Raw genomic sequence first — 48,949 nt, 5'->3', positions numbered from 1 at the left:
ATTAGATTGATTGAATTGTTTGCAAAACAATGCAACAACCACATTTTCGTTTGCTTGTTGTTGACAAATTGTAACTGTTTATATCTCATTTTTTGATGATAAATCACGCACATGTTACATCTCGCGCGACATGGCTGTTTAGCGAAAGGGATCACAAGCACAGTGCAGAAACACATTTATCCTAAGCATGATTCAACGGATATTTACCTCAACGGGATAGGTTGTTTATGAATGAACCCATTATTATTGACTGTGATCCGGGACATGACGATGCCATTGCACTGGTAATGGCTTGTGCATTACCGCAACTCGATATCAAAGCCGTGACGACCAGTGCGGGCAACCAAACCCCTGATAAAACGCTTTACAACGCACGGCGCATTCTCACCTTACTGCAACAATCACATATTCCCATTGCGGGTGGGGCACATAAACCGCTCACCCGTGATTTGATTATTGCCGATAATGTTCACGGCGAGTCGGGCTTGGATGGTCCTGAGCTGCCAGAGCCTATGATGGATCCTGATCCTAATAATGCTGTTAATCTGATGGCCAGTGTCTTAAAAAAAAGCGATCAGCCGGTCACCTTGGTTGCAACAGGTCCATTGACGAATGTGGCGTTACTTATCACTGCCTACCCTGATCTGACCAACCGAATTAAGCGGATTGTATTGATGGGGGGAGGCGTGACTTTTGGCAATTGGACACCCGCCGCTGAATTTAATATTTATGTTGACCCTGAGGCGGCAGACTGTGTTTTCCGTGCAGGGATCCCCATAACCATGTTTGGGTTAGATGTGACCCATCAAGCCCTAGTCAAAGATGAAGACGTGGCGTCTATCCGAGCCATTAATAATCCTGTCGCGCAAACTGTCGCGGGGTGGCTTGATTTCTTTATGCGCTACCATCGCGATCCTAAATGGCGACTTGATGGCTCACCGTTACATGATCCATGCACGATTGCGTGGTTAGTCAAGCCTGAGCTTTTTGACTGTGAATCCGTTTGGGTGGGTATAGAAACTCAGGGAGCACTGACAACAGGTATGACAGTGGTCGATCGTTATCAAGTTACAGGTAATCCAGCCAATGCCGAGGTTGCAATGGCAATCAACCGAGAAGGATTTATCGATTTACTGTGTAAGTGTATACGCCACTACAATTGACTGCTCTCCTACCTAAACGAAGAGGTTTTCGGCAAGTCTGATAAATAACGCGCGGATCATATCCGCGCGTTTAACTCGGTATCTTACCATTCATCACTTGTCGTGCGGCGAATGCTATTTATTGCCAACAAACGCCTAGTAACGGGCGGTCACGCTGACACCACTAAATGCTGCGTAGCCGTTTAACATCACATGATAGCGACCTTTCAGGGTGTTCTGCACGGTACACACTTCGCTATTACCGTAATTGTACGGTCGACAATCCCAGTTATTAAGGGTTGGCTTTGAGCCATAGCGCAGGTACAAATCAGCATCGCCTGAGCCGCCGCTAATATTCACCGTGAGGCGTTGCCCAGCGTCTACATCAACATAGAAGAAGCGCTGGGCGCCTTGCCCACCCGAAATATCTGTTAGCGCCTGACCATTTTTAAGCTCACCCTTAGGATCAGGCTCTGTACCGCAATTTGGCTCACAACTACTATCGGCTTGACTATACAACAGTTTGTTGACGGAGCCACGAGGGTCGTTAATTTTATCGACACTCGCGCGGTTGCTAATTAAATTCGCTAATTGTACAGGCGAAAGGCTGCTGTTTTCTTGTAGGTACAAGGCAGCAACCCCAGCAACATGAGGGGTCGCCATCGAGGTGCCGCTGATGGTGCGATAACTCCCATCATACCAAGCGGACTTTATGTCCGATCCTGGGGCGAACACATCCAAGCAGCTTCCCCAGTTTGAGAAGCTAGAGCGGGTATCGCGAATCGTGCTAGATCCTACAGTGACACCGCTTGGCTCTCGTGCAGGCGAACTATTACAGGCATCAGCATTGGAGTTACCCGCTGCTAGCATAAAACTCACGCCAGATTGTACCGCACTGGCAACGGCACGATCGAGCGCTGTTGATACGCCTCCACCTAGGCTCATGTTTGCCACTGACGGGCCATTCGCATTGGCTGCTACCCAATCGACACCACCAATCACACCGGACGTCGACCCCGAACCGCTACAGCTGAGCACCCTCACCCCGACAATATCGACATTTTTAGCGACTCCGTATTGACTACCGCCAATGGTGCCAGCCACATGCGTACCGTGGCCGTTACAGTCAGTCGCATCTTGATCGTTATCAACAAAGTCATATCCGGAGCGTGCACGACCACCAAACTCAACATGTGACGTTGTCACACCAGTATCAATAACATAAGCAGTGACACCTGTGCCATCAAAGTTAGTGCTGTAGTTGTTGTCTAGAGGAAGATTGCGCTGATCAATACGATCTAACCCCCAAACAGGGTTATTTTGGTTCGCGTCAGGGGTAATCACCGGGTCCAATGAAATGGTCTTATCTTGTTCAATAAAATCAACTTGCGAATCCATGCGTAATGCACGTAATTGTGCCGGTGTGAGCTTAGCTACAAACCCACTTAACGAGCGATCAAACACTTTTTCTACCTTAACCGCATGTTGGTTAACCATGCTAGACACGGCTTGTTGAGTAAAGGTTTTCAACGCTTGCGGATCATCACTCAGAGTCATTGGCTGCTTGAGTACCACGATGTACTGATCCTCAATCCCCCGGTTTTCCGCCGCAACCATCAATGGCGCTAGCGTTTGCTGCTGAGAGACGCCTTGTTTACCTTCATGTTGTTCAGATAGTGCTGTGGGTGATGCCGCCATCAGCGCCGACGCGACGCAACAGCTAAGAGCATGCTTTAACATATTGTATTCCTTACAATGGTTAAATGTATTAGCAATTATTGCCTACAAAAATCAACAATAACGCTTTAAAGCTATACAACTAAGGCTGTTTTTTCCGTAGTGAAAATCACTTTATTAAGGAGATTCATTAGTATTATTGACCTTTTTGTCAGCCAAACATTTTTTAACCAATYGTTTACAATGCGTTAATTGACTCAGCTCACTCACATCTAACACTTTTTAACTAGGCATTGTTAGTCCTTTATTTTAGACACCCACCACACTCTATATGAAAACTAAATTGGGACTCACAGCCTATTAGTGATCTCTGTGAACAGAAAAAAGCCAGCGGTTTCGCTGGCTCATTACATATTTCTTAATGCTTTTTTGTTAGGCAGATTCTTCGTGAATCAACACGCCGCCATCAAGCGCGCCCACTAACACATTAGGTACTTCAGTATCTGAAGACGTGACAGCGATACGCGTACCCGGCCCAATGGCAGAGATAGGCGCTGCAATCATTAAAGGGCCAAGTTCTCCTTGATAAGCGAGCTTCCATGAGGGCGCAGCCGCAGCGTGATCGTTGGCATAAAGTCGACACTTGTTTCTGTCCGGCTCAATTAAACAATCAAGGCCATATTCAATATCGTCATAAAAAAACGACCACTGATAATAGCCCGCATTAACGCTGCATGGGGTTTTGATAAAACTCAACGCCTCTGCGTTATCTTGGGTTAAGGTAATAAAGCGCTGCGCATCGGGCACCATCGCCAAATACCCCAGTGATTTGCCATTAGCATCGGTGACGGCGAGCTTTACCTCTTGCTCGACCATTGCTCGTTCATGATTGCTAATATCTGGCAGCATAGAATCGGGTTGTATTGAAAAAGCCATTGGGTTGCTCCCTTGGTTGCCCGCATCGATTTTAACACTTATGTAACAACCAAAGGTATAGATCAATTCCCCTAAAAAATTTAGTGATGTGATCGAATACTGTGTTGATGAATCGTCCTATGTGATCATAAAGCCCGGTTATTAAGCACAGATGAAGATATCGGCTGCAAAACTATTGCGGCCACTAACAAGCAGTACAGTGTCGCACCTATCGCCACCATCATCAGCATAACCCAATCGGCTGCACCATTGAGCATCGCAAGAGACGAACCAGTGAGGGTTGGCGTTAAGAGTGCACAGACAATCCCTACTACGATACTGAACACAATAGCGCGCTTGGCACTGCGTAAAGAGAAGCGACGCAAAATAGTTAACGACACGACAGGCACACATACTAAAAACAATAACCAACCCCAATAGGGAGCGGCTGAATACAGTAACACGGTAAAAATCGCGTCAATGGTCATATCTGCCTCCGTTAAATTTTTCCATCCAGCATCGCTTGATAGGCTGGTAGCAACATTTGCTCTTTCATGACCCAAGCCATCCAAGTTTCTTCTGTTGGACTAATAAAGGGAAAAGAAGGTAGCAATTTACCGCCGTAACCAAACTCAACCAACATGGCTTTACCGAACCCAGTAATCAATGGGCAAGACGTATAGCCATTAAAATTGGCTTCTAGAGGTTTATCATTAAGAAAGCTCAAAATATTGGCTTCGATGACTGGCACTTGCTTTTTCACGCTCGCAGCCGTTTTCGATAGCGGAATACCTGTTACATCACCGATACCAAATACATTAGGGAATTTTGGATGCTGTAGTGTATATTGATCCGCCGCCATCCATTCATCCTTATGAGGACCTTGTCCCCAAACAAGATCACTCCTTTTAACTACATCAGGCGCACTCATAGGCGGCACGACATGAATATAGTCATACTCTTCTTCAATGGTTGTCTCTTTTGCTCCTATTGCAAAGCGTGCTTTTTTACTGGCCACATCAATACCGATCAATGTTTTCTCATCACTGATGTCAACCCCTTGTTCACCAAAGCGTTTCATCACAAAATCGTTATAGACAGGGATTGAAAACAATCGATCTTTAAACGGCGTGGTAAAGTTCACATCAAATGCCTGCCGGCGCCCAGTTTGCTCAAGACGTGCGAGAGAAGTAAAGGTCATTTTAAGTGGCGCGCCTGCGCACTTGATTGGTGTGTTAGAAAGGGTAAATATCGCTTTACCCTCACCTTTATTCATAAAGTGTTTAAACGCCGTATCCGTTGCTAGTGCGCCCTCTGGCCCTGGATAAACGCTACCGATACCATGCTGACCAATCAGACGTTCATCCATTCCCTCAATGAGGGTGTAATTAAGTTGGGCGCCCATGGCAACGACCAATACGTCATAGCTGAGCTTAGTGCCATCCTCGAGTACAACTTGTTGTTGTTCAGGTAAAAACGCATTGGCATTTTGTTGGTGCCATTTTATCCCAGCAGGTAACCATTGTTCTGTTGTTGATAGGACTTGGGATGCTTTCCATAATCCAGATGCAACCAAAGTTTGTCCAGGTTGATATAGATGGCGCTGCCGTGCGCCCACTAACGATATTTGATCAGCCGAAAGGTGTTGAATAAGGCGATTCGCCAACGATATACCAGCAGCACCATTACCGACAATAACGACTTTGGCACGAGTCTGGGCGCGTGAAGGTAAGCTTGTCGGCATCAAGCTTATCGCTCCCGCTCCTGCTAGGAGTTTTAAAAACCGACGTCGCTCTTGATTCGAATTTTGATATCGCATAATCAACACCAACAATACTTAAGATAATACTTAATTAGTAGTATCGAATCAAAAAACACGCAATGTTATTGGACAGCTTTTGTGGTTTTATTCACAAATAAATCACGAGTAACTATCGCATCAACCACCAGCGCATTAAGCGTTTATACCAGCGGTTGTATGGCGGTTTAACTAAAAAGCTGGTGTCCCATCTATCACGGGTGAGCACGGTTTTACTGTGACTAAAGGTATAAAAGCCTTCAATGCCGTGGTAATGCCCCATGCCGGAATCACCAATGCCCCCAAAAGGCGCATCTTCTGCCGCGACATGAAACAAGGTTTCATTAATCCCCATGCCGCCGGCGTGAAGCTGTGTGGTGACCTGCGAGCGTTTCTCCGCATCATTACTCATCAAATACAAAGCGAGCGGTCGTGGACGTGCCTGAATATAATGCAGTGCCTCGGCAAAATCTTGATAAGTGACAATGGGCAAAAGCGGACCAAAAACCTCTTCTTGCATCACCCGCATGTCGTCAGTGACATGGGTCAGTAACTGAGTTGGCCAGCATCGTTTTTCTGCGGTCGGTATGGTTTTTTGATCGAGCGCACACCAGCGCCTCGCACCTTTATCTAACGCATCTTGCAGTGTTTCTTCTAGCCGCGTTACTTGAGTTTGGTTAACGATCTGGCTGTAGTCTTGGTTGGCCTCAAAATCAGGATACATGGCACGAAACGCTTGTTGGTAGGCGTGGATAAACGCTTCTTGCCGATGTTCAGGGCAAAGCACATAGTCGGGGGCAACACATATCTGCCCAGCGTTTAAGCACTTTCCGTAAATAAGCCGCGAGACGGCGACATCCATATCAATCTTATCATCAATGATCACAGGAGATTTTCCCCCCAACTCAAGGGTCACCGGCGTCAAATTATCAGCCGCAGCCAGCATGACCTGCCGTCCAACTTGGGTCGAACCGGTAAAAAATAGATGATCGAACTCTAATTCAGTAAAGCGACGCGACACTTCCACTTCCCCTTCAATCACGGCCACTTCCTTAGGGCTAAACACATCCGCGATGAGCTCGCGTAATACCCGATTGGTGTTCGGCGTGAACTCCGAAAGCTTGAGCATTACCCGATTGCCGGCCGCTAACGCGCAAATCAATGGACTGACTGCCAGCATGATTGGAAAATTCCACGGCACGACAATCCCAACTACCCCTTTTGGCTGTTGGTGTACCGCCAATTTGGTTCCGAGTAAGGTAATCCCAGGACGCCGTTTTTGCGGCTTCATCCATCGTTTTAATCGGCGACGGGTATAATCAATTTGGTGTATCAGTGGCAAAATATCAGCGATTTCGGTATCACCAAAAGCGCGGTGGCCGTAATCGTCGCTAAGGGCTTGTTGTAATACGTTATGGTGACCTTTTATTGCTCGACGAAGCCGCTTAAGGCTTTCAATACGTTGCGTATAGTCAGGAAACGCGTCTTGGTTGGCTATTGCTTTCTGTCTTTCAAACACAGAGCGCATATCGCGCACTCTTTCTAACCATTGATAACTGGACTCAGACATCCCTGCCTCCTATTTCCTCATGACGACTTCATTGATGACACAGGAACCAAAACAACGCAACTCGATACAGACACAACAATGAGTGGTACTTTCAGTGCTAATGTTAAAAGCCTGTGATTGGATGACGTATTTGATACATCAATTAGCGCGATAGGCCACAGATCATCGTTTGATTGATGCGCAAATATTGTCGCTTTAACGATCTCGGGCTTATACTGACCAAACGTAAGCTCACATCAGCGTTGCTCGCTGTTATCGAAAGGAAATGTGGTAGGCATGAATCACGAGCCATCAAAGAACGAAATACTAACGGAAAGTGGGACGAATGAGCTCGAAATCATTGAGTTCCACTTGATAAAACAACTTCCTGACGGTAGCACCAAAACTTGCTACTACGGTATCAATGTGGCCAAGGTTCGTGAAGTCATTCAAGTCCCTGAAACAACGGATTATCCCAATGCACAATCACACATGATTGGTGTGTTCTCATCGCGCGACAAGCTAACCCCATTGATTGATCTCGCTGGCTGGTTGGGGGTGCCTACACGACCAGAAAAAGATAACAAATTTGTCATCGTTACCGATTTCAACAATATGACCAATGGCTTTTTGATCGATAGTATCAGCCGCATTCATCGGATTTCATGGGAAGCCGTTGAGTCTCCTAGCCAGTTTTTAGAAGCTGGCGAGCAAGATTGTGTGGTTGCTGTGGTACGTAAAGACAAAAATCTGATCATGATCTTAGACTTCGAAAAAATCATCGCTGACATCAATCCTGAATTGAGCATGGAAAAATACGATGTCACTCAGGATAGAAGCGTCAATATATCCGAGTCTAGCGCTAAAAAACGCGAAGCTAAAACCGCGTTGGTCGTCGATGATTCCGCCTTTATTCGTAGTTTGATCGAAAACACCCTCCGCTCAGCCGGCTTTAATATTATTTCCGCCAAAGACGGTGGTGAAGCGTTCGAAAAACTGATCGAGTTTGAGCGTATATCAAAAGAAGAAGGCGTCGCCATCACTGAATTTGTCGATGCCATTGTCTCAGATGTTGAAATGCCCCGGATGGACGGTATGCACTTGGTCAAGCGCCTACGTGAAACAGACGCCTACAAAACCATGCCAATTATTATGTTCTCATCCATTATGAGTGAAGATAACCGCGCGAAAGCCTTGCAGCTCGGTGCAAACGACACCATTACAAAACCTGAGATTGGGCGTATGGTTAGCTTGGTTGACAAGTATGTGTTTGGTGCGCCGCTGGATGACTAACACATATACGCACGAAAGCATTGCCTTCTTCGATAGAAAACAGTCTACTTTGATAAAAAAGGCTGCCGAACATAGGCAGCCTTTTGATTTTGCTCTTTCGGCTATAACAAAAACAGCGGTTTAATGATGAGGCGCGCGAGACTGAACCTGGGCTGCCCCTTTATATGCCTGACTTGAAAAATAGGCTTTCGCCGCCTGATTGACTTTTGGTGCCAATAACAGCCCAGAGACCATCGTAGGAACCGCCATCAGGCCATAAGCGCCGATCAAGAATAAGAAGACGACATCCAATGATACAACCGCCCCTAACACCACCAATGAGAGATATAAGTACTTGTAGTACTGTCCTGCCGTTTCGCCAAACAGATAAACAAAACACTTATACCCGTAATACCAGAACGTAAATACAGTGGTAAAAGACAGCACCAAAACTTGTGCGGCTAATAGCCATGCACCAGGCGCACCAAATGCGGCTTTAAAAGCAGCCATCGTCAAACTGACACCTTGCATGCCGTCAGCCTGGTCCAATACCCCCGTAACTAAGATAACTAAAGCGGTACAACTGCATACAATTAACGTATCGATAATTGGCCCGAGACTTGCGACTAAGCCTTCGCGCACCGGTTCATTGGTTTTCGCCGCGCTATGAGCCATCACTTCAGTGCCAATCCCTGCTTCATTCGAGAAAGCGCCTCGACTGACACCAACAATAATCACACTGATCAAGCCACCAAACATAGCATCAGGCGAAAAGGCGCTAGCAAAAATGGATTGAAAAACCGCCGGCACACGCTCTGCGTTGAGCAGCAAAGCTACAATCGCCATCACCATATAACTTCCAGCCATCAGGGGAACCAGTGCGCCAGCAACGTCCGCAACCCGCTTCAAGCCGCCCCAAATCACCAACCCGACAAAAATAGCCAAGACAATACCCAGCCCCCACGAAAAGGCCGTACTTTCTAGCCACTCAATCCCTGGAAACAGTTGTGTTTGGACTACCGCGCCGAGCTGATTAATCTGAAAAGAGGGAACAAAGCCCATTAATCCCGCGATAGCAAATAACACCGCGAGCCATTTAAACTTGTTACCCAAGCCATTACGCACCGTGTACATGGGTCCGCCATGTACACGACCTTCGCTGTCTTTGTGGCGATACATCACGCCAAGTGTGCAGGTATAGAATTTCGTCGACACACCCAGTAATGCAGTTAACCACATCCAAAATACCGCGCCAGGACCACCCGCACTGAGCGCCAAAGCGACGCCAGCAATGTTGCCCAGCCCAAGCGTCCCCGACAAGGCAGCTGCCAAGGCCTTTCGATGCGATAAGTCACCATGCCCCGAGCCATCATCAACCTGCCCTGTAAGGAGTTTTAAACTGTGCCCCATATAGCGAAATGGCGTAAACTTGCCGTATAGGGTAAAAAAGATCCCTCCCCCGACAAGTAAGATGAGCATGGGCTTTCCCCAAATAAAGCCGACGAAGGCATTAATCCATTCTTCAAGCATCTGCGAATTCCTTCCTTTGATTGTGCAGCCATCGCTCAGCGCCTACCACAAGCCAGCGAGTCACGCCCAGCTACAAATAGTTAGAGTACAAAATAAAAACAAACATGGCGTGACTAAAAACGCATTCAAATTACGACTATAATCTTACATGAGCGATATCTTTGCCGCGAATTCATGATTTTTATCACATAAATATTGGCTTTGATGTCGCCGTTACAGGCTTTATTTGATTTGAGAGCGAAACAGTTGGAGCGCACCAAGCCGTGCATGGTACGTTTTTTTGCTCAGTAACCATACTTTCTGTCGGTGTTTAGAGGGTTGTCATTTCGATATACTCCGCGCCCTGCTTTATTCCCCTAATAACCCATGCACTGGATTTACGCTCCAGCCAGCAAGAGGAAAAAACATGTCTACTTATGTCATTTGTGCTTTGTACAAATTTGTCACCCTTGAAGACTATCAGTCTTTGCAAGCGCCATTGCTTGAGGTAATGGAAGCCAATCAGATAGGCGGTACACTCCTTCTCGCTCACGAGGGCATCAATGGTACAGTCGCTGCGACACGAGAAAATATGGATGCGCTATTTGCGTGGTTTAAAAACGACCCACGCCTGGCCGATATTGACTATAAAGAATCGTTTGAAGACAGCCAGCCGTTTAGTCGTACCAAGGTAAAACTGAAAAAAGAAATCGTCACCATGGGCGTGGAAGGCATTGACCCACGCCAAAGTGTCGGCACCTATGTCAAACCGACCGAATGGAACGCATTAATCAGCGATCCGGATGTGTTGGTGATTGATACGCGCAACGATTACGAAATTGAGATCGGTACCTTTGAACGCGCCGTTAACCCGCATACGGATAGCTTTCGCGAATTCCCGGACTATGTCGAGCAGCAACTTGACCCCAGTACCCACAAAAAGGTGGCGATGTTCTGTACTGGCGGGATCCGCTGTGAAAAGTCGACGGCATTTTTGAAAGAAAAAGGCTTCGATGAGGTATATCACCTCGAGGGCGGGATCCTAAAGTATCTTGAAGAGGTGCCTGAAAGTGAGAGCTTATGGAACGGTGAATGTTATGTTTTTGATAGCAGAGTTGCCGTTAATCATGAATTAGAAAAAGGCTCTTACGCAATGTGTAACGCTTGTCGTCTGCCAATAACCCAAGCAGACATGGAAAGCGAGCACTATGAACAAGGCGTCTCCTGTCCAAAATGTATCGATAAACACACCGACGCGCAAAAAGCTGCGTTTCGTGAACGAGAATATCAAGTTCGCCTCGCACGTGAACGGGGTGAACAACACGTCGGCGGTGAAGCGAGAAAAGTCATTGAGCAACGTCGCGAATTAAAGAAACAGCGCCAACGGCAACAAAGTAAAAAAAATAAAGCTTAATCAGACTAGAACACGCCCAAACTGCTTCTGCGAAACGGTGCGCGATCCCTTGCGCACCGTTACTTGTCTACTGTATGCGCGATATCACCCGCTTTATTTCACTCGATATCGATTCAATGCTGTAATTTGTTGTAAAGTGTTTTCGGGCTTATCCCCAATGCAGCCGCTGTGCGTTGACGATTACCATTGTACCGAGCCAAAGATTGTTTGATTGCCATCTGCTCTAGTTCTGAGAGTGTCATTCCTTCAGGGATAAAGCAGGAAGCGGTCATTTTATCATCCTTGCGAACAACCGTTTTAGGTAAGTCCGACACCTCAATGTGTCCATTACTTAATAGAAAACCATGCTCAACTGCATGTTTCAGCTCTCGCACATTACCCGGCCAACGATGCTGAGTCAGTACGCTTAAAGCTTCTGCACTTAGGCTAGTTTGCGCGTTATAGTGATGATTAAGTTCAGCGAGAAAATGCGTGATAAGTGCATGAATATCATCACCTCGTTCGCATAAAGGCGGGACGGTGACAATAAATTGCGCAAGGCGATAATAGATATCTTCACGAAGTTTTTCCTGAATGATTGCCTGATCTGTATCTCGGTTCGTTGCCGCTACTAAACGCACATTGGCCGTTTGATTCTTTGTCGCACCAACAGGGCGATATTCACCAGATTCCAGCACCCTCAGCAACTTTACCTGAAGTGTTTGAGGCATCTCGGTTATTTCATCAAGGAATACTGTTCCCCCCTCGGCTTGATAAAAAATACCTTGGTGATCTTGATGCGCCCCAGTAAACGCCCCTTTTACATGACCAAACAATTCACTCTCTATCAATTCCGGGCTCAGCGCACCGCAATTGATGGCCATAAAAGGGGCGGCAGCTTGTTGACTCAAACTATGCAGTGTTTTCGCAACATGCTCTTTCCCCACGCCGCTCGCACCAACAATCAATACATTTGCATCCGTTGGTCCAAGCCGTTGAAGTTGGTGATATAGCGATCGCATTGGCTCAGACGAGCCCAACAGATAACCATATTGATTTGCTTGGCTTTTGAGCACTGGGATTGCGGTCTGATGTGAAACAAAGCGCGTGTCTAAGCGATCAATAAGCAACGTCTGAACCGATTTACCATCTAGCGGTCGCCGAAAAACAGTTGCCGCACAGTCCTGTACTCGCGCATTCCAAGCGGGATTTGGTGCACCATTGCTTATTAACGCCCAATGGGTATGTCGATATTCTCCCATCACACGAATAATCGTTTCGGTACACATAGTGTCTAAATCAATATCAAGCACTACCCAGTCCGGCGGCTGTAATTCAACAGCGCGAAGAAGATCCGTAGGCGTATCAAATGTAGAAAGATCAACATGCTCTAGCCTTTGTACGGGTTGAAGCAGCTCAATATCCGAGGTTTGGTTGACACAGGCAAACAGGCGAGATTTACACATTACTCTTCCTTTCATATTGCGAATGTACGCATGACCTTGCCACATCGCTTACAACTAATTAAGTAATAATTACACCCACACAAGTAATTATTACTTAATTAATGGTTAAACAAGCAAAAGAAAAATCATAACTAACTGATTATTAATTAAATTTAAAACTGGCACAGTATTCGCAGGCTTCAAGGTAGCAACGCCACCATGTTGCTCACATTCATAGGAAAAAGGAGGAGTTAATGAAGACGACTCATCAAGGTCGATTTCATCCTTTGTTCGTATCATTGGGGTTAGCACTAACACTGGGTGCTTCGTCGGCATATGCAGACAGCAGCAAAAACCAGTGGCAAGACCAAGCTAAAGATGCGTGGATTGATGGCAAAGCCGAATCCATGCTGATGGTTAATACTGACCTAAACAACTTTGATATCAACACAGATGTAGAGCAAGGTGTGGTTATCTTAACGGGAAACGTAGACACTGAGTTGGATAAGAGCTTAGCTGGCGGTCTTGTGCGCCAAATCGACGGGGTCAGTCAGGTGGAAAATGATCTCACCGTTTCTCAACCCGCCAGCAAAGCCGCAGACTTAGGGCAAGCCGTTGTCGACACAAAAGTAAGTGCGGCATTAAAAACGAGCTTGCTACTTAATCCAGATATTAGCGGAACCAATATTAATGTCTCCGTTGAAGACGGCGTGGCAACCTTATCCGGAAAAGTCAAAAGTGATGGCGTTCGTGATCTAGCCGTCTTAATGGCGGAAAACGCCCAAGATGTCGAGCGTGTCATTGATGAACTTAAAGTAGAAGAAAATGCCTAAGGGTAATGACAAACCCCTAATAAGGAGATGCTATGCAACGCCAAGAAATGATTGAAAAATTACACGGCCGCTTACATGACTGGAATCAAGAAATTGATAAGCTTGAAGCCAAAGCGAACGTCGCATCAGCAAATGCAAAAGCCGAATACCGTGAGTCGATCGAGCACTTAAGAGCGCGAAAAGAACAAGCAAAAACGCGCATTGATGAGCTTCAAAATGCCAGTGACGAGGCGTGGGATGATATTAAACAAGGCGCCGAACAAGCATTAACATCACTTAAAGAAGCTTATGACTCGGCCAAACAGAAATTCTAGCTAACACACTAGGATTGAGACAATTCGCTCCAAAATCTTTGCCGCTCTCATCGGAGCGGCTTTTTTTTTTCTTTATGTTAAGGTAAGACTTTAATATCACCAAGGAGAGGAAACATGCAGGCTCGCGCGCTTTTTATCGCTATATTGAGTGTTTTTGGCGCCATGTGCGCGATTCAATTCGGTGCCTCGTTTGCCAAGCAGCTGTTTCCTCTGGTGGGGCCTGTCGGGACAAGTGCTCTGCGAGTCGGGTTTTCCGCCCTGATACTATGGCTGGTTTTTCGGCCTTGGCGCCAATGGCCTCGTGGACGTCACTGGCGCGCTATTAGCGTTTATGGCAGTTGCCTGGGTGGCATGATGCTGCTGCTTTATTTAGCGATTGAAACCATTCCTCTCGGGATTGCCGTTGCACTCGAATTTACGGGTCCTCTTCTGGTTGCATTGCTTTCAATACGGCGCGCGCGGGACAGCCTTTGGATTGTGCTCGCCGTCGGCGGTGTGATCACATTGCTCCCGGATCTATCAGGCGTAAATGCCCTCGACCCACGAGGGGTTGCATACGCCCTAGCCGCCGGGGGCTGCTGGGCTGGCTATATTTTATTTGGTCAAAAAGCGGGTAATCTAGCGCCAGGCGGCGGCACTGTTGCACTGGGGATGACGGTTGCTGCGCTCTATCTTGTACCCGCGGGCTACGTTGCCACCGATGGCGCTCTGCTCCAGTGGCAACTGCTGCCATTGGGCATTGCGGTGGCACTCATTTCTAGCGCTATTCCCTACTCGTTAGAGATGATCGCGCTGCGAAATATGCCTAAGCAAACCTTCAGTGTGATGATGAGTTTAGAGCCCGCCGTTGCCGCAATGGCAGGGCTATTGGTTCTCGACGAGCAACTTGCACTGCGCCAATGGCTCGCCATCGGTATGGTAATCACTGCCTCGTTAGGCAGTACGTTATCGGCTAAAAGGCATTAACGAAAAGGCACTAACACCAACCAATAGAAAAGAGCGCCGATGGTCGGCGCTCTTTTTAGTCATCGAATCTTGTTCTCTGAACGACTCACTTTACCGAGTGTTAGCTCGCTTCACTCAATGGCAGTGCATGCACCTTGACGCGCTGTTGCTCGATGTACTGGCTAATCGCATCAGCCTGCTCTTCAGTCAAATAGAGACCAAGCTTCGTACGGCGCCATAGCGCGTCTTCAACATGCTGCACAAACTCGTGTTGAATGAGATAATTTAGCTCAGCTTGATAAACACCATCTGCAAACTGACGTCCCATATCTGCCTCGCTGGTGCAGCCTTTCATCAACTGATGGGTGCAAGTACCGTATGTGTCCACAAATCGCTGCGCCGTCTCGTGACTTAACCACGGGTAACGTTGCTTGATTGACATGGCCAGATCATCGCGACCACAGCTGAAGTCACCACCAGGTAACGTTCCGTTTGCGGTCCAAGGCTGACCCATTTTGTCAAAGAATGGCTCGAGTTTACGCATCGCGGACTCCGCCAGCTTACGATAAGTGGTGAGCTTACCGCCGAAGATGGATACGAGCGGCGCTTGACTGCCCTGCTGCTCTAACTCAATGGTATAGTCACGTGTCATTGCCTGCGGTGAATCCGATTCGTCATCACATAGAGGACGCACACCACTGTAGGTCCAAATAACATCCTCGCGTTTGATTTGGTGCGTAAAGTGCTGATTGACCACATCAACCAGATAATCAACTTCAGCATCATCAATTTTAGCTTCACGCGGATCCGCTTTGTGTTCAACATCCGTGGTACCAATCAGTGAAAACTTATCCAGATAAGGGATCACAAATACAATACGACCATCATTATTTTGCAGAATATAGGCTTGTGGATCTTGATGGATACGTGGTACCACCATATGAGAGCCTTTGATCATTTTGATCCCACGTGGCGATTTTTCATGGAGGCTATCGTCGTAGAATTGTTTGACCCAAGGCCCTGTTGCATTCACCAAGGCTTTCGACTTGCGCTCAAAACGCTCGCCGGTGTGTGCATCTTCTAAGGTAACACGCCAGATATTGTTTTCACGCTCTGCCGTCACCACTTTACAATAGTTACGGACTTCACCGCCTTTCTCTTTGGTAAACTGAGCGTTAAGCAGTGTGAGACGCGCATCATCTACCCACGCATCAGAGTACTCAAAACCGATCTTCATCTCTTTTTTCATATAGCCGGTTTTACTGAGATCCACTTTGTGGCTACTTGGTAACGTCGAACGTTTACCTAAATTGTCATATAAAAAGAGGCCACAACGAATCATCCACGCGGGGCGCAGATAAGAGCGATGCGGCAAACGAAAACGCATAGGAAAGGCAATATGCGGCGCTTTGTTGATTAGCACTTCACGCTCTGCGAGCGCTTCGGAAACTAAACGAAATTCATAATGCTCTAAATAGCGAAGCCCGCCATGAATCAACTTTGAGCTTGCTGATGATGTGGCCGATGCGAAATCTTTTGCATCGTACAATCCAACATTAAGCCCGCGGCCTGCTGCATCTGCAGCGATGCCTGCACCATTGATACCGCCTCCCACGACGATAATATCGAGTAATGCTTCTTGATGAGTATTATGCGTAGTCATTATTAGCCGACCTTGTCCATATATGAGCGAACGAACATTAATTGATGGGTGTAACTGTATATCAACTTTCGTTTGCGGTCACTATTAATGTTCGAAAAATTATTATCGAGTGTGATAAGTGTAGAATAAGTGTTATAAAAATGCGTGAATTGTGAACCGTAAAGCCAGGATTAACGTAGCAGGAGCAGATCGTTGTTACTCTGCTATCCAATAAAGCAGAGTTCATCCGTCTGCGTTCAGGCATAAAAAAAGGCGCGAAAACGCGCCTTTTCAAGATGACTCGATTTAGACGTAATTAAATGTCTTCTTCCTCATCATGAAGCTGTGCCCATGCCTGAGCACATTTTACCGCACGCTTCCAACCACGGTAACGACGGTTCCGCTTTTCTTCATCCTGATGAGGCTCAAAGCTGCGATTGAGTTTCGCTTTGTCTTTTAACTCATCCAAGCTACCCCAGAAACCAACAGCCATCCCCGCAAGATAACCCGCGCCCAGCGCCGTGACTTCGGTCACTTCGGGGCGGTGAACTTCCGTATTAAGCACATCGGCTTGGAATTGCATCAAGAAGTCATTGGCAACGGCACCACCATCCACGCGTAACGCCGCTAGCTTGATACCTGAATCGGCTTGCATTGCATCCAATACGTCACGCGTTTGGTAAGCAATCCCTTCCAATGTTGCTCGAATAATATGATTTGAATTCACACCGCGCGTTAAGCCTACAATGGTACCGCGGGCATATGCATCCCAGTAGGGGGCGCCTAATCCCGTGAAAGCCGGGACCACATAAACACCATTTGACGTATCGACTTTAGTGGCAAAATACTCAGAATCATGCGCGTCTTCGAGCACTTTAAGCTCATCACGTAACCACTGGATAGAGGCTCCGCCCATAAAGACCGCGCCCTCAAGCGCATAAGAAGGTTCACCCTGTGGACCACAACCAATCGTCGTCAGCAGGCCATGAGAAGACGTAACTTTCTCTTGCCCGGTATTCATCAGCAAGAAGCACCCTGTGCCGTAGGTATTTTTCGCTTGTCCGGCTTCTACACACATTTGACCAAATAGCGCAGCCTGTTGGTCACCCGCGATCCCAGCAATTGGAATACGTGTCCCGCCTTTACCGCCGATATTCGTTTGCCCATATACCTCAGAAGAGCGACGCACTTCAGGTAACATTGAAGCGGGGATACCGAGCTCATCGAGCATTTTTTGATCCCAGCACATATCATTGATATTAAACAACATAGTTCGTGACGCATTGGTATAATCCGTCACATGCACACGCCCTTGGGTCATTTTCCAGACCAGCCAGGTATCCACGGTACCAAACAATAGCTTACCCGCTTCTGCGTCCTCTCGCGCGCCTTCGACGTTGTCCAAAATCCACTTCACTTTTGTACCTGAGAAATACGGATCAAGTACAAGCCCAGTGTTATCGCGAACATATGAAGTTAAACCACGCTCGCGCAAGTCATCACAAATGTCGGCGGTACGACGGCATTGCCACACAATCGCGTTGTACACAGGTTTTCCGGTTTCTTTATTCCAGACTACCGTGGTTTCACGCTGGTTTGTAATACCGATACCCGCAATCTCATCACTACGGATACCCGTTTTGCCCAACACCTCAACTAAGGTGGAGCTTTGTGTCGCGTAAATTTCCATTGGATCATGCTCGACCCAACCGGCTTGAGGATAAATCTGGGTAAATTCGCGCTGAGACACACCCACAATATTCGCGTCATGATCCATGACGACGGCGCGTGAGCTGGTAGTACCTTGGTCTAGAGCAACGATATATTTGTGCGCAGACATAATCGGGTTTCCTTCTATCTCTTATATTTTAGTCGTTATGGCGCACTAACGCGCCCATGCTACTTATGCGTTTACTTTTTGCGTCTCGGTTTCAGCCAGCTCCAGCTCCTCATCATCACACTGGTTAGGAATGGTGCAACCATGGCCCTCTTGAGGCAGGTATGGGGCAATCACTTTTGGATACAGCCAACCACCGAAACAGGCCCCTAAAATTGGTGCGACAATGGGCACAATAAAGTACGGAATATCGCGTGCGCCTGTCAGGGCATAATCCCATCCGGCAAAGAAGGCAAATAGTTTAGGACCGAAATCACGCGCAGGGTTCATTGCAAAACCGGTCAATGGACCTAACGAGCCACCGATAACCGCAATCAAAATACCGATGAGTAATGGATTCATTGGGCCACGTGCAGCGCCATTATTTTCATCGCCTAGCGCTAAGATGCCAAACATCAACACCGCTGTGATCACAAATTCAACCGCCATGGCACCCATGAAAGACAGAGCTTGATGCGGATACGTTGAGAAGATACCTGCGGTTGCTAAGGCCTCGGGGCTACTCCGAACAACATTATTGGCTAACTCCCACTCGACGAAAAGATTGCTATATAGACTGTAAACAAGTGCGGCGGACGCAAACGCACCAAGCATTTGCGAAATAATGTAGGGAACAACTTTACTTTTATCAAAGCCATGGAAGGCCGCGAGAGCGATGGTAACGGCAGGATTAATATGCGCGCCTGAGACACCTGCTGTGCAGTAAATGGCAATCGCCACACCAAAGCCCCAGACGATACTGATTTCCCACTGACCAAAATCGGCGCCAGTCAGTACCAGCGCTGCCACACAACCCACGCCAAAGAAAATGAGCAAGCCCGTGCCGATAAACTCGGACACGCACTCGCCTAATAGAGTCGACGATGCTTTTTTCATGATGATTATCCTTGTCACTGTTAGTAGGGGTACACGTTCAAAACCACACTACCATTTTGCATAATCACAGCATCTCGAAAACAAACTCACAACAAAAATGAGCGTTCGAGCATAATTTTATGACTTAATACTGACATTTTTGTTAACTACATCATTATTTGAGCACGTTCGCGCACAAAATGCGCAAACACAGTGGGATTGCTAGAAAGCTAGGGATGGCAAGGCTTGGCGCCCCTCATATCCATGCAGTGATCGTTGAGGAGCGCGCTTTGTTGTTATCTTTTTGTTATCGAGAGGTTGGCATTGAGACCCCAAGTGTATCAAGATCGATCCCTTTCTCCTTTGCTAACGATTCGAGCACAGGAAGTAAGGGGCCAAGCTTTTCGCTCAACGTATCACGCACGGTATCCACCATCACTTGGGTTTGTCGCTCGATTTCTATATTAACGGAATCACCGACAGTCTTTCGCTCGAACGTTGTCATTCGCCGCGTCTCTGGGATCAACCAAACGTCAAACCACCCTTCATCCTTGTTTACGTCGGCAATGGTCAAGCTTGCACCATTAATAGCGATATAACCTTTGGCAAAGATGTAGCGCATCCATGACGTTGCTAAGGAAAATCGCAATCGACAATTTTCCTCTTGAAACAGCACGTCATGCACTAAAGCACAGCAATCCACATGCCCCGATAACGGATGTCCGCCGATTTCTGCGCCATCTTTCGCTGCTCGCTCCGCATTCACGCTATCGCCAGTATTAAACGAACGTAACGTCGTTATCGCTAAGCTTTGTAGCATCACATCAAAACGCACAAGATTCGCTTCTAATCGCTCAGTGACCGTCAAACATACGCCATCAATGGCGACACTGGCACCAATTTCTAATCCATCACAAAAACCATCTGGGAAGCGAATATCGAACGTTCGAATACCTTGGTGATCGCGACAAACGTCAATATTTGCCACCGCTTGAATAATTCCGGTAAACATGGGGGATATCCTCTTAAGAATTTCCCATAATCATACTGCTTGGCAACAAAAATAACCAACGCGCACAAGTGATAATCAATCTCATTAGCATTGATAGTTGTGATTAGCCGGCGTATAGTGCGCATTTTTATACGTCAGTAAAGTATTATGAGTATGCCGTATCCTTCTTTATGCTTTGCCATTTTGGCAGCCTTCGCTATTGGCATTCATACCGCCAGTGCTAACACGAATCGCTCTCCCGACAGCATTGAAACCATTAAGGTGCAAGGTGAGCAACTAAACCATCCTATTACCCTTATTTCACCGGGAAAATCGACTTTAGAGCTGGACGATATTCAACGCGAACAGGCTCATAACATCGGAGAGTTGGTCATGAAAATGCCCGGCGTCTCACTTGATGCCGGTGCGCGCCCAGGCAGTGAACGTATCAATGTGTGGGGGTTTTCTCACCCCTCAGCACTATCTGTCCGTATAGATGGTGCTCCAGTCGGATTTCAACAGTATCGATATGGCAGTTTTTTCCTCGATCCTCAGTTGCTAAGATCTGTCCGCGTGGTAAAAGGCGATCATAACGTTCGTGCCAGTGTGGGCGCCTTTGGCGGCAGTTTTATTATGGAAACAAAAGAAGCTGCAGACTTTCTTGATGCGGATGAGTCAATCGGTGCGACGGCTCAGGCTGGCTTTAATAGCGTGAACCAACAATGGAAACGCAGTATTACTGCCTTTGGCAAATCCGACTCTGGCTGGTCGGTATTGCTCCATGGGTCAAAACGTGATGCAGATGATATTGAGCTAGGAAACGGAGAGACATTTGATTTCTCGGGCTACGCCCAACATAGCTTGCTCGGTAAAATTCATTATCAATCTGGTGCGCATGATTTTATGTTAAGCCACACACGGTATGACGACCAGGGAAGAAAACCGTGGGCAAATCGACGCGGCGCCATGCCTTCGATTAGTGATTACAAAATAGATAAGTATGGTAGCTACGAAGCGGCATTATTTGCCACATCGGTGGATAATCATTATCGCGAGTATACCAGTACCCTGAATTACCACTATCAACCGTTTAATAACTTTATAGACACTAGTGTCGTGATCGCACATTCACAAAACCATCGTTATTGGGAGAGACCCGACAGCACCTATCAATCTTATATTTCTTCGGGTCAATACGGTCATCAGGTATGGTTATCATATGAGCGTTGGTTTGCAGAATTGACGAATACTAGCCACTTCGGTGATCACGAAATTATGATCGGCGCTCAATACCAAGACCAAAACCGAGACTCTCGCGTTTACAATCATACTTATCGAAAAAAACCAGCGAAAAACTACGGGTACTATACACCAAACTTTGAACCATCTGGTGAACAGCGAACTCAAAGTGCGTTTGTCCAAGATAGATACTTCATTACTCCAGATCTCGAACTAACCGCCTCGCTGCGCTATAACCATATTCGATCAGAGGGCGTTCCGAATTTAGCACCTGATTATAACGACCCATCTGTGGGTCATGACTATAGTGCTGTTACTCACCAGGGTTGGGAGCCGCGTATTGCATTGGTCTACGATGTCAGTCCATCTACGCAAATCAAAGCCGCCTATGCTTATGGCTTGAAAGCACCAACAATTGACGAATTGTATACGGTGCAGTATGCAAGAGCCTCTAAACGGGCCTCGACAAGTCGGGATCTTTCCGTGACTCGAGTCAATGCGTATCTATTAGGTATGACTAATGAGCATCAACGTGTGTTGACTGAAAGCGATCACCTTGCTACTGAGGTCACGCTGTTCTGGAATGACATCATTCATGACGTTGCTCAGCGTCGTGGCATAAATGCGACAAAACAAAAAGAAGGCTACTATACCAACCTAGAAGGGCTATATACCTACGGCCTCGACGCACAGTTACAATATCGTCTCTACGATTGGTTCACCGATGCGTCTGTTTCTATTGTTAGGGGGAAACATAAAGGATCATTGCGCGATAGCACGGGCGCAGACGAATACTGGTACGAAACCCCACCACTAAGTGCAATGTTCGGTATCGGACGCCAACTGACAGATACCATTCAAATCGCATGGCAAGGGCAATATTGGGACGAGCAAGATCGTGTTCCTAACGAGCCTTCTTTGCACACTGCAAACGTGGCAAGTGACGCCTACTTTTTCCAAAACTTGTATGGTGAATGGAAGCCCAGTGATGATTTTGTAATACGTGCCACTATCGTCAATCTTACCGATCAATATTACTCACCCTACCTTTCTGCCGGCGTGCCAGCAGCTGGCCGAGATATACGCATTAATGCCACTATTAGGTTCTAGGCAAGCGAGGGAGACACAACATTATCAAAGCCGAACACAAGTTCGGCTTTGCAATTTCGTACCATAACCGACACGATTATCCTGATAAATTTAATGGTTTATTTCTGATCAAAATCACGTTATTGATAGAGACCATTCACCTCCCCCGATTAAACCGGAGGCTATTTAATGACGACCATTGCCGTATTTAGCGCAAAATCTTATGACAAGGCCGCCTTTACTCATGTCAACGACGCATTTGCGTACACGTTTGAGTTTCATGATTTCCAACTCACTGACAAAACAGCCAAAATGGCGCAAGGTGCCGAGGTGGTTTGTGCGTTTGTAAACGATGATTTGTCTCGCCCCGTACTTGAAATTCTCGCAAAGGCAGGGACTTCTCTCGTAGCCTTGCGTTGCGCTGGCTACGACCGTGTCGATCTCGACGCAGCTAAATCACTGGGGATCACGGTTGTGCGCGTGCCCGCGTACTCGCCTGAATCGGTCGCCGAGCACACGGTTGGCATGATGATGTGTCTTAATCGTCGTTTCCATAAAGCGTATCAACGTACCCGCGACGCGAACTTTGAACTCGAGGGTTTAGTCGGCTTCAACTTTCATGGCAAAACAGTGGGGATTATTGGTACAGGAAAAATTGGTATTGCGACCATGCGCATTCTCAACGGCCTAGGGATGCGTCTACTCTGCCACGATCCCTATCAAAACCCACAGGCCCTTGAACTGGGGGCGGAATATGTTTCAAAAGAAACGCTTTATGCGCAAAGTGATGTGGTTTCTTTACATTGCCCCATGTCTAAAGAGAACTACCATTTACTCAGTGCCAACGCATTCAATCAAATGAAAGACGGTGTGATGGTGATAAACACCAGTCGGGGCGAGCTTCTTGATTCTGTCGCGGCCATCGAGGCACTCAAACAAGGCCGAATTGGCTCATTAGGCTTAGATGTCTACGACAATGAGCGCGATCTCTTTTTCCAAGATAARTCGAATGATGTGATTGTGGATGAYGTRTTTCGTCGSCTTTCAGCCTGCCACAACGTATTGATTACCGGCCACCAGGCTTTCTTAACCAAAGAAGCACTGCACAACATTGCCGAGACCACATTGGCGAACATTCAGATCGTACTAAGCGGTCAGACTTGCCAAAACCAAATCGTCGAAGTGGAAGACAGAAGCGATTAACGCCGATTAAAAAAGGCCTGATCACTCAGGCCTTTTGTTCTTCAATATCGATTTAGCGGCTGATTACATGGCTTCCATGAAAATTTTAGCGATTTCTTCATGGGTTGCTTGCTTCGGATTGGTAAACCCGCAAGCATCTTTGAGCGCATTTTCCGTCAACACATCAATATCGTCTTGTTTAACGCCCAATTCATTCAGACCTGCAGGAATACCTACATCCGTTGACAACGACTGAATCGCTTGGATTGCGGCTTTCGCACCTTCATCCTCAGTCATGTTTTCGGTATCAACGCCCATCGCAGTTGCCACATCGCGTAAACGACTTGCACAGACTTGCGCGTTATAGCGCTGAACATGGGGGAGCAATACCGCGTTACACACACCATGAGGGAGGTCATAAAACCCGCCGAGCTGATGTGCCATGGCATGCACATAGCCGAGCGACGCATTATTGAATGCCATACCGGCCATAAACTGCGCATAAGCCATTTGTTCACGTGCCTCAATATTCTGTCCGTCAGCCACGGCGGTACGAAGGTGCTCTTGAATCAAGGTCATTGCTTTGAGCGCGACGGCATCCGTGATCGGTGTCGCGGCGGTTGATACATACGCTTCAACGGCGTGAGTTAATGCGTCCATTCCGGTCGCCGCGGTTAGTGAAGCTGGCTTCGCGAGCATAAGCTCAGGATCATTCACCGAGATAATTGGCGTGGTATGCTTATCGACAATCGCCATCTTAATATGACGTTTTTCTTCAGTAATAATACAAAAACGCGTCATCTCAGATGCCGTGCCGGCCGTTGTATTGATCGCAATCAGTGGCAGTTGAGGTTTCGCCGATTGATCGACACCTTCATAATCACTGATATGGCCGCCGTTCGTGGCAACTAAAGCGATACCCTTCGCACAATCATGCGGCGATCCGCCACCCAAAGAGATCACGCAGTCACATTGATTCGCTTGCAAAAGCTCAAGGCCTTGCGCCACATTGCCGGTTGTTGGGTTAGGCTGAGTACCGTCATACACCACACTGTCAACCTGGCGACTATCCAGTAACGCCGCGATTTGTTTGACGACACCAATTTCGTTCAGCACCTTATCGGTGACAATGAGGGCTTTTTTAAATCCATGCGATTGAATAGCGTCTGCGGCTTCTGAAAGGCATCCGGCACCCATAAGGTTAACCGCTGGGATAAAGAAAGTGCTCGACATGATCCTTGACTCCTTTTGTAGGGATAACAGAGGTTTTAGCAGAAAGTGCTTTCCCCTTTTGATGCCATTTTGTAACACGCCATTAGTTCGTCACATTTTGATCCAGCGCAATTTGCTAGGCAAGATAAACAAAATAAAAGACAAAACTGAGAGTTGTGTCTGCGACGGAGTCCATTGTGTTTAAAACATCAGCAGAAAATCATTTTTTTGACACTTTCTTGAAGAATAATGTCTAACATGCAATAGAGTAGAGTCATCGCTAACTTGTGATAGAGAGAACACAATGGGAACAAAATATAAACTGACTGCGGTTGCGGTTTTGACTGCCTCACTGGCATTAACAGGCTGTGAATCCATGTCGAATGCCCAAAAAGGTGCGGCCATTGGCGCAATCACCGGTGCGATTGCGGGTAAGTCCACCTCTAACCACAAAGATAAACGCGCATTCATCGGGGCGGCCATTGGCGCGATCGGTGGTGCCGCGGTGGGCAACTATATGGATAAGCAAGAGCAGGCTTTCCGTGAGGAATTGGCAGGCTCCGGGATTCAAGTAGTGCGAGAAGGGGATAATATCCGTTTGATCATGCCATCGAATATTACCTTTGGATTGGATCAAGATGCTATCGCCGCCGACTTCTACCCTACCCTCAATGCGGTTTCCAACGTCATGCGCAAATACGACAAAACCTTTTTAAGCATTGAGGGCCATACCGACAACACAGGGGCGGCCTCATACAACCAAGGCTTGTCTGAGCGACGTGCGATGAGCGTTAAACGCTATCTTGCCAGCCAGTCTATCGACAATGCGCGCCTTTATACCTCTGGATTTGGCGAAACACGTCCACTCGTTGCCAATAACAGTGCATCCAATCGCGCATTGAATCGTCGGGTTGAGATTCAAGTGGTGCCAAACACCCAATAGCGGCGGTGATCAGTCAAGAATGACACAACACGGTGCGCTTATTGGCAGTAAGCGCACCGTAAAGAGGTATTGACCACCAACACTAGAGATTATCGAGGTGAGCAAGCAAATAGTCTGCACGCTCAAGCATGGCCTCGCGCTGGGCAGCGTCCATTTTATCCCAGTTTCTGTAAGGCATAGCCATTCTTGGATTTCGACTAAAGCGATCGCGATGACGCTGCATAAAATGCCAATAAAGTGCATTCAGTGGACACGCGTTATCCCCCACTTTCTCTTTCACTGAGTAATGACAATCCCCGCAATAATCACTCATGCGATTAATATAAGCGCCACTGGCCGCATAGGGTTTCGTGCCAACCAACCCGTTATCAGCAAATTGCGTCATCCCCCTGGTGTYAGGCATCTCAACCCATTCTATCGCATCAATATAAATTGATAAGTACCAGTCATCGACGGCATCCGGGTTAATACCGGCTAGCAAGCAAAAGTTCCCCGTTACCATGAGTCGTTGAATATGGTGTGCGTAGGCCGTTTGCAATGACTGGGTCACCGCTTGAGACACACAGCGCATTTTGGTTTGCCCATCCCAGAAATAACGCGGGAGTGGTCGATTTGCCTCGAGGACATTTTTCTCTGCATAAGCAGGCATATTTGCCCAATATACGCCACGGATGTACTCCCGCCAGCCTAATATTTGACGCACAAAGCCTTCAATCTGCGCTAGGTTGATGGCATCACTATGTCGGAAATACTCAATCGCGACGGTAATAACCTGCATGGGATGAAGTAACTTTGCATTCAGTGCAAACGACAAACGGCTGTGATAGAGGCTCCATTGGTGATCGCTACGACCCGTCATGGCATCTTGAAACTGACCAAACAGAGGCAAGTAATGACGGCAAAAGTGATCCAACAAGGCTTTCGCCTGTGATCGTGTCACAGGCCAGAGTAGGTCTGGTGCAGGTTCACCGATCGTCGCAACGTTATGCCGTTCGATACGAGCTAAAATATCGCGAACATCGTTACTGAATACTAAGGGAGACGGAATGGCCGCTAAATCGCTTTTTTTGAGCTTGTTACGATTATCTTGATCGTAATTCCAGCGTCCTCCTTCTGGCGCATCACCGTCCATCAGGACACCAAACTGGCGACGCATATCCCGATAAAAATACTCCATTTTACGATGTTTATTCGCCGTAAACTGAGTCGCTATATGCTCGTAAGGCAATAAAAAATGCTCTGTATCAACACATTGGATTGCCACTTTATTGGGGAGATTGAGCGCGATGAGTTGCTGCGAAAGCCGATACTCGTCCGGCCGCTGATACGCAAAGGTGTTTACCTGATAATGTTCACACAAAGCACTTATTAGCGCGGGTAAATCTTGATAGCGTTGAGTGTCATCTAAAGTGAGGTAACAGACATGGTGACCCGCTTGCTCAAGTGCATGGGAAAAGGCCGCCATCGCCGCGAAGAATGCGCTTACCTTTTGGACATGATGCCTGACATAGGTGGCTTCTTGGTTAAGCTCCGCAACCAAATAAAGCACAGAGTCATCGGTCTGTTTAAACCATGAATGGCTCGCATTGAGCTGATCGCCCAGCACCAAGCGCAAAGTTTTATAGTGCGTGCTTTTCACTGGCACCTCGTTGTCATAATAAGTGTTGCAAGATAAATGTTGCAAAATCATACGCAGCAAACCACATTTTCGATGATTGCCTAGCTCAACCAGCTTGAATATCTGCCAAAACGCTCTACATTGGTCCAAACACTAGCCATTATGCCCTACTCTTATGCGCGCACTTCTTGTCAGATTTTGCCTGTTGATCACTCCAATGATAGTTGTCTATCCGACATTGGCAATGAATGAGCCCGCTAGCCAGTTTGTACAAGACCTTCGCTTCCACGGCTACATAGATAATTACGGTAACGTAAAACTGCGGTTTGCGCCGATTACAGCACTCCCTGCAGGGTTCAAAACAAAAGGGTACCTGGATATTGAAGCCAGTGATATTGTACGGCTACCTCGCGGATTAGAGGTGGGCGGGTATTTTAACGCGGCCAATACCGCTTTGAAGCAGCTACCGAGAATGAAAGTCGGTGGCTATATTAACCTGACCAATACACAAATAACGCGTCTGCCCCCTAACCTCGTGGTGCGAGGCGATTTAAGCTTGGTCAATACGCCATTGACAGCGCTCCCTCAGCGTCTATTTGTTGAAGGCAATTTATACCTCACGAACTCGCCGATAAACGCTATTCCTGACGATATCTATATCGGCGGCAATCTGTATATTCGCGGTACAAATATTCAAGAAATCAGTCCGGATCTTCGTATCGAAGGACAAGTCCTTCCCGCTCTTACCCAATGATCTGCCAATAATTATTGATCGAATCAGCATGAGAGTCGTACGTTATCCCGAGCCTAGTTTTTAAATTACAGTCTAAAACGGTCCGATATGATTACTTTACATCATTTAGAACAATCGCGGTCTCAGCGTATTGTTTGGTTATTGGAGTCTTTGGCGGTTCCATATCAGTTGGTTCGCCACCAGCGTGACCCAAAAACCAAACTCGCACCGCGTGAGTTGAAACAAATACACAGCTTGGGGAAAGCGCCCGTGATCGAAGACGGGGACATTGTGATTGCGGAATCTGGCGCAATCATTGAATATTTGTTAGATACATACGGGGATGGCAGCTTAATACCTGAAACAAAAACAGAGAAGAGCCTCTATCGATACTGGATGCATTATGCCGAAGGCTCTCTGATGCCACCATTGGTGATGTCTCTGATATTCAGTAAAATTCCAGAATCTCCCATGCCATTTTTTATTCGGCCCCTAGCCCGGAAGCTGATGGATGGTGTGAAGCAGCAGTTCCTGACGCCGCAGTTACACGACCATTTCGCTATGATAGATAATCATTTAGCGCATCATCAATGGCTCTGTGGGGACCAAATCACAGCGGCCGATATTCAAATGAGTTTTCCATTATTGGCAGCGCGCCCACAGCTTCATACCGAACATCACGCCAACATTTTTCGCTATCTGGAGCAAGTTGAGCAGCAACCCGGCTACCAGAATGCGTTATGCGTGGTCGGCCCCCTAAAAACACTGTAACAAAGACAGTGTTAAGGCTTGTATTATGCAGGCAGAGTCGACTCTGCTTGCATGATCCAACGCTGATAGCCTGGCAAATCAGCTAACTGCTGATACCAGCGAGAGATATTAGGTGGCAAGGTTAAAGACGCCTCATTATGCAAGCTATGGATCAAACTTCCTATCGCAATATCAGCCAATGTTATGCGATCTGATGCGAGATATTTTTGCTCCGCCAGTACCTCATCGATTCGTTCCAGATGATAACGACACTGCTCTAGCGCCTTTTCTCGTGATGACATAGCTTGTGAAGACATAGCATGTGAAGACATAGCYTGTGAAGACATAGCTTGTGGGTGGTCAGAGGCTGAAGAGAATAACGCCCTTTTAATAACGGGTTGGAATGAGGAGAGACACCAGTCCATCCAGCGTTCATAACATGATCGTTGAAACGCACAATCCGGATACCACATTTTGTTACCATAACAAGCAACGAGGTAGCGCAATATGGTATGTGACTCCCACACGCTATTCGGGCCGTCTTCTAAAACGGGGGTTTGTTGCATCGGACAACGCTCAGCGATGGCTTGTGCGTCACGATGGCTATGACGAATATCGACTTCTTCTAGCGCAATACTTAAATCCAGCTCCTCAATCAACCACATCACTTTCTGAACATTTATTGACAGCGGATGTCCGTACACTTTCATTTTACTCTCCTTGTAACAGTCAGAAGCAGTTCCTTGCCTTGATTTTATTTGATTTAAGATGAATGTTTGAGGCTCGCATAATCCAACGAGCTTAGCAAGTCATCGTGTTTCTATGCTAAAAGCATGACAACTTAGCCATACAAACACCGGGAAGACCAACGATCATGCTGCTTTAATCGCTTAAACCCCTGTTTAATGCTGCTCGCGAGGTGTCACCTTTTATTGCTGTCACCAACGCGCATCATATTTCTTTCATCTAGGTTTTATTTCATCAGCAATTAGGGTTAATCTATTGATTGTTAAGATTTATTAACAAAACACTCAACCAAGGAAGGCTTATGAAAATCAAGATACTCGCCAGTGCCATGGCGTTAACATTATGCAGTTCAGCGTTTGCCGCCCAAGTGCCAGAGAATGTCACCCTCGCTAATGAACAGACCCTCATTTGGGGCGTCGCCGGTGAAGTACCAACACTAGACCCGACCAAATCCAGCGATACCGCCAGCAATAAAATTATCTCCGATTTATTTGAAGGGTTAATGATTCGTAATCCAGAAGGCGAGGTTGTGCCCGGCCTGGCGAAAGACTGGGAAATCAGTGACGATGGACTTAAATATACGTTTCATCTACGTGATGCGAAATGGTCAGACGGTGAGCCTATAACGGCCGACGACGTTATCTTTACCTTACGACGCGTCGTCGATCCTGTTACAGGTGCGCCTTACGCTTGGTATTTAGGGACCGCCAATATTCAGAACGCAAAAGCGATCACTGACGGCGAAAAGCCAGCAGAGCAACTCGGGGTTAAAGCCATTGACGATCACACGGTTGAGTTTACCCTGGAACGTCGTACGCCTTACTTCCCCAATATGCTGACTCACTCATCAACGTATCCAGTACCACAGCATGCGCTTGAAGCGTTTGGTGACAGCTGGACTCGCCCCAACAATATGGTGAACTCGGGTGCCTACAATCTCACTAACTGGGTCATTAATGAGCGCATTGATCTTGAGCGAAATCCGCTTTATTGGAACGACAAAGAAACAGTGATTAATAAGACTTCGTATGTTGCATCAAGTAATGTCAATGCTGAATATAACCGTTATCGTACCGGCGAGATCGATATCACCTCGAGCTTCCCTTTGGAAGCGTATGATCAAATCAAAAAAGAACGCCCTAATGAATTGATCACCATGCCGTCTTTGGCAACCTATTATTACTTATTTAATACCGAAAAGGCCCCTTTTGACGATGTCAGAGTGCGCAAAGCCTTATCTTATGCCATTGATAGAAACATCATCACCGATATTATTCTCGGCCAAGGCCAAATTCCTGCGTATGGCGCTACCCCACCAGCGATTAACCACTTTGAGGCACCCAAGCTTGAATGGGCGGAAATGAGTCAGGATGCGCGCTATCAAAAAGCCAAATCCTTATTGGCGGAAGCCGGGTTTACGCAAGACAATCCACTGGAGTTTGAACTGGTTTACAACACTATGGAGTCACACAAAAAACTGGCACTGGCAGTAACCTCGATGTGGAAACGCCACCTCCCGGTTGATGTCAACTTAGCCAACCAAGAGTGGAAAACCTTTTTACAAAAAGTGCTGCAAAAAGATTTTGATGTCGCCCGAGACGGTTGGATTGGTGACTATAACGAAGCATCGACGTTCTTGAGCTATTTCAGTAGTGACGGTATGAATAAAACCAGTTGGGGGAATAAAGATTATGATCACGCGCTGGATCAGGCTTTGACGGTCGTCGACCCGGAAAAACGCAACGATTACTATCAAGAAGCTGAGCGTATTTTTGCTCGCGACATGCCAGCCATTCCGCTGTACTTCTACACACGTAGTGTGATTAAAAGCCCTAAAGTAGGCGGTTATAACGTTGAGAACCCGAATAAATTGCGGTACACCCGTAATCTATACATAACGCAAAATTAATGGCAGAAAGTGCAAACGCCACGCTACCTAGCGTGGCGTTTGACAATACGTGACAAAATCCAAAAAAAAACGCAAAAAAAAACGCCAGCCTTTCGGCTAGCGCTTTCTCTAAATTTGGCTCCCCCAACTGGACTCGAACCAGTGACATACGGATTAACAGTCCGCCGTTCTACCAACTGAACTATGGGGGAATTGTCTTTTGCGACAACGAGCGAGATGATAGGCAATCCATTATCTCGGTGCAACCCTTTTTTCAATAAATCCCCACACACTCGGCTCGAATGGCTAAAAAGGCAACAAATCAGACGATTAAACTATCTTCTTTGCACTCACGTAGGTAAAAGTGCAAATATACAACCCAGTAGCCCAGTAGCTGATTTCGAGGACCCAGAGACATTGGATAAAGACGCATCGCTCCCACTCTTTATTGCCGGCCCCATGCTACGGCGTACGACACAGCATGAAGTGACGTTATGGTCAGTGCTAACACAAAAGCCCGAAGATGGCACCGTGTCAGTTTATCAGCACAACCAGATATTAGCATCCATGCCATTGTCAGCCGGACATTGGTTTCGTCTTGGCGAGCGTGCGTGGGTCGTGCTTCATCATCTCCGGTCGGCCCATGGGTTTCCCGTCGATCTCCCGTTGTCATACGATATACAGATCAACCACAGGGGAGTGGCGGACATCCAACCGGATATCTTGTATGACAACGAGCAAGCGCCCTCTTTTTGTATTCCCTCAAAAGCCACCCACATCGCGCATGGCTCATGCCGACATCCGCACCACCACTGCGATGATGCCCTCGTCACTCTCGACCAACATTTGGCCACGACCCCCATGACACACTGGCCTAATATGTTGATTATGAGTGGGGATCAAATCTACGCCGATGACGTCGCCACGCCGATGCTGCAGCGTATTCGCCGGTTAATTGCCGTATTAGGTCTTAAAAATGAGTATTTCGAGGCCGCGCCCATTGTCGACTGCCGTGCCTTGGATACACACCCTGACAGCTATGTTCAACGTGGCAAGCTCCTCCCTAGCCAGCGCGCGGAAAAGGGCGGCCGTTTAGAGAGACTGTTTGGTCAACCACAGCCTATTTTTACCTCCAAAACCGTCTCCAATCACTTGATAAGCTTTGCAGAACACGTCGCCATGTATTTGCTGGTTTGGGCTCCCGTTTCTTGGACGCTAACAGACGGACCTCATCTTCATCTCCCCAGTCAACTTACCGACAGTCAACGCGAACGCTATCAACAAGAAACACTCGCACTCAATGCCTTTCGTTCCGGTTTAACCGGTGTGCAGCGACTATTCGCACATCTATCAACCTATATGATCTTTGATGACCATGACATCACGGATGATTGGAATATCACCGTCGGTTGGGAACAGGCCGCGTATCTCAATCCCTTTTCTCGTCGCATTATCGGCAATGGTCTGATGGCTTACTGGTTGTGCCAAGGTTGGGGCAATGCGCCCGATAACTTTGGCCAAGACTTTCTCACTACCGCCCGCCAAAGCGCCTATCAGCCCATTAGTGTTTGCGACCTGGACACACAAACAGAGACGCACCAGGCTATGGTGGAGCAATGTCTGCGCTTTGAGCACTGGCATTACACGGTACCAACCACGCCACATCTTGTTGTGTTAGATACACGCACTCGTCGCTGGCGATCCGAGTCACGAATGAATAAACCGTCGGGCCTGATGGACTGGGAAGCACTGATGGATTTTCAACATGATCTGTTAAGGCATGATAGCGCGGTGATCGTCTCTGCCGCTCCCATGTTTGGCGTTAAATTTATCGAGGTATTACAGCGAATTGCGACCTGGCTAGGCGCGCCGACTGTCGTCGATGCCGAAAACTGGATGGCCCACCCAGGGAGTGCCAATACGCTACTCAGTATTTTTCGTCATCAACGTACGCCCACCAATTACGTGATTTTATCTGGGGATGTGCATTACTCGTTTGCTTATGATATTCGAATCCGATTTCGCACCCATAGTCCGCGTTTGTGGCAAATAACTGCCAGTGGTTTCAAAAACCGCTTCCCCGAGCCACTTCTGAGCTTTTGCGAGTGGTGCGATCGCGTTTTATTCAGCCCACTGTCTCCACTGAATTGGCTCACTAAACGCAAGCGTATGCGTATTGATCGGCGCGACCCTGATACGCCAGGCCCGAAGCGTCTCGTCAATGCCAGCGCCGTAGGATTGGTCACCTTGAATGAAGATGGCTCTCCACGCACCATTAGCCTTCTGAAGACCGATGGTCAACGCGTCTCTTTTCCCGAAAAGACAAAGACCTAGACAGCTCGCCTACTACATCACCGTGATTATCGTTGATGAAATTTGGATAATCGCGGTAAGCAGGCCTAACCTTATAAAAGGCAGGCCGATAACAGGAGGCTGTATGCAAGGAGAAAACCACGCACTCGTTTTTGATTTCCCGGAGCATCGCGATCGTATCCACCACCTTAAGCAATATGACCCCGCGTTTCAGCTCGATGCGCAACGCTATCATCAACTCGATCACCATATTCGTGGTTTAGAGATGAACCAAATCCCCACCAGCGACGACATATTTACTGCCATGAAACGACAGCGCGCGCACCTCAAAGACCGCTTGTACGAAAAACTACGCACACATTAATGGGAGGTGAGCAATGCGTTTGTCGCATTCATTGTGCTTGGTCGTTCTGTTTCTTGGAACAATAGGGGCTGCAGAGGCAAAAACCATCAACACGGAGGCGGTGAGCCTTCGTGTTGAAACACTGAAATCCGGCTTTTCTCATCCATGGGGGATCACTGAGCTTCCGGATGGCGATCTACTGATTACCGAGCGTGACGGCAAGCTTAAACGGCTGACACCCAATGGGCTGGTCGTCTCCATTTTAGGCACCCCAAAAAACGTGTTTCAAGAGGGGCAAGGGGGCCTATTAGATATCGCCTTGGCACCTGATTTTGCGACCAACCAGCGTTTATATCTTTCCTATGCCGCCATCGACGAGCGAGGACAAGCCGGTACTGAGGTTATAATGGCCACACTGTCTAAAGATGTACTCATTGACAGTCGTGTTATTTTTAAAGCCTCTCCCAAACGCAGTGGCGGGCGCCATTTTGGCAGTCGTTTATTGGTCACTTCTGAGCACCTATATATCACGCTTGGCGATCGCGGCCACCGAGTTCGTGCGCAGTTTGCCGACGATCACCTGGGTACGCTCGTTCGTCTAAACCTTGATGGTACAGTGCCGAAGAGTAATCCCTTCCTACAGGCGGATGACAAACGTGCGGAGGTATTTAGCTTCGGGCACCGAAATATCCAAGGCATCGCCCTCGATAACACAGGCACACGTATTTGGGCACATGAGCACGGTCCCCAAGGTGGCGATGAACTCAACGTTATTCTCGCCGGTGAAAACTATGGCTGGCCGACTATAACATATGGCGTTAACTATGGACTGGGCACACAAATCGGAGAGGGGACATCAAAACCAGGGATGCGCCAACCGGTTTATTATTGGGATCCGTCAATTGCACCGTCAGGCATGATCATGGTTGACAGTGATCGCTTCCCAATGTGGCAAGGCAACCTGTTGCTTGGCTCTTTAAAATTTGGGTTATTGATCAGACTAGTATTGGAAGATGGCAAAGTGATTCATGAGGAGCGGATGCTTGATGGTCAGTTTGGTCGTATTCGTGATGTTATCCAAGCAAACGATGGCAGTATATTGTTACTGACAGACAGAAGTAACGGGAGTTTATTGAAACTGACGCCTTCCCCTTAAAACTATGCTCGTACTTGTTTTAGGTGACCGTATCAGGGCGAACGATAGGGTTTTAACGCTGCCGAGGCAATATCTTATCTCGGCAGCTATTGGAGGCCTAAGGTTAAATCACGCCCAGCTCACGTAGACGTTCCATTAAGTAGCTTTTCGCAGTGTGGCGAGAAGACAACACCACTTCTGGTTTGGGATGCAAAAACAGTGGTAAGGAAATACGTGCTTTAGTTTTATCCGCCCCCTCAGGGTTTATCACGCGATGGGTGGTTGATGGGAAATAGCCGCCCGATGCCTCTTGCAGCATATCACCAATATTGACAATCAAATTGCCAAAATCACACGGTACATCCAACCAACTACCATCTTTGGCTTTCACCTGCAGGCCCGGCTCATTCGCCGCCGGAAGGATAGTGAGCAAGTTAATATCCTCGTGCGCAGCGGCCCGGATTGCACCTAGCTCTTCATCACCGTTTAACGGCGGATAATGTAATACGCGCAGTAACGTCTGTTCGCTCCCCGCAATCATACTCGACAGTGATTGTGAGTAGTGCTCACTGACGCTGACAGGCGATTGACGCTCAACCCAAGACAACAAGGTTTCAGCTAAACTGGTCGCTTGTTGATAATAAGATTGCAGGTTATCACGTCGCGCTTCAGGACACTGCCCCCAAGGGTAATAATGAAAGAACTCCTTTAGATCACGCTTGGTATGGCCTTTCGCCGTTTCCGCAATTTTAGCGGGGAAAAAGCCATCTTGCGTGTCTGACTTAAAGGTGAAATCGTGCTTTTCCTCGGTGTTAAAAAAGCCTTCCCACTCTTGGTAAATATCAGCGACTCGCTGCTGTTGTAGCGGGTGGTTTTTAAGAACGCCAAAGCCTGTTTCACGTAAAGATTCAACAAAGGCTTGCTCCGCATTCGGTGCTTGGAAGTCAATAGCTTGCAGTATCATAGGGTACTCGTAATCGTTTGCTTTTTATCGTGAGGTTGTCTCATGCATAGTCTAACAGCGCGATCGAGAGGCACAACGCGATTCTGTACTCAGGTGGAAACACTTTATTTCCATACAGGAACAATATGTTAACGATGAGCAAACGTGTTTGGCGTGTTACACTCTGGCTTTATTGAACGCATGGAGGTTATATGGGCGTTATTCGTTGGATCCTTGGAAAAATTATTCTCGTTGTCGAGGCCTTAACCAAACCTAAGTCTCCCAAGTTAAGTGCCGAACAAACACAAGCACTTGAGCGGTTGTCAGAACAGTTCACACTCTATCAATTTGCTGCATGCCCGTTTTGTGTCAAAGTTCGTCAGGCGAGTCGCAAACTAGGGCTACCTTTGGCGGTTAAAGATGCCAAACGTGATATGGCCGCACGGCAAGCGCTTGAGCAAGGTGGTGGCCGTATTAAAGTGCCCTGTTTGCGTATCGAAGATGATGCTGGAGACACGCGCTGGATGTACGAATCGGACGACATTATCGCGTATTTAAATCAGAAAACAGCACCCATCATCAACAAGATCTAGTCAATCGTTTAGAGGGGGTTTTTTTGGTGACAACGCCCCTGCTTGCCTTTACGCCTCAATGCAGTAACAACGCTTGCATTGAGGTTATTCAGCCGCCCGCGCCATCGCTTGGGCAGTCTCTCTTTAAATACTCCCTAAGACCGCAAATGCCACTGTGCTGACAGCTCCCACGACCATAACGTAAGGAAATTGCGTACGGATATGATCAACGTGATCATTGCCTGTTGCCATCGACGCGACAATGCCGGTATCACTGATTGGTGACGTCATATCGCCAAAAATCGCCCCAGATATCGATGCGCCAATCATTAAGTGCGGGTCAATGCCTGTCGCAGCGCCAACCTGAATACCTATCGGGATCATGATTGCAAACGTGCCCCACGAGGTCCCGGTCGCCAGTGACATGATAGCGGCAATCACAAAGACAAAAGCGGCTGATAATCCCGCAGGCAAAATGCCATCAATCACCTGAGTGATGTAGTGTCCCGTATGTAAGTCTGCCGATAAATCCCCCATTAAAAATGCCAGCGACATAATTGCCCCCAGAGGCATCATATTGGCGTATCCGGCTAACAGGTGGCGGAAAAAGGCATCTAACGACAAGACACGCGTGCCGATAAAGAAAGCCATCGCGACCGCAGTCCCTCCCATCACCGCCCAAAAAACAGCAGTCGAGCCAGACCCAGAGGCAATATCGCCATTACCGGTGATAAACAGGCCCACCGGCACCATTAAAATGGTGCTCAGTAACGGCAGAACAAAATAGCTCACTTTGCCTAGCGGCTCATCATCGCGCTGATGATCGCCAGCAATAGGAAAGGCGCCCTCACGCAGTACTTGCCCGGCTGCTGCACGTTGGTCAGCTTTCGCCATTGGCCCCCAACTCGCCCCAGTGAGCACATAAAACAGCACTGCTAGCAAGGAGAGCCACGCCATTAAGTTGTAAGGAATAGCGTGCAATAGAATGTTGAAGGGCTCCCCTTCAACATAACCTTTGCTGACTTGCACGCCGATAATCGCCATCATCGCGGCACCCCAACCATTGATCATCACACTAGAGCAGGTCGCGACGCAGGATGACTGGATCACATAGGCGAGCTTCTCGCGAGAGACGCGATAGTGATCGGCTAAATCACGACTCACCGTCCCCGCTGACATAATGGAAATGGAGCTTTCAATAAAAATCAGCATGGTGGTGACCATCGCGAGCAACTGCACCGCAATCGGATTTTTCACCAATTGAGCACGCTCGGTGAGCGCATGAATCACGGCCCGCGTGCCACCAGTGACTTGGATAAGACGAATTAATCCACCCACCATAAAACAAAACAAGATGGTGCGCGTGTTTCCCGCACTGGCAAACACACCAATATAACTATCCAGTGCCTTGGCGACGCCAGCGAATGGATTGAAATTGGCGATCACGGTATAACCCACCATCGCCCCTGTCAGTAGCGACAGAATGACCTGACGCGTGACCACCGCAAGCACAATCGTGACCAGGGGCGTCACCACCGTCCAGACGCCATAATCGGTCATGATGCCTCCTGATCGAGCGCATACAGGAGATCATCAATCAAGTCACGACTGTCTTCAATGCCGACCGAGAGCCGGAAGGTGGTATCGAAAACCCCCATCGCCTCGCGTTCCTCTTCACTCATGGAGCCGTGAGACATGGACGCTGAATGGTTAATCATACTTTCCACACCACCCAGCGATTCCGCCAAGATAAAGTAACGTAAGCGGCTTAAAAATCGCTCGCTTTCGACCCGCGTGCCTTTTAACTGAATGGTGACGACTGCTCCCCCTGAGCGCATTTGCGTCTGACAAAGCGCATGTTGCGGGTGTGACGGTAAGCCCGGATAGAAAACCGCTTCAATGGCAGGGTGGTTTTCCAGCGCGGTCGCAACGTTTAGCGCATTATCGCATTGACGCTGCATACGCAGATCGAGCGTTTTTAATCCGCGTAACGCGAGATAAGCATCAAATGGCGAGGCAATTGCGCCGACCGTGGTTTTGGCAAAATCAATTTTTTTCGCCAAGGTTTCATCTGCGGTGACCAGCGCGCCGCCAATCATGTCAGAATGCCCACCAATGTATTTGCTGGTCGACAACATCACAATATCCGCCCCCAAGCTCAGTGGCGTTTGGTTCCAGGCGGTCGCAAAGGTGTTATCCACACAGGTTAATAAGGCATGCTCGCGGGCAAACTGGCAAATCGCAGCAATATCAACCAGTTCTAACAAGGGATTCGTCGGAGTTTCAATCCAAACSATGGCAGTACTTGGTTTGACGGCTGCCGCCACGGCGTCCAAGTCATTGAGATCAACATAATCGACACTGAGTCCGTTATTGCGGGCGCGGAGTTTGTCGAACAAGCGATGTGTACCCCCATACACACCACGCATCGCAATAATGTGCGCGCCTGCGGGTAGCAGTTCTAAGGCCAAGGCTGTCGCAGCCATCCCCGAGGCCGTCGCGGTCGCATAACAGCCTTGCTCGAGCGCCGCCAACGCACTCTCGTAAGCATATCGTGTTGGATTGCCAACACGGGAGTAGCCAAAGTCTGCTTGATGGCTCAGATCGGGCTGAATAAAGCTACTGGCGGTATAAATCGGAGTAAAAGCCGCATGGTGACCTTTGTCGGTTTGATCACCACCATGAACAGCAAGGGTAGAAAAATGAGGATTTCTCATGTCAGAGCTCTTTATTGGTATAAAAAATCGTTAAAATGGCAAATATAAGTCATTATCACGACTATAAAACATAATGACATGATAATACCCGCACAAATAAAAACTTTAACAGAATTATATTCTATTACGTTCTATATAATAACTGAGGGCATGTTAGCGATTTATCCGTACTTTCTTGAGGAAGTTACCCGCTCAAGCTAGGTTTAAAAAATAACAGCACAAGGAAGGAACAACATGGTAACCATCGAGAGTGCAACGACACAGTCGCATAAAAAGCGCAGCACACACTTTCTTTTGATAGCGACAGTATTCTTGGCATTGCTAGCATCACGTGTTGAAGCTACGCCAATGCTGACGATATCCGGTGACGTAGCAAAACAAACGCTAACCCGTGAACAACTCATTCAGCTGGCGGATCGCACGATCAAAACACAAACGCCATGGACCGAAGGAGAACAGGTTTTTCTTGGTGTCTCTGCCCAAAAACTGTTAGAAACGGTGAATAAGCCCGCACATAGCCTCAAAGCCTATGCGCTGAATGATTATTGGGCGACAATTCCGAGAGACGATATCAAAAAATATAATCCCATCTTCGCGATTAAAAAGAATGGCGACTGGATGCGGGTTCGAGACAAAGGTCCCATTTGGGTTATCTATCCACTCTCGGCCTTTAGCCAACTTGAAAATGAAGTACTACACAGCCGAATGGCATGGCAAGTCAATCGTGTTGAAGTGTTAAAAGAGTAGCGTCCAGCGCCTATATTAAAAAGCACAATGCGGCGAAAAACAGCCGATAACACCACTTGAGATAGAGAGTTGATGAGGTACAAAGTCGAATGGTAAAGCGCCCTCTTATTGCTTTTGTTATGTTTGTCTTCACGGCTCTACTCTTGACCGCGACGGCGCTTTATCAATTTCATCAAGCTTATACGAAACAAACACTTCATACCCAGCTGTCTGCCTGGGCACTTGCCCAAATGGAATTAGAGACCCTCGAGTTTCGAAATGACTTGGCACTCTATCTTGTCGAGGATTCAAGCCCAAGACGATCACTGCTTCTTACCTATGACATCTTATGGAGTCGGTACGATACATTTTTAAGTAGTCAAGAAACAGCGGCAATGCGACGCGCTTTCAATGCCCAACCTATTGTGGAGCGCGCTTTTCGACTCATTCAACGGCATGAGCAGGCTGTGTTAAACGGTGATCGAGAACGGCTTCAAAATTTGCTCAATGAAATAGACATTGTGCTTCCCCAAATTCGTAACTTGATGGTGAATAACTTTACGGGTCCAGCCTCCATCGAACAGCGCGCATTTCTCGATGAGAAAATCAAAGTGATGTACGCTGCAATGTTCATACTCACATTAGTATTGATTTTTTTCGCGTTTCGCCTGTATCGCAATAGCAGCAAGCAACAAGAATTGGCGTGGCAGGATCGCCTCACCGGCTTACCCAACCGAAACTATCTTCTGGACTGCCTGTATAAAGCGGTCCAGCAAAACCGTATACATACCTTACTGTTGATAGATATCCGTCGTTTTAAAGACATCAACGATTTGATGGGGTATGAGCAAGGGGATAAGGCATTAACAAAACTTGCCAGTCAGTTAAACAGCATTTGTTTGCCTTATGGGTATCCATGTGCGCGTGCCAGTAGCAATGAGTTTGCAGTGCTTGCTTACTCGGATGGTCGTCATCTCAGCTTTTTCACCCAACCATTATGTGACTCACTACGTCGTGCTATTGACAGTATTTATCCAGGCCATCGATTGTCCTTGGCAATAGGTATCGCAAAAAGTCTTGATGTTGATGCCCACTCGGGAAACAGTCACTGGCAGTTAGCCAATGAGTTGCTTAATAACGCTGACCTTGCCTTAATGAGAGCTAAACAAGCGCCTGTCACGAAAGACAGTATTGACACCTTTAAAACGGAGTATGAACAAGAAGCGCAACAACGTCGTAGGCTCCGCGATGAATTAAAGGCGCACTTGATAGACCCATACCAAGATGCGCTTTATGTCGCTTTCCAGCCTATTGTATCGGCAGATCCAAATCGATTAGGTTGCGAGGCTTTAGTTCGCTGGCATCACCCTGAATACGGGCCAATTAACCCGGAACTTATCGTAAATGTCGCCGAAGAGTCAGGGCTCGGGCAGCGCTTAGGTAAATGGATACTGCAACAAGTTCATCACGCGCTCAATACAGAATGGCAAAGTATCAATACGCATATTGATATCGCCGTTAACCTTTCCGATTCATTTTTCAATGAGTCCTTAATTGCTGATGTAATAACGATTTTCGCCAAACACCCAGAACAACGCAAACAACTCATTTTTGAAGTCACAGAAACAATGACCATTGATGATATCGGTCGATTCAGTCTTTTGATGAACCAGCTTCGTGATGTCGGGATCCGTATCGCGCTTGACGACTTTGGAACCGGCTGGTCGTCCATGGCAGTGCTCAATCATTTAAGCTTCGACAAAGTCAAAGTCGATCGCTCATTTGTCACTGGCATGGCAGATATAACACGACAGCAAGTGCTCGTTGATACCATTTGCCACATGGCCCACCAACTTGGTATCCATGTGGTCGCCGAGGGAGTTGAAACTAGGGAGCAGTTAACCAGCCTTCAGCAAATGGGGGTCGATGAGTTTCAGGGTTATTTTTTCGCCAAACCCCTATCAGCAATAGACTTTTATGCATTTTGTATTGACTACCTGAACCAGAAGAACGTATTACTTTCCAAGTAATCAATCAAAAACCTCTTCAATATCAACAACTTTTGACCTATTTACTGTGATTTTCCAGCGCTGATAAACGGTTGACTGACCTTTAATCCGTTGGCAGCTGATCAGATTAAATTGATGCCGTTTTTCCACCGAATCTTTTAGCACTTGTCCTTCATTAAGGCGATACAAGCGTTGGCTACCGCGGTCCATTAACCGAGAAAAAGAGCGAAAGTCAAATTTCCATACATCTCTGGTGGTGTCGTATCCCGATAAAAAACGGGTCGTTTCTAGTTGTGTTTTTACCTTAAGTCGTACAACCGCTTCTTCTCGCTGACGCAATTTACCACGGCGTAGCTTTTTCACCTCATCAGGTAAGGTGTTATAGTCAAGGTAATCAAGCCATTCAAGCTGTCGCCCAATTTGCCTATTCGACGTCGGATCAATAAAGCGCTTACGCCATTTGGGGCGACCTCTACGGATCCACCGCCAAAGCGCTTCACGCAAATCATCTTTAAAGATCTCACGTAATGCATAGATCCCTGCCATTGCAAGCACAAAAGACAACGTGATTTCTCCCAGATACTGACGAGCATGAATAATCACCGTGGTCACAAAGAGCATCACAAACGCGGTCGCTGAAGCCTTAGCAAGCTTATTCAGATTTTTGCCCAAAGCCTGTGGAATTTGTCGAATCGTGACAGGAAATTCAATCAATCGGCGTGCTAAACGCATCTTATTGACCATACGCGTTGGATCGCGCACCGCTTTATCCGAGTTATAGCGATTAACCAGTCGATGCGCCTCTTCAGCCTGACATAGCTCAATCAATTGTTGACGGACCGTTTTATACACGTTCCCACGTGGCATATGCGCAAGTAGCGAGAGGAAACGCTGTTCCGTCAACCATGACAAGTAATTATCAATGTTATGATAGTACTTGAGCAGTTTGGTATCTTGCGGTTTATAGCGGCGTAAACGACGCAAAATTTCAACCGCCATTTCAATGGTATCTTCTAACTGCTCAAGAGCATCAGCGTCATCAAGCCCTGATACGGACTCAAAAAAGTCATGCGTCGCTTTTTCCAGTGACAAGGCGTATTGATAGGCATAAAGACTCAAGCTGACGCGATATTGCTCAGTAGGAAGTTTATCGCGACTGGCTAGACGGGCATGAACGAGCGGTAAGTGATAGCGGGACGTGAAATAAGTACGACTATTAGCAAGCACGCGGTAGTAAAAATCGTCTTCAGACAGCACATGTTTACCAAACTTCAGTTCGCCAGGCACGAAAAGGTAGAATGCCACCTCTTGCGCACTCACTTCTTCATTAAGCACCGCTATCCTAACTGACAGCCCTTCATGTTTGTCTACCGTGATCACGACTACTCTCCTGTGAACGCCACCCTGTTTATGCCGCGCCAACCCTGTTACGCGACCGCGCTATGTCTCAACCAAGCAAGATCTTTTAACGAAACAGGCGCTTCGCCTTCGTGTCGCGAGTATCGCATATTTGCTAAGATTCTGTTTGAAAACTTAGGCTCTGTTTAAAAACGCAGATCCTGTTTAGAAACGTTATCACCGCTCAAAACAATATGGTTAAATTTTAGCCAAACCGTATAAATTAGGTTTCCTTCCCGCTCTTACCTGACGTGTTTCCATTACTTACAAAGAAATTAACGAGGTTATCCACAGATACGGTAGATAACTTTATGCCCCGAACGCTAAATGTAGTTCAACCAACACCATATCTAGTATGCGTTTTAGCGACCCACGAATAATGGTCGTGGCCAGATCCTCACAATGTCATACAAAAAAAAGCGAGCCACTGCCCGCTTATGTATTCTCAGACGCCAAGGCTATTTAACTTGCCACAACCTGACGTAAGCGCTCCTGTACCACATTCACTAGAAGATCAGGTTGGAATTTGGAGATAAACCGATTACACCCTACCTTCTCAACCATTGCTTCGTTAAAACTGCCACTCAACGAGGTATTTAGTGCAATGTACAAGTCACTCATTCGGCTATCAGAACGCACTTCGTGCGTCAGTTTGTAGCCATCCATTTCTGGCATTTCTGCATCGGTGATCATCAGCAAAATTTCGTCACTGACATTTTTGCCTTCATCGCACCAGCTCTTCAGCAAATTCAATGCTTCAGCACCGTTTTTCTTGATGATGCACTCTACGCCAAACTGCGACAGTGTTTCACTGACCTGCGCTCGTGCCGTCGATGAGTCATCCACGACCAATACACGCTGTCCAGCCATGTAAGGCGTAATTTGCGGATCAAGCACATCTTCTGACACACCGACTTCATAGGCGACAATTTCTGCCAAGACTTTTTCTACATCGACAATCTCAACCAAACGAGTTTGTCCATCAAAATCTTGGCGAGTAATCGCGGTCAGGTAGTTATTACGGCCTGAGCTTGCCGGCGGCTCCATGATTTCATCCCAGCCCATATTCTTGATATTAATCACTTGACCCACCAAGAAGGCTTGAATAGTGCGATTGTATTCCGTCACGATGACGTTGCACTCATCAGACATCCCGATGGTTCCCATACCAATCGACTGGCGTAAGTCAATCACTGGGATCGATTTACCTCGGATCATCGCCACGCCACGAATATTAGGATGCGAGCCCGGCATTTGGTTGAGCTTAGGCACCTTGATAACTTCGCGGACTTTAAAAACGTTGATGGCAAAAGGTTGGCTAGAACCTAGATAAAACATTAACAGCTCAAGGCGGTTCTCACCCACCAGCCGTGTCCGCGAATCTACCGAATCTAAAATATTGGTCATAGTTCACTCAACCGTCGTGTTACTGCTCATTCGCATGTATCCGGACACGTATATTTGCTTATCGACGTGCCGCTGTTCACGACTTTTCTATTGTGCTCTGGGCACCGAGACAAAAAAAAGCCTAGTCTTATTTTAGGTAAGATATGGCGACAGGCAACCTATTTGCCCATATTAGGCGTACCTTTCGCCTTACAGCTTACCCGTTTTAGTCCCTCATTTTAACAAAAGGTGCGAAGAAAAAGCGTGGCTGACACCACGTTTAAATGAGACTATCAATAAGTTTCAAATATGAGACAATACGGATGGATTAGGTATCTTTTCCCGAATCAGCCCCTATCCTTGTATAAGAATAGGTGAACAATGCTAAGGCTGTTACCATAACTAAACGATTGACGATTACACGCAGAGTGATGCTATGAAGAGCAAAGCTAATCAAGCACAAGGCATGTTGATGTTCCGCCTCACCGCCACCCAATCTTTCGCGATTGGTACGCTAAAAGTGCGGGAGATCATTCCTTTTCAGCCGCTCACGGATTTGCCCGGCTCCCATCCAACGGTGATAGGGACCACCAGCTTCCGTGGCATCGCCACCCCCGTGATTGATATGGCGAAAGCTATTGGCTACAAGCCTGTTGCCAAGTCCGAGTGGGCGTCTTGTTATATCATCGTCACGGATTGCCAACGCCGCGTGATGGGTTTTTTGGTACGTGGAATCGATAAAATCAGCGAATGTGATTGGCGCTCTATTTCTGAGCCGCCCGAAACCTTAGGAACGCGCGCGTTCTTAACCGGTGTTATGCATATCGACGATAAACTCGTACAGCTCCTTGATGTGGAATACATCATGGAGCATATTTTCCCATCCGATCCCGACAAGCTCCATCCTATCTTAGCCGATGTGGATCGTGAAAAACTCAAGCCGATGAATATCCTGCTAGTCGATGACTCCTTAACCGCCAGAAGACAGCTTTCTGAGGCATTGGATAGTATTAACATCCCCTATTTTGTGACGAATAACGGCCTAGAAGCGCTGCAAATGATGAAAAACGCCGCATCAGCCGGCAAGCCGTTTGACATCATTGTCAGTGATATTGAAATGCCAGGCATCGATGGCTACGAGCTGGCGTTTGAAATCCGTAATGATGATAAATTGGCAGAAGCATACTTAATCCTGCATACCTCATTGTCCAGTGACATTAGCGTTGATCGTGCTAAACAAGTGGGCGCCCATGAAGCACTCACAAAGTTTGACGCCACCGAGCTGGTACAAGCGATGTTGCGCGGCGCCATGATGAAAACATCGGGTTCATCGGTCAAGTTAGAAGGTAGCCCAACCGACTATTGACGGTCATCGGGCGGGCCATGGCTGGGATTGATATGTGTCATAACACTGTCAATGTCAGCCTGTTATCTTTGCCACCATCAAACAAGTTCATCGAGATGTAGGATGGTCGAAAAGGTGTTCGCCTCAGGGTATCTCAGTATCAAGGCTCATACTGACTCTTCTATCGCCCTCTCGGCGACTCAAGTGACCAAAAACTCCCCACCTCAAGCGGAAAAAGGCTGGGTTTGCTGCCGCGCTTGTGGTTTAATTTTTTCATACTTCAAAAAATAGAAGGCGACTATGATGACCAGCGTATACGAGATCGTTAAGCATTCACGACAAAAGAACAAGCTAAAACGCGAAATCCAAGACAACGACAAAAAAATCCGAGACAACCAAAAACGTGTTGTCTTACTCGAAAACTTGTTGGATTACATCCAACCAGAAATGTCGTACGAAGATATCGTCGAAATCATCAAGAACATGAAAGGTGATTATGAAGACCGCGTCGATGACCACATCATCAAAAACGCGGAGATTTCTAAGCAACGCCGTGAAATCAGCCGCACCATCAAAGAGCTCACCAAGCAAAGCAAGAGTGGGAAGTAATCCCGTTGCTTAACCGACTAAAAGAAACCCGCCAAAAGGCGGGTTTTTTTAAATGGCGAGAGGGTTAGCGATAGGCTCACCAAACATGGGCAACGGCCGTTCATTGCTATCATCGTAACCAATGTTGAATCTGACCCGATTGATACACACTTTCTCTTTGGTCTCACTCAACACATCAAACAACCTAAATCGCTCACCAAGCTCAGGGTGTGCTTGTTGATAGCGACGAAGGGTATCACCTAATTGACGATAGAATGCAGCCTCGCTTATTCCAAGAGATACAAACCACGGCGAAATAAACCGCAGTGTGGTGACGAAGTGTCCCGTGTATAAGTCATGCACCAGATAGTGTGGCGGTAAGTGTTTGATCGCCGCTCGCACGGCTTTATCCAAGCCATCCAACTCTGGAAACGGTTGATCGACAAAGCGTAAGTCACCATGAAAGTCTTTGATCATGCAGCCCACAGGGATATCGTCTTCAAGTACCACGGTAATGTTTTGTCCGTGGGCGACGAGACCAATCCCGTATTGACACAGCAAGTGATAAAGGGGCACAACAACGTGATCAAACAAACGCTGCAACCATTCGTTAGGTGTTAACGCGGTGCGCGTAATCAGCGCTTCCACACAACTTATCCCATCGCCTCCGGCTTGCATCAACGTCGCCAAACTCATAGGTCGCTGATTCGATAGCAGCAAGCTTTCCGCACGTTCACGCCAAACACATCCCAACATCTCATGGTATTTGTAGCAACTGTCTATCTGCGCCTGATAGGGCTGTGGGCAATATACCCCTGCCACTTCTTGTTGCACGTGCATGCCAAGACGGGACAGTAGATCGTCCTGATTCACACACTCTGAGAGCCATTTTGACAGCACGGGGCCGTGCGCAATAAAGCTGCCGGGCACGCCGCGATAGCAAGACGTATTAAGGATCGTCAGCGCGGTTTTAACATCGTATTTTCCTTGGTTATCCGCACGACTCAAGGTGCGAATAGACTGTTGCGCTAGCCACTGCTCAGGACGCGTACCTAAATCAATTATCTTTCCAGAAGCAATTGAAGAAGCGTATTGGCTGTAGATATAACGCTGCATCTGCCAAGGATGAACCATCATGATAAGGTAATCATTCTTATCCGCCGGCAAGCGCGACATAAGCGCGTCATAAGCAGCTGGCGATAGTGTATCGATGAGCAAACTTGCCTGATCCAGCCCCTCACAAAAACCATGTTGTGCGCAGTCTCGATGTACAGCGATATAATGCAAGGCAAAAACGTTACCGTATTCAGGTGCATACTGCTGGCTCTCTTGCTGTCCCCAGCCTAACCGGCCTTTGTTGGCAAGAAACGTAGGGTGTGCATCCAAATAGGCCTGGCGAGCCGATTCAGATAACGCGACCAGCTCATCGGCTGGCATAACATCTAACATTGCAAGATGTTGCTGTTCGGCGCTGAGGGTTTCTTGTAACTCTTCAATCAGCCCACCGAGGTGGAGTGGCGTCATCTTAATCTCTGGCTGTAAATCTATTATTAGCGCGATGAGCTCGGGCTGATGATTATCCCCACGTGACACACTGCCGATATCCACAATCACCATGCCCCATAGGCTCATGGTGGCTGAAAACGACCAGTTCGCATTAGGGAGAGTGAGTTGATAGTCGCGCCCTTCGGTATGAGAGACGGTAATCGCGTTTTCAAAATGAAGCTCTCTGATGGTTTTTGCGAGCAACTTCTGATTGGCTGCTTGCCAATAATTCCCCTGCATTTCCTATGTCCTTTATGCGTTATTTTTCACCAATTTAAGTGAAATGTGGCAATTCGGTTATCAATGTATTGACATAAGTAATAAAGATCAATAATCATAATGATATCCATT

Annotated in this window: 40 protein-coding genes and 1 tRNA gene; 20 read left to right on the top strand and 21 right to left on the bottom strand. The window is 47.4% G+C overall.

Going from position 1 to position 48,949, the window contains the following annotated elements:
* The first annotated feature begins 227 nt into the window (after positions 1-227).
* Positions 228-1,163, top strand: coding sequence for a pyrimidine-specific ribonucleoside hydrolase RihA (gene rihA, locus BZG81_RS12420; protein WP_077677523.1), 936 nt, complete (start codon positions 228-230; stop codon positions 1,161-1,163).
* 135 nt (positions 1,164-1,298) lie between these two features.
* Here the strand turns inward: rihA and BZG81_RS12415 are convergent, their stop codons facing one another.
* The 5 genes from BZG81_RS12415 to BZG81_RS12395 form a co-directional block, all read right to left on the bottom strand.
* Positions 1,299-2,882 carry a S8 family peptidase gene (locus BZG81_RS12415; protein ID WP_077677522.1) on the bottom strand — a complete coding sequence of 528 codons (1,584 nt, stop codon included), beginning with the start codon at positions 2,880-2,882 and terminating at the stop codon, positions 1,299-1,301.
* Between the two features lie 369 nt (positions 2,883-3,251).
* Positions 3,252-3,755: a hypothetical protein gene (locus BZG81_RS12410; RefSeq protein WP_077457301.1), complete on the bottom strand. Its 504-nt coding sequence runs from the start codon at positions 3,753-3,755 to the stop codon at positions 3,252-3,254.
* Positions 3,756-3,880: 125 nt separating this feature from the next.
* Complete coding sequence (locus tag BZG81_RS12405) at positions 3,881-4,222, bottom strand: hypothetical protein (protein ID WP_077677521.1); 342 nt, start codon at positions 4,220-4,222, stop codon at positions 3,881-3,883.
* Between the two features lie 11 nt (positions 4,223-4,233).
* Positions 4,234-5,553 carry an NAD(P)/FAD-dependent oxidoreductase gene (locus BZG81_RS12400; RefSeq protein ID WP_077677520.1) on the bottom strand — a complete coding sequence of 440 codons (1,320 nt, stop codon included), beginning with the start codon at positions 5,551-5,553 and terminating at the stop codon, positions 4,234-4,236.
* 112 nt (positions 5,554-5,665) lie between these two features.
* On the bottom strand, positions 5,666-7,102 hold the full coding sequence (locus BZG81_RS12395; RefSeq protein ID WP_077677519.1) for a coniferyl aldehyde dehydrogenase: 1,437 nt from the start codon (positions 7,100-7,102) through the stop codon (positions 5,666-5,668).
* A gap of 276 nt (positions 7,103-7,378) precedes the next feature.
* On the opposite strand from BZG81_RS12395, the gene BZG81_RS12390 reads away from it, so the two are divergent.
* Positions 7,379-8,374 carry a chemotaxis protein gene (locus BZG81_RS12390; RefSeq protein WP_021022971.1) on the top strand — a complete coding sequence of 332 codons (996 nt, stop codon included), beginning with the start codon at positions 7,379-7,381 and terminating at the stop codon, positions 8,372-8,374.
* A 120-nt stretch (positions 8,375-8,494) separates the two neighbouring features.
* Here the strand turns inward: BZG81_RS12390 and BZG81_RS12385 are convergent, their stop codons facing one another.
* On the bottom strand, positions 8,495-9,883 hold the full coding sequence (locus BZG81_RS12385) for an alanine/glycine:cation symporter family protein (RefSeq protein ID WP_198533656.1): 1,389 nt from the start codon (positions 9,881-9,883) through the stop codon (positions 8,495-8,497).
* A gap of 406 nt (positions 9,884-10,289) precedes the next feature.
* On the opposite strand from BZG81_RS12385, the gene trhO reads away from it, so the two are divergent.
* A complete protein-coding gene (gene trhO, locus BZG81_RS12380) occupies positions 10,290-11,276 on the top strand; it encodes an oxygen-dependent tRNA uridine(34) hydroxylase TrhO (protein WP_077457313.1) in 987 nt (328 codons plus the stop codon).
* Between the two features lie 113 nt (positions 11,277-11,389).
* Here the strand turns inward: trhO and BZG81_RS12375 are convergent, their stop codons facing one another.
* Entirely contained in the window at positions 11,390-12,721 is a 1,332-nt protein-coding gene (locus BZG81_RS12375; RefSeq protein WP_198532315.1) for a sigma-54 interaction domain-containing protein, read from the bottom strand.
* Positions 12,722-12,954: 233 nt separating this feature from the next.
* Here BZG81_RS12375 and BZG81_RS12370 point away from each other — a divergent pair, with 233 nt between their 5' ends.
* The 3 genes from BZG81_RS12370 (at position 12,955) to BZG81_RS12360 (ending at position 14,813) form a co-directional block, all read left to right on the top strand.
* Positions 12,955-13,533 carry a BON domain-containing protein gene (locus BZG81_RS12370; RefSeq protein WP_077457315.1) on the top strand — a complete coding sequence of 193 codons (579 nt, stop codon included), beginning with the start codon at positions 12,955-12,957 and terminating at the stop codon, positions 13,531-13,533.
* 32 nt (positions 13,534-13,565) lie between these two features.
* On the top strand, positions 13,566-13,847 hold the full coding sequence (locus BZG81_RS12365) for a hypothetical protein (RefSeq protein ID WP_077457317.1): 282 nt from the start codon (positions 13,566-13,568) through the stop codon (positions 13,845-13,847).
* Between the two features lie 114 nt (positions 13,848-13,961).
* Positions 13,962-14,813, top strand: coding sequence for an EamA family transporter (locus BZG81_RS12360; protein WP_077660895.1), 852 nt, complete (start codon positions 13,962-13,964; stop codon positions 14,811-14,813).
* A gap of 100 nt (positions 14,814-14,913) precedes the next feature.
* On the opposite strand, the gene glpD is transcribed toward BZG81_RS12360, so the two are convergent.
* From glpD to BZG81_RS12340, 4 genes are all read right to left on the bottom strand, one after another.
* On the bottom strand, positions 14,914-16,455 hold the full coding sequence (glpD, locus tag BZG81_RS12355; RefSeq protein ID WP_077677518.1) for a glycerol-3-phosphate dehydrogenase: 1,542 nt from the start codon (positions 16,453-16,455) through the stop codon (positions 14,914-14,916).
* Positions 16,456-16,750: 295 nt separating this feature from the next.
* Positions 16,751-18,274, bottom strand: a complete 1,524-nt coding sequence (gene glpK, locus BZG81_RS12350) for a glycerol kinase GlpK (RefSeq protein ID WP_077460889.1) — start codon at positions 18,272-18,274, stop codon at positions 16,751-16,753.
* Between the two features lie 63 nt (positions 18,275-18,337).
* The gene (locus BZG81_RS12345; RefSeq protein ID WP_025744339.1) at positions 18,338-19,207 is read right to left on the bottom strand and encodes an MIP/aquaporin family protein; all 870 of its coding nucleotides are present in this window, start codon (positions 19,205-19,207) and stop codon (positions 18,338-18,340) included.
* Between the two features lie 286 nt (positions 19,208-19,493).
* Positions 19,494-20,198: a riboflavin synthase gene (locus BZG81_RS12340; RefSeq protein WP_025744340.1), complete on the bottom strand. Its 705-nt coding sequence runs from the start codon at positions 20,196-20,198 to the stop codon at positions 19,494-19,496.
* A 153-nt stretch (positions 20,199-20,351) separates the two neighbouring features.
* Here BZG81_RS12340 and BZG81_RS12335 point away from each other — a divergent pair, with 153 nt between their 5' ends.
* Together BZG81_RS12335 and BZG81_RS12330 are read left to right on the top strand one after the other, a co-directional pair.
* A complete protein-coding gene (locus BZG81_RS12335) occupies positions 20,352-22,526 on the top strand; it encodes a TonB-dependent receptor domain-containing protein (protein WP_198533655.1) in 2,175 nt (724 codons plus the stop codon).
* 168 nt (positions 22,527-22,694) lie between these two features.
* On the top strand, positions 22,695-23,708 hold the full coding sequence (locus BZG81_RS12330) for a 2-hydroxyacid dehydrogenase (RefSeq protein WP_077660898.1): 1,014 nt from the start codon (positions 22,695-22,697) through the stop codon (positions 23,706-23,708).
* Positions 23,709-23,771: 63 nt separating this feature from the next.
* Here the strand turns inward: BZG81_RS12330 and yiaY are convergent, their stop codons facing one another.
* Positions 23,772-24,920: an L-threonine dehydrogenase gene (yiaY, locus tag BZG81_RS12325; protein ID WP_077677516.1), complete on the bottom strand. Its 1,149-nt coding sequence runs from the start codon at positions 24,918-24,920 to the stop codon at positions 23,772-23,774.
* Positions 24,921-25,203: 283 nt separating this feature from the next.
* On the opposite strand from yiaY, the gene BZG81_RS12320 reads away from it, so the two are divergent.
* The gene (locus BZG81_RS12320; RefSeq protein ID WP_025744343.1) at positions 25,204-25,842 is read left to right on the top strand and encodes an OmpA family protein; all 639 of its coding nucleotides are present in this window, start codon (positions 25,204-25,206) and stop codon (positions 25,840-25,842) included.
* A gap of 82 nt (positions 25,843-25,924) precedes the next feature.
* Here BZG81_RS12320 and BZG81_RS12315 read toward each other — a convergent pair whose 3' ends face one another.
* The gene (locus tag BZG81_RS12315; RefSeq protein ID WP_077677515.1) at positions 25,925-27,532 is read right to left on the bottom strand and encodes a cryptochrome/photolyase family protein; all 1,608 of its coding nucleotides are present in this window, start codon (positions 27,530-27,532) and stop codon (positions 25,925-25,927) included.
* Between the two features lie 145 nt (positions 27,533-27,677).
* On the opposite strand from BZG81_RS12315, the gene BZG81_RS12310 reads away from it, so the two are divergent.
* Positions 27,678-28,214 (top strand): hypothetical protein, encoded by a 537-nt coding sequence (locus BZG81_RS12310; protein ID WP_077460883.1) that lies wholly within the window; start codon positions 27,678-27,680, stop codon positions 28,212-28,214.
* A gap of 87 nt (positions 28,215-28,301) precedes the next feature.
* Entirely contained in the window at positions 28,302-28,964 is a 663-nt protein-coding gene (locus BZG81_RS12305; protein WP_077677514.1) for a glutathione S-transferase, read from the top strand.
* 23 nt (positions 28,965-28,987) lie between these two features.
* Here BZG81_RS12305 and BZG81_RS12300 read toward each other — a convergent pair whose 3' ends face one another.
* Entirely contained in the window at positions 28,988-29,653 is a 666-nt protein-coding gene (locus tag BZG81_RS12300) for a glutathione S-transferase family protein (RefSeq protein ID WP_077677513.1), read from the bottom strand.
* 338 nt (positions 29,654-29,991) lie between these two features.
* On the opposite strand from BZG81_RS12300, the gene BZG81_RS12295 reads away from it, so the two are divergent.
* Complete coding sequence (locus BZG81_RS12295; RefSeq protein ID WP_077605502.1) at positions 29,992-31,599, top strand: peptide ABC transporter substrate-binding protein; 1,608 nt, start codon at positions 29,992-29,994, stop codon at positions 31,597-31,599.
* A 115-nt stretch (positions 31,600-31,714) separates the two neighbouring features.
* Here BZG81_RS12295 and BZG81_RS12290 read toward each other — a convergent pair.
* Positions 31,715-31,790, bottom strand: a tRNA-Asn gene (locus BZG81_RS12290).
* Between the two features lie 205 nt (positions 31,791-31,995).
* Here BZG81_RS12290 and BZG81_RS12285 point away from each other — a divergent pair.
* The 3 genes from BZG81_RS12285 (at position 31,996) to BZG81_RS12275 (ending at position 35,390) form a co-directional block, all read left to right on the top strand.
* Positions 31,996-33,912, top strand: coding sequence for an alkaline phosphatase family protein (locus BZG81_RS12285; RefSeq protein WP_443216221.1), 1,917 nt, complete (start codon positions 31,996-31,998; stop codon positions 33,910-33,912).
* A 103-nt stretch (positions 33,913-34,015) separates the two neighbouring features.
* Positions 34,016-34,255, top strand: a complete 240-nt coding sequence (locus BZG81_RS12280) for a YdcH family protein (RefSeq protein WP_025744348.1) — start codon at positions 34,016-34,018, stop codon at positions 34,253-34,255.
* 13 nt (positions 34,256-34,268) lie between these two features.
* Positions 34,269-35,390, top strand: a complete 1,122-nt coding sequence (locus BZG81_RS12275) for a PQQ-dependent sugar dehydrogenase (RefSeq protein WP_077677512.1) — start codon at positions 34,269-34,271, stop codon at positions 35,388-35,390.
* A gap of 103 nt (positions 35,391-35,493) precedes the next feature.
* Here the strand turns inward: BZG81_RS12275 and BZG81_RS12270 are convergent, their stop codons facing one another.
* A complete protein-coding gene (locus tag BZG81_RS12270; RefSeq protein WP_077460876.1) occupies positions 35,494-36,333 on the bottom strand; it encodes a 2OG-Fe(II) oxygenase family protein in 840 nt (279 codons plus the stop codon).
* Between the two features lie 191 nt (positions 36,334-36,524).
* Between BZG81_RS12270 and BZG81_RS12265 the strand changes: the two genes are divergently transcribed.
* Positions 36,525-36,905: a glutaredoxin family protein gene (locus BZG81_RS12265; protein ID WP_077677511.1), complete on the top strand. Its 381-nt coding sequence runs from the start codon at positions 36,525-36,527 to the stop codon at positions 36,903-36,905.
* A 123-nt stretch (positions 36,906-37,028) separates the two neighbouring features.
* On the opposite strand, the gene BZG81_RS12260 is transcribed toward BZG81_RS12265, so the two are convergent.
* Together BZG81_RS12260 and BZG81_RS12255 are read right to left on the bottom strand one after the other, a co-directional pair.
* Positions 37,029-38,444: a Na+/H+ antiporter NhaC family protein gene (locus BZG81_RS12260; RefSeq protein ID WP_077677510.1), complete on the bottom strand. Its 1,416-nt coding sequence runs from the start codon at positions 38,442-38,444 to the stop codon at positions 37,029-37,031.
* A complete protein-coding gene (locus BZG81_RS12255; protein ID WP_077677509.1) occupies positions 38,441-39,601 on the bottom strand; it encodes a trans-sulfuration enzyme family protein in 1,161 nt (386 codons plus the stop codon). Before BZG81_RS12255 ends, BZG81_RS12260 begins: the two co-directional genes overlap by 4 nt.
* 234 nt (positions 39,602-39,835) lie before the next feature.
* Between BZG81_RS12255 and BZG81_RS12250 the strand changes: the two genes are divergently transcribed.
* Together BZG81_RS12250 and BZG81_RS12245 are read left to right on the top strand one after the other, a co-directional pair.
* On the top strand, positions 39,836-40,348 hold the full coding sequence (locus BZG81_RS12250) for a hypothetical protein (protein ID WP_077677508.1): 513 nt from the start codon (positions 39,836-39,838) through the stop codon (positions 40,346-40,348).
* An 89-nt stretch (positions 40,349-40,437) separates the two neighbouring features.
* Positions 40,438-42,357: a putative bifunctional diguanylate cyclase/phosphodiesterase gene (locus BZG81_RS12245; protein WP_077677507.1), complete on the top strand. Its 1,920-nt coding sequence runs from the start codon at positions 40,438-40,440 to the stop codon at positions 42,355-42,357.
* Here BZG81_RS12245 and BZG81_RS12240 read toward each other — a convergent pair whose 3' ends face one another.
* Both BZG81_RS12240 and BZG81_RS12235 read right to left on the bottom strand, forming a co-directional pair.
* Positions 42,358-43,716 (bottom strand): hypothetical protein, encoded by a 1,359-nt coding sequence (locus tag BZG81_RS12240; protein ID WP_077576138.1) that lies wholly within the window; start codon positions 43,714-43,716, stop codon positions 42,358-42,360. It abuts the gene before it with no gap.
* Positions 43,717-44,196: 480 nt separating this feature from the next.
* The gene (locus BZG81_RS12235; protein ID WP_077460871.1) at positions 44,197-45,141 is read right to left on the bottom strand and encodes a chemotaxis protein CheV; all 945 of its coding nucleotides are present in this window, start codon (positions 45,139-45,141) and stop codon (positions 44,197-44,199) included.
* A 415-nt stretch (positions 45,142-45,556) separates the two neighbouring features.
* Here BZG81_RS12235 and BZG81_RS12230 point away from each other — a divergent pair, with 415 nt between their 5' ends.
* On the top strand, positions 45,557-46,486 hold the full coding sequence (locus BZG81_RS12230; RefSeq protein ID WP_025744876.1) for a chemotaxis protein CheV: 930 nt from the start codon (positions 45,557-45,559) through the stop codon (positions 46,484-46,486).
* A 282-nt stretch (positions 46,487-46,768) separates the two neighbouring features.
* Positions 46,769-47,074 carry a DUF496 family protein gene (locus BZG81_RS12225; protein ID WP_077460870.1) on the top strand — a complete coding sequence of 102 codons (306 nt, stop codon included), beginning with the start codon at positions 46,769-46,771 and terminating at the stop codon, positions 47,072-47,074.
* A 48-nt stretch (positions 47,075-47,122) separates the two neighbouring features.
* Here the strand turns inward: BZG81_RS12225 and BZG81_RS12220 are convergent, their stop codons facing one another.
* Entirely contained in the window at positions 47,123-48,838 is a 1,716-nt protein-coding gene (locus BZG81_RS12220; protein WP_077677506.1) for an IucA/IucC family protein, read from the bottom strand.
* Positions 48,839-48,949 lie beyond the last annotated feature (111 nt).

It is taken from the genome of Salinivibrio sp. MA607, from assembly GCF_001996245.1.
Taxonomy (GTDB): domain Bacteria; phylum Pseudomonadota; class Gammaproteobacteria; order Enterobacterales; family Vibrionaceae; genus Salinivibrio; species Salinivibrio costicola.
The sequence above is the reverse complement of the archived record's forward strand: the minus strand, read 5'-3'. Positions and strand labels throughout refer to the sequence as shown.

Bases quoted from the DNA above. Each gene is read 5' to 3' on its own strand.
- rihA (WP_077677523.1), top strand. From the start codon at position 228: ATGAATGAACCCATTATTATTGACTGTGATCCGGGACATGACGATGCC.
- BZG81_RS12415 (WP_077677522.1), bottom strand. From the start codon at position 2,882: ATGTTAAAGCATGCTCTTAGCTGTTGCGTCGCGTCGGCGCTGATGGCG.
- BZG81_RS12410 (WP_077457301.1), bottom strand. From the start codon at position 3,755: ATGGCTTTTTCAATACAACCCGATTCTATGCTGCCAGATATTAGCAAT.
- BZG81_RS12405 (WP_077677521.1), bottom strand. From the start codon at position 4,222: ATGACCATTGACGCGATTTTTACCGTGTTACTGTATTCAGCCGCTCCC.
- BZG81_RS12400 (WP_077677520.1), bottom strand. From the start codon at position 5,553: ATGCGATATCAAAATTCGAATCAAGAGCGACGTCGGTTTTTAAAACTC.
- BZG81_RS12395 (WP_077677519.1), bottom strand. From the start codon at position 7,102: ATGTCTGAGTCCAGTTATCAATGGTTAGAAAGAGTGCGCGATATGCGC.
- BZG81_RS12390 (WP_021022971.1), top strand. From the start codon at position 7,379: ATGAATCACGAGCCATCAAAGAACGAAATACTAACGGAAAGTGGGACG.
- BZG81_RS12385 (WP_198533656.1), bottom strand. From the start codon at position 9,883: ATGCTTGAAGAATGGATTAATGCCTTCGTCGGCTTTATTTGGGGAAAG.
- trhO (WP_077457313.1), top strand. From the start codon at position 10,290: ATGTCTACTTATGTCATTTGTGCTTTGTACAAATTTGTCACCCTTGAA.
- BZG81_RS12375 (WP_198532315.1), bottom strand. From the start codon at position 12,721: ATGTGTAAATCTCGCCTGTTTGCCTGTGTCAACCAAACCTCGGATATT.
- BZG81_RS12370 (WP_077457315.1), top strand. From the start codon at position 12,955: ATGAAGACGACTCATCAAGGTCGATTTCATCCTTTGTTCGTATCATTG.
- BZG81_RS12365 (WP_077457317.1), top strand. From the start codon at position 13,566: ATGCAACGCCAAGAAATGATTGAAAAATTACACGGCCGCTTACATGAC.
- BZG81_RS12360 (WP_077660895.1), top strand. From the start codon at position 13,962: ATGCAGGCTCGCGCGCTTTTTATCGCTATATTGAGTGTTTTTGGCGCC.
- glpD (WP_077677518.1), bottom strand. From the start codon at position 16,455: ATGACTACGCATAATACTCATCAAGAAGCATTACTCGATATTATCGTC.
- glpK (WP_077460889.1), bottom strand. From the start codon at position 18,274: ATGTCTGCGCACAAATATATCGTTGCTCTAGACCAAGGTACTACCAGC.
- BZG81_RS12345 (WP_025744339.1), bottom strand. From the start codon at position 19,207: ATGAAAAAAGCATCGTCGACTCTATTAGGCGAGTGCGTGTCCGAGTTT.
- BZG81_RS12340 (WP_025744340.1), bottom strand. From the start codon at position 20,198: ATGTTTACCGGAATTATTCAAGCGGTGGCAAATATTGACGTTTGTCGC.
- BZG81_RS12335 (WP_198533655.1), top strand. From the start codon at position 20,352: ATGCCGTATCCTTCTTTATGCTTTGCCATTTTGGCAGCCTTCGCTATT.
- yiaY (WP_077677516.1), bottom strand. From the start codon at position 24,920: ATGTCGAGCACTTTCTTTATCCCAGCGGTTAACCTTATGGGTGCCGGA.
- BZG81_RS12320 (WP_025744343.1), top strand. From the start codon at position 25,204: ATGGGAACAAAATATAAACTGACTGCGGTTGCGGTTTTGACTGCCTCA.
- BZG81_RS12310 (WP_077460883.1), top strand. From the start codon at position 27,678: ATGATAGTTGTCTATCCGACATTGGCAATGAATGAGCCCGCTAGCCAG.
- BZG81_RS12305 (WP_077677514.1), top strand. From the start codon at position 28,302: ATGATTACTTTACATCATTTAGAACAATCGCGGTCTCAGCGTATTGTT.
- BZG81_RS12295 (WP_077605502.1), top strand. From the start codon at position 29,992: ATGAAAATCAAGATACTCGCCAGTGCCATGGCGTTAACATTATGCAGT.
- BZG81_RS12280 (WP_025744348.1), top strand. From the start codon at position 34,016: ATGCAAGGAGAAAACCACGCACTCGTTTTTGATTTCCCGGAGCATCGC.
- BZG81_RS12275 (WP_077677512.1), top strand. From the start codon at position 34,269: ATGCGTTTGTCGCATTCATTGTGCTTGGTCGTTCTGTTTCTTGGAACA.
- BZG81_RS12270 (WP_077460876.1), bottom strand. From the start codon at position 36,333: ATGATACTGCAAGCTATTGACTTCCAAGCACCGAATGCGGAGCAAGCC.
- BZG81_RS12265 (WP_077677511.1), top strand. From the start codon at position 36,525: ATGGGCGTTATTCGTTGGATCCTTGGAAAAATTATTCTCGTTGTCGAG.
- BZG81_RS12260 (WP_077677510.1), bottom strand. From the start codon at position 38,444: ATGACCGATTATGGCGTCTGGACGGTGGTGACGCCCCTGGTCACGATT.
- BZG81_RS12250 (WP_077677508.1), top strand. From the start codon at position 39,836: ATGGTAACCATCGAGAGTGCAACGACACAGTCGCATAAAAAGCGCAGC.
- BZG81_RS12245 (WP_077677507.1), top strand. From the start codon at position 40,438: ATGGTAAAGCGCCCTCTTATTGCTTTTGTTATGTTTGTCTTCACGGCT.
- BZG81_RS12235 (WP_077460871.1), bottom strand. From the start codon at position 45,141: ATGACCAATATTTTAGATTCGGTAGATTCGCGGACACGGCTGGTGGGT.
- BZG81_RS12230 (WP_025744876.1), top strand. From the start codon at position 45,557: ATGAAGAGCAAAGCTAATCAAGCACAAGGCATGTTGATGTTCCGCCTC.
- BZG81_RS12225 (WP_077460870.1), top strand. From the start codon at position 46,769: ATGACCAGCGTATACGAGATCGTTAAGCATTCACGACAAAAGAACAAG.
- BZG81_RS12220 (WP_077677506.1), bottom strand. From the start codon at position 48,838: ATGCAGGGGAATTATTGGCAAGCAGCCAATCAGAAGTTGCTCGCAAAA.